Raw genomic sequence first — 57,671 nt, forward strand, 5'->3', positions numbered from 1 at the left:
CTTAATGGTAAAATCCAAACGTTAATCGATTTTCAAAACCGCAACGTAACACCTTAACTTCTCTTAACTTTCTTAATTGTAAATTTTCTTTTCTCAGATATCCCGACAACTATCCATACATGCAAACTTCAACATTAGATTTTATAGTTAAGATTTTTAAACCATTAAGAGCATTAAGAACATTAAGTTCAGTTAGAGATGTTGTTTTCGGTTCTTTATTTCACACTAAATTTTTGAACAACTTTGAGGAGTAAAGAAAAAACTTAATGTTCTTAATGTTCTTAATGCTCTTAATGGTAAAATCCAAACGTTCGTAGAATCTCCGACCGAAACGAAAAACCTTCCCTACTCTTAACTTATTAATGGTAAAAACTTAATGCTCTTAATGGCCTAAATGGTAAAATCTAAAGTCAACCGGTTTTCAAAACACAATTAAACTGTACAATCGATCTTTCAAGTAAAAAATCAATGTTTCCCGCCACAAGGACTCTCATTCTCCGGCAGCAAAACAAGATTCGCGGCGATAAGTTGCCACATTCGCCCATTGAACTTCCATGTCCGCATAATACGGAACTTGCGTTCAAACTGCATCCCGCGATACAAACCCACGCGCAATTCGATCACATTCACGATAGCGATGTTCGTAAAGAACGTAATATCTCTCTTCAAAATTTCGCACGTGCTCAACGACAGGATTTCCTCGTTTAAATAAGGAATCTGTTCGATGCCCATGTAACTCTGCCCTGACTCGTCGGTAAAGACGATCTCAGGATGCAACATCTTGCGAAAGGTTCTGTAGTCCTTGGAAACCAATGCCTGCAACAAGCGGGATTCGGCATCCTGGACAATCTCGGTATGTGTTAGGCTCATAAGCGGTTCGTTTGGGAAAACTAGAATGGCCTGTGGCTGGAATCAGATCAGTACCGACGTCGCGGCGATCATCTGCCAATTCCGGTTGAATTTCCAGGTTCTGGTAGTGCTGTACAAATCCCTGAATGGAATATCCATGAACGTTCCTTCTCTCTTTTCGATGGCGGTTACCACGGCTACGTTGTTGAAAAAAGAAATGTGTCTTTCGAGTATTTTGATATCATGCACTCTATATATCTTCGGATTATTTACGGGAAGATTTTTGATTCCGATAAAAACTTCACCGTTCGGGTTCGTATACACCGCATCAGGATGCAGTAAATTTTGGAGCTGGCATTTGTCGAGGCTGACGAGTGCGTCAGTGAGACGAACATCGGCGTCTTCCACGACTTCAAAGTGGGTCTTGTTCATAGATTTAGGGATTGAGTGTTGCTTAAAGTTACCCAACAATCCGCAAAAAAAGTTCGTTGTCGATAAAAAATCGTTGAAATACACAAATTGCGACAAAAATCTGACAGAAAACCCACATCAACCTGTCAATTAAAACGATAAATCCTACAAATCAAACATTTTAGCTACGACAATTCGCGACTATATCGATTTCGGATAACGTCATAAAAAATCCCGGACGCTTGCCGGGAAAATTTTATCATGATTGCATTTTGGAAGGATCGTCGTAATTCACCATCCAGTTTACCCCGAATTTATCGGTCCACATCCCAAAGTAAGCGCCCCAAAACGTATCGTCTAACGGCATGGTGACGTTTCCGCCTGCCGAAAGCCCGTTGAAAATCTTGTCGGCATCTTCCCTGCTTGTCGCATTCAACGAAAGTGCCACATTGTTTCCGACTTTAAGTTCGTATCCGGGCATTTCCTTGGGAACGTCCGACCCCAACATCTGACCGCCGTTCGGCATGATCAAAGACATGTGCATGATCTTGTTCTCGTCTTCAGGTTTGCACTTGTTGCCGCTTTCGTCGGCGGGCATGTCCTTATAACGTCCGACGTATGGAATTTCTCCACCAAGGACCGTTTGATAGAATGTAAAAGCGGCTTCACAGTCGCCGTCGAAATACAGGTAAAGGGATGATTGTTGACATTTTATTTTTTATTAGTACTGTTTATTTTTTATTGGGTTGGTCGAGGATACGCTTGACTTCGTTGAGTAACAGCGGATACGCCGGATCGGCCATCAGGTGACCGTACCCATCGAGTTCGAGCAGTTTGGTTTCCTTGTTCCCGACGAGTTTCATCATGCGCGCCATGTACGCGTTCTCCTCATACCGACCGATCATCTCGAGTTCGCGGTCGCCCGTGATCAAAAGCAACGGCGGCGCATCGGCACGAACGAAATACAGCGGCGCGTATTCGTCGATCACAGGTTGTTTTTCTCCGATCCCGTTTTCGGCACGAGCGGTAAAGTGCGTGATCATCTGTCCGCTGAACGGAATCAGTCCGGCAATCGAATTCGCATCGATCCCTTCGGCGGCAAGCCATTTCTTATCGAGCCCGATCATCGCCGCGAGATATCCGCCCGCCGAATGACCTGACACGAATATCTTGGATTTGTCGCCTCCGTATTTCTCGATATTGTGGAACGTCCAGGCAACGGCGGCCGCGGCATCCTCGATAATCTGCTTCACCTTCACTTTCGGGCTCAGTCGGTATCCGACGCCGATCACAGCGTATCCTTTTTCCTTCAACGCCTGAGGGATTTCCTTGCCGCCTCCCGTGAGTCCGCCGCCATGGAACCAAAGTATCGTCGCGAAGCCTTTTTGGTTCTTCGGATAATACACATCGACCAAACAACGCTCATTTACATAAGCATCGCTCGATTTTTCGCGATACGCAACATTCGACAAGGTTTGATATTCGACTTTCTGCGCCAACGAAATGTTCGCAACAAGCAATAAGAACAACAAGATCTTTTTAGTTTTGGCCATGTCCAAATATACTAAAATTCAAAATCAGCGTTCGTTCTAAATTTTATAAATTTGCCAAAACCCAGACCATGACATTTGCTCGCTTCGGCTTAAAGAGAATTGATTTACTTATCCTGCTCATCAGTTCAATCATGGCTTTCGGGATCGCCAATTTACCTTTTAAATCAAAACCGTTCGGCGACATTACTTTTCATGAGGAAGCGAAAAATCTCGCATTGTATATAAAAGGTAACGCATCCTTCGAAGCTGTCGTGATCACCAAAGCGCCGGGCCCGGTCTTCTTGTATTCACTCGCTTACATCTTTGCACCGCCTGATGCGACCGACGATCAGCTTTGGTGGTACGGTGTGACGCTGACATCAATATTGATCGCACTGAGCTTATTGCTCATATACAGGGCGACAAGCTTATTGTTCTCAGAGAAGATTGGCCTGCTCGCCGTAATTTTGGCGTTTATTTTCCCGATACACAGCTACTACTCCCTCGGAATTGTCGCCGAGGCGCCCGCATTTTTCGCCACTTCGCTCACCTGTTACGGTTGGGCACTGATCAAGAATAAAACGCGCTTATCAGGTTGGATTTGGTTGGTCGTCGGGATCTGGTTCCTGGTATTGAACCGACCGAACGCACTGTTGCTGCCGATGCTAGGAATTCTTGTAACAGCCTACGCATTCTGGGGCAACAAGCACTTTTTTGAATTGTACGGAAAACGCACGCTGATCGCCATGTCGGCTATTATATTGTTGAGCTTCGGCACGCTCGAATTTGCAAAAGCGATCACGAAAGGGAAAACCGACCAGGATCAGGCCTGGTACTTTTACTACGTCGCCCACCAAGGTCGTTTCGAATTTCGCGAAGAGCCAACCGATTTCAGATTTTGGGAGAACACCATTCGGCCCGACAGTAAAGACTATCAAAATTGGAGCAAAAGCGGCCATGAACTTAATCAAAAAGCCGCAAGCACAGGCATTTCCCGGAACGAGTTATACAAAGAATTCCTGATCAATGACGCGATCGAGCATCCGTTTTGGTTCGTGCGTTCATTCTTTATGAAATGCATTTACGGGAACTTATATTTCGTGAACAGCATTCAGCCCGAAAAATTCAGCCTCGGTCCCTTCAAAGGCGAAAACGGTTACTGGACGCTGATGTTGCTCATAAACTTCGTGAATATCGCAGTGATTGCAGGCGCCGTACTTTTCCTTTTCAAACAGAAAAACCTGATCAACTATTGGCCGTTGTGGGCGACGATGGTCGCGCTGCTTATCTTTCACGGCGTCACATACATGGAACCGCGCTACATCTTCCCGTCGCGCGCCGCGTTATACATTTTGAGCGCCGCGGGATTATACCGATTCAGGTTCATCCGCAAATTCATCGATTGGATGTCGCGTTTCGTATTCCCCGAAAGGAGCGTGACTACTTCTTCTTGATCGTAAATCGCACGTTCTCGACAGGACTTTTCTTGACGGGCTTTTTCGCGTTGAAGTTCTTCGCGGGTCTTTTAGCCGACGGTTTGTCTGACGTTTCGCTTTTGGGAGCGAAGTTTTTCGCAGGTTCTTTCTTGACGGCCTTCCAATCGGTTGTGCGAGGCGCGGGTTTGTTCGCGGCCAGGACTTCCATCGGAATTTTAGGATTTTCCTTCGTGCCGCGCAAATGGATCACAAGCGCGTTCAGGAAGTTGCGTAGCACCTGATCGCCGCATTCCACATATTTTTCGTGGTCGGCATTGCGGAAAAAGTTCCCGATCTCGCCTTTTGAAATCCTGAAATCCACAAGCTCCAGAATCTCTACGATCTGATCGTCGCGCAATTGAAGCGCCACGCGCAGTTTCTTGAAAATATCGTTGTTCGTCATAATTTTTATTTTTTGGGCGTGCCGCCGCTGCTGAAATTATAAAACAAAGGTACGCTTTTTAAGCAGCGCCGTCGGGCTGTCCGCTGTATCTTTTGCCAAAAACGCAACGGTAATGGTGGCCTTTCCGCTTTGGCAAAAGGATGCCGCTTCCATCCCTCACGCAAACTCATTTCCCGCAGCGAATCCTTAATCGAAAAGCCATTTCACCGCTTCACCAAAATGGTCACGCCACAATTTCTCGTTGTGTTTTCCATAGGCCATGATCTTTTTTTGCGTCTTGGCATGATGGCGTTTTACGATCTCGATCATTTTTTCCATGTCGGGAACCATTTGTTCGTCTTCTTTCGTGCCGCACAAAAAGAACAATTTCCTGTCCTTTAGGTCCACGTCATCCGCCAACGTGAAAATCTCTTTCGAAAACCAGAACGATGGTGAAAAAACGCCCGCTTTCCCGAACACGTCCTTGTGTTTCAACATCGCATAGAACGAAACCAATCCGCCAAGCGAGCTTCCCATTATCGCGGTATTCTTCACATCCGGTTTTGTCCTGTACCGTTTATCTATTTCGGGCTTTAGCGTCTTCACCAAAAACTCGAGATAAGCATCGGCATTTCCGCCACCGTATTTCTCGTGCTTGTAGGGCGTGAGTTCATCGATTCGCTTGTCATTTCCGTGTTCGATCGCCACGACTATTACTTGGGCGTCCATTTGCTCGAGTGTCTCGTCGGCTTCCCATTCACCTGCGTACGACGTTTTTTTGTCGAACACATTCTGGGCGTCGTGCATGTATAAAACGGGGAATTTCTTATCGCCCGATGCGTATTCTTTGGGCAACCAAATCCAGATTTTTTTCTTCACGTTCGATTGGGGCGCGTCGATCTCAAATGTTGAAACCTGTTTCGAAGCCGTGCTTTCCTGAGCGCTCGCGGCTACTCCGAACAACAAAATCAGTAAAAGTTGTAAACGCATTCGGCCCATAAAGTCGTGTAAAAAAATTATTTTAGCCAAAAGTACGATTTACATGAACACTGTTGAAGAAAAACTAAAGCTGTTGCTCGATATGATTGCGTTCTCGGTCATCGATGGAAAGCTCGATCCGCGCGAATACCAATTCCTCGCGCTAATCGCAAGCGAACTCCGAATCGACAAGGAAAGTTTCGATGAACTTTTCCACACTGAGCAGCGCGCTCACATCATACGATCGGAGTCTGAACGCATCCATCAGTTCTACCGTCTCGCGCTTCTCATGCACATCGATGGCGTGCTCGACGAGCGTGAAGAAAATGGGATTTTCCAGATCGCGATAGAAATGGGATTGAATCCGTCGGCGACACGTCGTATCCTACAACTCATGGAACGATCGGAATTTAAGATATTGGATCCCAGCCTGATATTCCAAATGTTCCGCGAACAACAAAACTGACACTTTATTCCAATCGAAAAGCCGCTTCCCAGGGCGGCTTTCCATTCTTAAAACTACTATAATAAAACAACAACTTCTATTTAAGGATGATAAACTCGCATCGGCGGTTTATCGAGTGCTCCTGTTCCGTACACGGCCTTTCGTCGCCGCACTTGATTAGCGGAACTTCTTCACCGTAACCTTTCGGCTTGATGCGCTTGCGTTCGATTCCCTTACTTGCAAGGTAATCCACGGCGGCGGCGGCACGTCGGTTGGACAGCACCAGGTTGTAGGTATTCGTCGCACGCGAATCCGTGTGTGCGCCGAGTTCTACTTCCATTTCAGGATATTTGGCGAGCAAGTCGTATAAAACGTCGAGGACTCGCGCCGCTTCGGGTTTTATCTCGAACTTGTTCAAATCAAAATAAATATTCTCAAGAACGATCTGGACTTTTCCGTCCTGACGCCTGGTGATGATTTCCTCGGCGTCGTCATAACATTCCACGAACAATTCGATCGTGTAACGCATTTTCCCCTGCTCGTTCGTCGTGAATTCCTCGCTGTGCGGAATGTAGAAATCACGGACGGCTTCGATTCGGTATTTTTTGTTCGGTTCGGTACTGAAAACGTAATCGGCTTTTTGCCCGACAACCATTTGCCCGACGAGTTTGTTGTTCTCGTCATACAGCGTCACGAGTGTTCCGGGCAACGGTTCTTTCGTGTTCTTGTCTTTCACGTCGCCTTCCACGACATAACTGTCGCCGTTCTCGAAACGCACAAAACTGTATAAATTGTCGGAAGCTTTGTTTCGGTTCGACGAAAGATAACCTTTATTCTTGGATTCATCAACAACATATGCAAAATCATCAGCACTACTGTTAATAGTTTCTCCTAAATTCACGGGTTTTGCGAATTTTCCATCATAAGCGCGACTCATGAAGATGTCGAGACCGCCCAATCCCTGATGGCCGTTCGACGCGAAATACATGAGGTTTCCATCGTCCGATAAAAACGGGAATTGCTCGCGATGCTTCGTATTGACCGTGTTCCCGAGGTTTTGCGGCTGCCCGAAACTTCCATCGGCGTTCACATCGACGTAATAGATATCGAACGAGCCTTCGCCTCCGGGACGATCGCTCGAGAAATAGAGTTTCTTTCCGTCCTTGGTCAACACCGGATGTTCCGTTGAAAATTCTTCGCTGTTGAACGGCAATTCGGTCACGTTCGTCCATTTGCCGTCGACGAACTCGGCGCGCATGATTCTCACGCTCGCGAATTTCTCTTCGCCGACCTTTACTTTCTTGTCACCGGTTCGGTTAAAATACATGAACTTCCCATCGGCGCTGAAACTCGCGGAACTCTCGTGCGTCTTGGTATTTATGTCTTTAGGAAACGGCGCGATCTTGGAAAGCTGTTCCTTGTCGTCGATCACGGCTTCGAACAGATCGAGATACGGTTTGTCGTTCCAGCCGTAACTTCCCGCGGCCGTGCGATACGAGGCGAACACGACTTTATCCCCGAAAAACGAAAGCCCGAAATCGCCGTTGCTCGTGTTCTTGGCCATGGGTTGGATCACATAATCGAACGGAACATTCGTGTGCAGCGTCGCGATGTAACGAGGCGTGTCGACGGGATATTTGAGATAGATTCCCATTATGGAATCGGCCTTCTTGTAATTGTCGATTCCCATGAGTGCGTGCGCATACTTGAAATAAAATTCCTGATTGACCGTATCCTTGATCTTTAGGAACAAATTCCCATAGGCGCGCGCGGCGTCTTTCATCAGATAATTATTGTAATAGCAGTCGCCGAGGTTCTGCAGCACTTCCTTCTCAGGCTTGAGCTGCTCGTACATCGCGGCGGCTTTGAGGTAGTTCTTTTTTGCGAACAACGCGTCGGCCTTCTTCTTGCTGGCGGTTTGTGCCTGCAGTCCGAAGCCTATCAAAAGCGCTGTCGTTATGTATAAAAATCGCTTCATCATCATCTTAAAAGAATCGAGGTGATTTGTCGTAGCCTTTGCCACTGAGTCCGCTCAAATTCAAATCCCACAATAAAAATATCTCGTGCGTGCCCGAGTTGTAACTGCCCAGGTTCGTAAGCGTGTAATCGTATGAATACCCGAAACGCAGTTCAGGCGTGATATAAAAACCAGCGAGTCCCGCAATCGCATCATCGAGCCTGTATGCGACGCCGAGTTCGAATCGGTTGAACAACAACGTATTCGCCGTGAAATCAAATGCCATCGGAGCGCCTTTCACGCCTTTGGCCATCATCGCGGGCTTGAGTTTCACGTCGTCGCTGATGTCAAACACATAACCGCCCGTAAAGAAATAATGGATTTCCTCGACGCCGATGGTCGCGATCGCATCTTGGCGTTCAAGGTGTTTCGTGCGAAGTAAATTCGGGACTGAAAAACCTAGGTAATACTTGTCACTGAAGAAAAATGTTCCGACGCCGACATTCGGGAAAACGCGGTGGATGTTATTCGCAAAAGCCGGATCGGGATTCGTGTCCGAATATTGGAAACCGTTGAAGTTCGCATCGAAAAACGTCGCGCCTCCTTTCACTCCGAACGATAGTTTGTTGTTGTCCGACACGGGAATCACATACGCGACGTCGGCATAGAAATTATTCTCTTTCACGACATCACCGATCTCATCACTCACGATCGAAATGCCCGCTTCCACTCTATTCGCAACCGGTGAATGTACGAACGCCGACACCGTTTTGGGCGCTCCGACGGCACCGACCCATTGGGTGCGATACAAACCACCGACGTTGATCGTGCCCGGAGTGTCGGTCGCATACGCCGGATTGATCACGCTCATGTTATACATATAATGGGTAAACTGCGGATCTTGCTGCGCGCGCGAAACCGCCACCGCGAGCAGGAAAAACGTAAGGATTATATGTTTGATGTTCTTTCTCATTTATCTGTTTAAATACACGCGGCCCTGCAATGGTTTGCGCACGCCGTCGTTAAATTCGAGAATCCAGAAATAGACGCCCGTCGGCAAGACGCTGCTGCCGATCTTCACGCCGCCCTGCGAGGCCGTTCCGTCCCAGTTCGGGATGCCCGCATTTCCTTTATATAGGATGTTTCCGTTCCTGTTGTAGATTTCGATTTTAAAATTCGGATAGACGTCGCGAATGTTCACGATGTCGAAATCGTCGTTGATGCCGTCGCCGTTCGGAGAAAAGCCGTCGGGAATGATGATGTCGTTGCAGATCGTCAGGTCGACAGTGACCGCCAGACGGATTCCACCCGCACAACTCGATCCCGCGGCTTCGGCGTAATACGTCGTTCCGTGAACGAGCAGATCAGTCGGTGAATATGCGGTTCCGCCAGTCGGAGCGTTGTACCAGACCACGGCTTGACCGCCTTCGATATTCGCGCTCAAATCGGCGATCGTCGGGTTGTCGCGTCCGCAGAAACCTTCGCCATCGTCGATAAGCGTCGGCGTTTGGGAATCGACTACATTGAAATTCGTACCGCCAAAAACACTTCCGGTTCCGGTACAAGGTGAATTTTCACCCGTAATCGTATCGATCGAAAGCGTTACCTGGCCGACGTTTACCAATTCGGTCGCCGGAATCTGGAACGTCGCGACGCCGCCCGTAAATGTAACGGTCACGGTTCCGGAAACCGTGTTAGCTCCCGTGAGTTCGTACGTGAGCACGTAATTTCCATCGGCTATGTTCGGATCTGAAATCGAAACCGTCGAGGCTGTTCCGAGACAGGCATCGGAAGCCGTCGTCGTCGAATCGTTCAAATTCGGAGTCGGATTCACCGTGAAATTCGCTGAAATCGAAGTCGATGTATTTCCGCATGCCGTGCCTTGTCCGACTATGCTGTCGATCGTAATCGTATAATTTCCGGCCGACGCAAACGCCGACGCAGGAATCGTGAAACTTCCCTGTCCGCTCATGATCGACACCAAACCGGAGTTTCCGTTCGCCGGCGTCAAGCCCGGGATCGTATAATTGAAAGTATAGTTTCCGTCGGGAATGCTCGTCGCGTTTCCGATTACGACCACGACGTCGCTTCCGAAACAAACAGTCGAAGCCGTCAGGATCGCGCCCGCGAATGTCGGGAACGGATTCACGATGAATGTCGCCGACACTCCGGTAAGTGTTACGTCGCAACCCGACGCATTGTTCAGAATACTGTTGAATGTTATCGTCGTGCTTCCCAAATTAGGAAGGTTGGCGGCGTCGATCGTGATGCTGCCGTTGCCGCCCGCGATCGTTAGCAATACGGTTTGGGATGCGAGTATGTTGCTGCCGCTGAGCGTGTAATTGATCGTGTACGCGCCGTCGGCCATCGATGAGAAGTTCACCGTCGCGCCTTGCCCGATACAAACCGGGGAAACCACTTGGATGTTCGCGTTCGTAAGAATCGGATTCGGCGTGATCGTCAGTTGGACGGTTTCGGCATCGGTTCCGCATGAATTCGCAATGGTATAGGTAAAGCTGTAGGTGCCGCTGTTGATCGTCGTAACATCAAGCGGATTCACGACCGTGATTCCATTTTGGTCGGTCCAGACGCCGCCGCTTTGCTCATTGTCGAGCAAGTTGTTCAAATCGAAAGTCCCGAACGACGGACAGATTATTTGTATTCCCGAGAACGTTCCCGCGTTCGGCAAAGGATCGACCGTAACGGTAACCACCGACGTATCGGTCGTACACGGAGACGCGCCGCCGCTGACGGTATACGTAAACTGATAGGTTCCCGGACCAGCCGCCGATGGATTGAAAATCGTGCCGCTAAGCGCACCCGAACCATTGTCGTCGGTGAATGTCCCGGCGCCTTGAGTGCCGTCGAGTCCCGTGGTCAAATCTAAAGAGGTTACGGTGACACAGGCGTTGAGCGTTCCGTCGGCTCCCGCATTTGGAGACGTGAAAACCTGTACGGTAACGGTCGCGGTGTCCGTCGCGCATAATCCGCCGCCGACTGAGTATGTATAAATGCCGGCCGCATCGACTGTCGGATCGAAAACACCCGTGCCGCTCGCCAATGCCGGAGTCCAGGTTCCGCCCGCTTGAGGCGTTCCCGTCAGGAATTGGAACAAATCAGCCGGAGCGTAATTCGTACAGAAAATCGTGCTTCCGTCTCCGCCCGCATGGGGAACCGGATTGATGGTCACCGTTACGGTCGCCGTGTCGTTGTCGCAAGGCGCCGTTCCGACGAATGTATATGTGTAAACGCCCGGAGCATCGACGGCCGGATTAAAAACGCCCGTGCCGCTCGCGAGTGCAGGCGACCAGGTTCCGCCAACTTGAGGCGTTCCGTTCAATTCGTCGAACAAATCCGCTGGCGGGCTGTTTTCGCAAAATGTAACTGAATTGTCTTCGCCAGCATCAGGTCCCGGAGTTACCGTGATTGTGATGGTTGCCGTATCATTCGGACAAGGCGCCGTTCCTGTCAACGTATACGTATAAGTTCCCGCCGCATCAACCGCCGGATTGAAAACGCCGGTTCCGCTTGCAAGCGCTGGCGACCAAGTTCCGCCAGATTGGGCGTTCGGACCAAGCAGCAGGAATAAATCCTGGGCGTCGGCATTCGAACAAATATTTAAAGTATTGTCGGTTCCTGCATTTGGCGGAGCCGTCAAAGTTACCGTGACACTCGCCGTATCGCCCAGGCAAGTTCCCGATGGCGGAAGCGCGTACACATAGGTTCCGGCAGCATCGACGGCCGGGTTGAAAACGCCGGTTCCGCTCGCGAGTGCAGGCGTCCAGGTTCCGCCGGGTTGCGCCGTCGGACCGAGCAGAAGGAATAAATCCTGTGACGGACTGTTCGTACAGAATGCGGCGTTCGCAACGTCGTTTCCTGCATTCGGCGTCGGCGTGACCGTAACCGTAACCGAGCCTGTAACCGTTTGGCTACAACCCGGGCTTCCCGCAGTCATGACGCTTACTAAAGTGTAAGTCGAAGTTCCTGAGAGTGTCGGAGAAATCGTCGCCGTTCCCGCTGCATCGAGCGTAATCGTTTGGTTTGCGCCGTTGTTGACCGTGTATGTCACGACCGCATTCGGCGTTCCCGTAAAAGTTATCGTCGCCGTTTGGCCCGTGCAGATCGTCGAACTCCCCGTGATCGCAATCGAAGCCGTCGGCAATTCCAGGACCGTGATCACGACCGTTCCACTTATTGGTTGCGTACAAATCGCGCCCGTCAATGTCACGCTAACCAATGTAAATGTCGTTGTCGCCGTGTACGTATTCGTGATTACCGCAGTTCCCGACGCGTTCAACGTAATTGTCTGGTTCGCGCCGTTGTTGATCGTATACGTAACGACTGCGTTCGGAGTTCCTGTAAATGTTACTGTCGCCGATTGTCCCGGACAGATCGTGGCATCGGCGCTGATGCTTGCCGTCGGCGCCGGCACGACCGTAATCGTAACTGTTCCCGTAACGGCTTGGCTACAGCCCGAAATCGACGCGCTTACCAATGTGTAAACCGTAGTCGCACCATACGTTTGCGTGATTGTCGCAGTTCCAGAGGCGTTCAGGGTAATCGTCTGATCGGCGCCACCATTTACCGTGTACGTCACGACAGCGTTCGGAGTTCCCGTAAATGTCACGGTCGCTTCCTGTCCCGGGCAAATCGTCGCGTTGGCGGCAATCGTGACCGTCGGAGGAGCGATTACCGTGATCGTCACCGTTCCTGAAACCGGTTGGCTACACGCCGGAGTTCCCGACGTCATCGCGCTGACCAGCGTATAAACCGTCGTGGCCGTATAATTTTGTGTGATCGTCGCCGTTCCTGACGCGTCGAGAGTGATCGTCTGGTTCGGACCGTTGTTGACCGTGTACGTTACGATTGCATTCGGCGTTCCCGTGAATGTCACGGTGGCTTGACCGTTCGGACAAACACTCGCATCAGACGAAATCGTAACTGTCGGAAGCGGAACGATCGTAATCGTCACCGTTCCTGAAACCGGCTGCGTACAAGTGCTTGGAGCCGATGACGTAATGCTCACGAGCGTGAAAACCGTAGTCGTCGTATATGTATTCGTAATCGTCGCCGTTCCCGACGCGTTCAACACTATCGTTTGGTTCGGGCCGTTGTTGATCGTGTAGGTAACCGTAGCGTTCGGCGTTCCCGTGAACGTCACCGTGGCCGATGCGCCCGGACAAATCGAAACGTCCTGTGAAATCGCAACCGTCGGCGGAGGCACGACCGTAATCACGACCGTTCCCGTAACATTTTGCGAACAACCTGAAATTGAAGCACTGACCAATGTGTAGGTCGTAGTCGCCGAATACGTCTGCGTGATTGTCGCAGTTCCTGAAGCGTCAAGTGCTATGGTTTGACTCAGACCGTTGTTGACCGTATATGTTACGACTGCATTCGGAGTTCCGGTAAACGTGACGGTTGCCTGCTGGCCTGAACATATCGTCGTATTAGCTGAGATTGCAGCCGTCGGCAATTGAACGACGGTAATTGTGATCGTGCCCGAAATCGGCTGGATACAACCGTTAACCGCAGGATTCGAAATGCTTACCAGCGTATAGATCGTAGTCGCCGTATAGTTTTGTGTAATTGTCGCAATTCCCGAAGCGTTCAACGTGATCGTTTGGTTCGCGCCGTTGTTGACCGTGTACGTCACGACCGAATTCGGCGTTCCCGTAAACGTGACCGTCGCCGATTGTCCTGAACAAACCGTCGCGTCCTGCGTGATCGTAACCGTCGGCGGCTGAATCACGGTAATCGTAATCGTTCCCGTCACTGGTTGGCTGCAACTCGGTGTTCCCGACGACGCGACACTCACCAACGCATAAACCGTTGTCGCCGTATAAGCCTGCGTGATCGTAGCAGTTCCCGACGCGTTCAACGTGATCGTTTGGGGCGCACCGCCGTTGACCGTGTACGTCACGACAGCGTTCGGAGTTCCCGTAAACGTAACGGTTGCCGACTGTCCCGAACAAACCGTCGCGTTAGCCGATATCGTAGCTGTCGGCGGAGGTACGACCGTAATCACGACAGTTCCCGTAACCGGTTGCGCGCAACTTGGCGTTCCGGCTGAAATGACGCTGATCAGGTTGAACGTCGTCGTCGCCGTATACGTATTGGTTACCGTCGCCGTTCCCGAAGCGTTCAAAACTATCGTCTGGTTGGGGCCGTTATTGATCGTGTAAGTAACCGTGGCGTTCGGAGTTCCCGTAAAAGTCACGGTCGCGCTCTGTCCGGAACAGATCGTTTGATTCGAGGTGATCGCAACCGTCGGAAGTGGCAAGACCGTAATCGTAATCGTTCCTGAAACGGGCTGCGTACATGCCGTCTGTCCCGATGTCGAGACGCTTACCAATGTGTAAACAGTAGTCGTGGTGTACGTTTGTGTAATCGTGGCGATGCCCGACGCGTTCAATGTGATCGTCTGGTTCGCGCCACCGTTGACAGTGTACGTGATGATCGCATTCGGCGTTCCCGTAAACGTCACGGTCGCTTGTCCATTCGGGCAAACCGTAGCCGATTGTGTGATTGCGGCAGTCGGCGGCTGAATAACGGTAATCGTAACCGAAGAATTCAAGACTGCGCTACAAGAAGGCGTTCCAGTCGTTGCGATTCCGGTAAGCGTGATGATCGTCGTAGTCGTGTAATTCGCTGTGATCACCGCAGTTCCCGACGTATTCAACGTAATTGTCTGAGCCGAACCGCCGTTCACCGTGTATGTTACCGTAGCATTCGGAGTTCCCGTGATCGTGACCGTCGCCGATTGTCCCGAACAGACGCTCACGTTCGACGCGATCGTAGCCGTCGGAATCGGAGCGACCGTTATCGTAATCGAACCCGTAAGTGTTTGCGTGCAACTTGTCGTTCCCGCCGACGCCACGCTTACAAGCGTATAAACCGCGGTCGTCGTGTAGGTTTGCGTGATCGTGGCCGTGCCCGACGCGTTGAGTAAAATCGTTTGGTTTGCGCCGCCGTTCACCGTGTACGTGACCGTCGCATTCGGAGTTCCCGTAAACGTGACCGTCGCTTGTTGACCCGAACATATCGTCGAATTCGCGGCAATCGTCGCCGTCGGCATAGGTAGAATTGTGATCGTGACCGTCGCATCGTCCTGAGGACAAGTCGTCGAACCCACCGAATACGTGAAAACATACGGACTTCCGGCAACCGTAAGCGAGGAAACATCCAACGTACCCAAATTGCCGTTCGTGGTAGCGACCGGACCGGTCCATGTTCCCGTATTGTCGGGAGAACCGCCCAGGAATGAGAATAGATTTATGGGTGCTGTCGTGGCGACGAGGTTCTCGCAAAGTTGGAAGACGCCATCGGTTCCCGCATTGTTCGGAGCTACGATATCTACCGTGACTTCAAGCCTGTTGATGCTCTCGCAAGGCGGATCGACCGTCGTGGCATAATAACTTTCCCCATCGACAAGCGGCGTACTCAAAGCCAACGGCACGGCCGACGATATTGTCGCGTACCAGTTGTAACCGCTGCCTGAAGGCTGAAGGTTTGCGATTGTTGGCGTAGCGCCTCCGCAAAACTGTTGGATTGCAGGTCCAGTAGGAACCGGAACGACACCGACGTTTACGAATACCGACAGTCGGGATGTGCGGCAACCTGTATTGGGATTGGTCTGGCTCGCGTAATAGATCGTGTTATCGGTAAGGACCGTGGTTGACGGCAATGGCGTGACGCTTCCCGGAGAATTGTACCATTCGACGTTATTTCCCGTCGCCTGAAGATTTGCGATCGTGGCATTCGCAGCATTGTCGACGCAGACACCTTGAAAATTCAAACCGGTTGGCGGGCCGTAAATCGTGACGATCACGCTTGGTCGAGGTGAACATGAATTTACGGTACTGTCGGCGAAATAATCTTCACCGTTTACCAAACCGTCGCCGGCAGCAAGCGGCGTTGTCGAGGTAGCGGTGGCATACCAAACGATTCCCCCGCCGTTGTTTGTCGCAACCAAACTCGACACGGTCGGCGATTGGATGTCGCAGAACGATTGTGCCGTATTCGCTATCGTCGGACACTGCGCCAATGCAGGAGCCGCACCGGCAAAAAAGCAGAGACAGGCAAATAAAAAATATATCTTTTTAACAAGAGTAGTATTCCACATAAGCAATATTGGCGCAATTTTTTCTCGGTTTATTCCGATGGCACATTAGCAAACTCCTCAAAACATTGATTTGCAGACGTTTCACACTCTGGAATCTTTCAAAAATCGTCCGAACCGAAAATCCATACAAAAGCTAATATTACTCAAAATACTTGTCGACGAAATTTTAGCGTCTCCAATCTTATGAACAAAATCATTAACAGGATTTTAACCCGATTCAGTAGGTCTGGGCAGATTTTGGGGCACAAAAAAAGCCGGCGTTAACCGACTCAAATGTACTACTTTTCGCAAATTATTTCACTTCGATATTTTTATCGGGAAAATTATTTATGTTGTACATCAAAACCACATCTTGTGTCGTGATATACAACTGCTTACGGTTGTTCTGTTTTTTTCGCGTGATGAACGAGATCGTGAACGGACGCCCGTCGTCGTCGGTACAACTGAACGGATAAATCAAATCTTCGTCGTTTTCCTTGACTTGCTCATAGTTCAAAATATCAAACAATTGCACTTCCTGAGAGTACACGATGATGCGCCCTTTTTTGGTATCGAGTGTCACGACGAGCGACGTCGGTTTTAGTTCTGACCAGCCGCCCCATTTTCCATTCGGGTCGCGTTCCATGACGCTGTAACCCGTCGTCAGAAATTTGAAGACGCTCTTGGGATCAGCTTGCCCCTGTGGCGTTTCCTGTGCCTGGATGACTCCAATTCCGAGTAGAAAAAGCACGAATGCTACGATGATTTTTGGTTTTGACATCTTATTGTAAATTCAGTTTTGACATATCTTGTTTGGCCGATTCGAATTCCGAAATCATGTCCGAAACGATCTGAGCGGCCGGTTTGACATCGCGGATCAGTCCCGAAATTTGGCCGATCTCGAGTTCGCCCTCGTGCAAATCGCCTTCAAACATACCTTTTTTTGCGCGCGCTCGGCCGAGTAATACTTTTAAATCGTCAATTGTGGGTGATTTAGTATACAAGTCGACCACATCGTGAAAAAATTTATTCTTGATCAGGCGGACCGGCGCCAATTCCTTGAGCGTCACGTGGGTTTCGCCTTCCTGCGAATCGACAATAGCCTTTTTGAAATTTTTATGGGCCGACGATTCGTCCGACGCCGCGAAACGACTCCCGACCTGAACGCCGTCGGCACCCAGGACCATTGCCGCGAGCATGCCTTTCCCTGTTGCGATTCCTCCGGCTGCGATGAGTGGAATCGCAATCTTTTCGCGCACCATCGGAATCAATGTCAGCGTCGTGGTTTCCTCACGTCCGTTGTGTCCGCCGGCTTCAAAACCTTCGGCGACCACGGCGTCGACTCCGGCTTCCTGGGCTTTGAGTGCGAATTTGGAACTGCTCACGACGTGCACGACCGTGATGCCTTTTTCCTTGAGAAATGACGTATATGTTTTTGGATTTCCAGCCGATGTGAACACGATTTTTACTCCTTCCTCGACGATGATGTCCATTATTTCCTCGAGATTCGGATACAGCATCGGAACGTTTACGCCAAACGGTTTATCGGTTGATTTTTTACATTTTTGGATGTGTTCGCGCAGCACGTCGGGATACATCGAACCTGCGCCGATCAAGCCTAAACCGCCGGCATTACTTACCGCGCTTGCCAATTTGTAGCCGCTGTTCCAGATCATTCCGCCTTGGACGATCGGATATTTTATTTTAAAAAGCTCGCAAATCCTGTTCATAGGTTACGACTTGATCAATTTGCCGGTTTGCTTCGCGCCGTCAGAAACGATGCTGTAAAAATAAACGCCCGGATTGATGTTGCTGCAGTCGACGGAATTTCGTTGCCTATCGACATGTTTTGTCAGGACGGTTTTTCCCGACGCATCGAAAATCGTCATCGTGGCCGACGTCGCGGTTTCAGGAAAATTTATCGTAATGATATCCGCAACCGGGTTCGGATAAATCGTGAATTCTTTCTTCGCCGAACTCGGAGTCGACAACAACGCATTTTGCAAGGCCAGCGCGAAATCAGGAACTCCGTACCCTTTCAACGCAGTAGGATTCGCGAACAGATCCGCGGATTGTTTCACGAAATTCACGACTTGCTGGTTCGTCAGATTCGGAACCGCCGACCAAAACGTCGCGATCATTCCCGCCATGATCGGGCTTGAAAATGAAGTGCCGTTCGATGTCGCCACGTTGCCTTGCGTATTGGCGACCGTCGCGCCTTGGCCTTTCGCTACGACGTCGGGTTTGACGCGTCCGTCGGTTGTGGGACCGATAGAACTGAATGTCGCATAAGCCTCGGTCGAAGTTACCGCGCCGATTGACAGGACATTGAAACCGTCAGCCGGGACGCTCACAAACGGATCGTCGCTCGAACCTTCATTTCCGGCCGAAACCACTACAACCATGCCGCGCGTGAACGCAATGTCGGCGCCGCGTGTAATGAATGCTTTCATGCCGTCGCGTTCCTCGTAAGAATAGTCGTAAGCCGGATTGTCGTAACTCGGGTAGCCCAACGATGAATTGATCACGTCGACTCCCAAACTGTCGGCTCGTTCTGCGGCTTCGACCCAAAGCGATTCCTCGAGTGGGTTTTCATATTCGATCGCTTCAGTGATGAACAAATAATATTGGGCATCGGGCGCCGTTCCCACCAATTGGTTTTCAACGTATCCGCCCATCGTGGAAAGCACGAGCGTTCCGTGATTGTTGCGTGAATAAATGTTGTCGTCGCGATCCACGAAATTGTAGCCGCCGAGAATCAGGTTATTATCGAGAAGACGTTGGAATGGCGCTGCCGTATTGACATTCGGAAAGCCGGCGTCAAGTACCGCGATGATCTTGCCTGAACCAGTAAAATCCTGTTGATGAAGCAAATGACCGTTGAGCATCTGGATTTGGTTGGCCGAACCTCCGTAGGCGAAATCCACCTGCGTGTCCAATACTTTTTGCGTGTGGTTCGCGGTCGGGACATATTTTGGCGCGCCACTTTTGGCCGATCTTGAATCGAGGGAATCGTCGGCGAAATCAACCGATGATACGAACGTCAAATTCGCCAATGCGTTTATGGCGATCACCGACCCTCGGACATGGATCGCATTGAGCCATTTCGAAGTAGCCAAAACGGTGATTCCGGAAGCCGCTTCGACCTGGTCCACAAAGGGTTGATGGATCGGAACGTCGACTAGATCAACTGCGATATTCTGGGCCGCGCGCCTGTCCAATGCGCGTTGCGACAACATTTCCAATGGATTGTCGAAGTAGAACTGCGAGTTGGGTTTCGCATTGAAATAGACCCAAGCGTCCTGCTGGGCGAACGCGACCGACGAAAAGACGAAAGCGATTAAAACCAATAATTTTTTCATAGCGGTGCGCGAGTAGTTGTATCGTTACGCCAAATATACGAAATGGATGTAATACGATTTTGAAAACGGGTTGGAGTTGATTTTTAATCGATAGCGCGCAGATGAATGAAGCGGAAATTTTAGGAAAAAGTAAGTGCTTTATGTATTTGACGTATTTGGAAAATCTCGAAATTACCTTCAGGGAAGGGGCGGTGTTTATCCCTACAAAAAAAATCGCCGCCTCGGCTACATGAAAAATGGAAACTTTGTTAACGTTCAAAATAGGAAAAAGCGACGATCCTAAATGCGACGCTTACCAGAAAATCGCAAAATACGCTCGTAATTATTCTTTAGTAAAAGTTAAATATAAACACTTAAAACATTGAATGACAATTATTTTAAAAATAAAAATAAAAAATATCGATCTAAAGTTTGGTTTTTAAATTTTTACACGCCTATCTTTGCAGCTCGTTCTTAAGAAATCATTCTTATCCAGAAAGACCGAGGGATTTGACCCTATGACGTCTTGGCAACCTGTCTCACGATAAGGTGCCACATTCAACCGAATCAGCGATGGTACGGACAGATAAGTAAGAAAGCGTTTATATTTTTTACTCGATATATATGCTCTTCTGACTTGTCGGGAGAGCATTTTTTTTTGCCCTTCCCGATACCCTGTGTAAGAAGGTTTTTTAACCGAAAAAATATTTTTTCAAACTTAAAAAACACTTTATCATGCAAGAGCAAACAGCAATCCTCAATTACATTCCAGTTGACGAATTAACCGGATCGATCTCAGTTCCAATCTACCAGACATCGACTTTCGTACAGGAAGCGCCCGGCGTCCACAAAGGTTTCGATTACGCCCGAAGCAACAACCCGACGAGAAAAGCGCTTGAAGACATCGCCGCGAAACTCGAAAACGGAACCAACGGCTACGCGTTCGCCTCAGGTTTGGCCGCCATCGACGCCGTCGTGAAATTGTTGAAAGCCGGTGACGAGATCATTGCCGTCGACGACATCTACGGAGGTGCGTTCCGACTGTTCACACACGTTTACGAAAAATTCGGGATTACCGTAAAATATACCGATTCGACCGATGCCGATAACGTTGCGGCCGCCGTAACCGACAAGACCGCGCTCATCTGGATCGAATCGCCAACCAACCCAACCTTGAAAATCTCTGATATTCGGGCGATTGCGAGAACCGCTAAACAACACGGCATTCTTCTTTGCGTCGACAACACGTTCGCCTCGCCCGTCTCTCAGAAACCGATCGATTTGGGCGCCGATATCGTCGTGCACTCGGCAACGAAATACATTTCAGGCCACAGCGATCTGATCGCCGGATTGGTCATTACGGCGACCCAGGAATTGGGCGACAAAATTAAATTCGTACAAAATGCGTCGGGAGCGATCTTGGCTCCCTTCGATTGCTTCTTGGTTATCCGCGGCATCGAGACGTTGACGTTGCGAATCAAACAACACTCTGACAACGCCCAGAAAATCGCGGAATTTCTCGAAAGCGAAAACCTGATCAAAAACGTATACTATCCCGGTTTGCCGACGCACAAGAACCACGACATCGCGAAATCACAGCAGAAATATTTCGGAGGCGTTGTCGCGTTCGACCTAAACATCGACGACAAAGAACTCGCCATAAAAATCGTGACGGGGACGAAACTGTTCAAACTCGCCGAATCACTCGGAGGCGTGAAGTCGCTGTTGTGTTTGCCGTGCGAAATGACTCACAAGTCAATCCCGGCTGAAAAGCGTTACCAAAGCGGCGTGACCGACAGCTTGATCCGACTTTCAGTTGGTCTCGAAGATGCCGATGATTTGATTGCCGATTTGAAACAAGCATTTACTGCCGCAGTCGAAGCCCAAAACGAAGTCGAGATCAACGCATTCGAACCGGCTTGGAAAACGGATGTGGAATTGACTTCAGAGGTCGTCTAAGGAAGCCATTATCTTAATTTCCTCAACTTTGACTGTTTAATTTTTTTTACAATTAAGATAGTTTAGATAGTTAAGATTGAGCCGAAAACTTCCCTTTTCACCAAAATCCTAGCCCGGATACAAGCGGAAAGCCCGCAAGTTGGAAAACCCAAATTTTTAGCGCTTGGCGCAGCGACCGAAGGAAGCTCGCGCCAAGCTCATAAAAATAAGGTTTCCCAACGCGGACTTGCAGCGGTAGCCGGAACAGCTCCCAAAACTCAAAACTCATATCTCAAAACTCAATACTAAAGTGTCACGAAAAACCCTAAACATCGGCCTCTTCGGTTTCGGCTGCGTCGGCTTCGGATTATACGAAGTACTTCAAAAAACGCCCGGACTCAAAGCCAACATCAAAAATATCTGCGTTAAGAACCCAAATAAAACGCGCGAAATCGGTTCCGAAAACTTCACGTTCAATCCCGACGATTTACTCAACGATCCTGAAATAAATGTCATCGTCGAACTCATAGACGACGCCGACGCCGCGTTCGAAATTACGAAGCGCGCGCTCAAATCAGGAAAATCGGTCGTGTCGGCAAACAAGAAAATGATCGCCGAACACTTCGAGGAACTGCTGCAACTGCAACGCGAAAACAACGTACCGCTTTTGTACGAAGCCGCGTGCTGCGCGAGTATGCCGATTATCCGCAACCTCGAAGAATATTATGACAACGATTTGCTCGAGTCCATTCAAGGTATCGTGAATGGTTCGACGAATTACATTTTGACGAAGACGTCGCGCGATAAGTTGTCGTACGAAGATGCTTTGAAAGAAGCCCAGGAAAAAGGTTTCGCCGAAAGCAACCCGATTTTGGACACGGGCGGTTTCGACGCCAAATACAAATTGTTGATCCTGCTCGCCCACTCGTTCGGGCACATTGCGAAACCCGATGATATACTGAACATTGGAATCGACGGTTTGGGCGGGCTCGAATTGAAATACGCGGCCGAAAAAGGCTGGAAAATCAAGCTCGTCGCTCAAGCGTTCAAACACTCGGACGGAAATGTCGGTGCGTTCGTAATCCCGAAATTCGTGTCGCCTGAAGATCGATTGTTCAACGTCGACGATGTCTTTAATGGCGTCGTGACCAAAACGAGTTTCGCCGACGAACAGTTTTTCGTAGGTCGCGGAGCCGGTGCGCATCCGACGGCGAGCGCCGTATTATCGGACATTTCAGCCCTAACCTACGACTATAAATACGAATACAAGAAAATCAGCCGTGGCGAAAACGTAGCCTTGACCGACGTTCTTGATCTCAATGTTTTCCTGCGACATGAAAAACACGACGCCGAAACGCTCAAACCGTATTTCAAAAAAGTGTCGGAATCCTATCTCAACGGGGAAGCCGGTTATATCACGGGCACGATCTCGTTCGAGAATTTAAAGAAAGTCCAGAAAGATGAAACGTTGAAAAAATCGTTTGTGCTTCTCGATGTTGTTGGATAGTCTTGAGATATGAGTCTTGAGACGCACAAACTCAATACTCATATCTCATAACTCATAACTCATAACTCAAAACTAAAAAATTTGTTTTTTGTTTGGTTAACTCTCTTAGAGTGAAGAAACCCCGTCAATTATCTGGCGGGGTTTTCTTTTTATCATATTTCGTATGTGTTTTGTACTACTTTCCGATTGTGAATACCATGAATTTCTCAAAATCCTAAAAATTGATTGCGTAAGATATTTCTGTCTTAAAATTAATTTAACTTACCACCTAAAACCTAACAAATGAAAACATACTACGCTGCTTTTCTTTTAGTTATCACAAACCTAAGCGCAAACAGTCAATGTTGGGACGAAATATATCCCGCCGACATGCATATTTTGGCGAAAGCAGCCAACGGGAAAATATACGGCTGGGGATCGAACACTGACGGACAATTGACCAATGCGCCGTTCGCAGTAAACCTGCCCTATCTTTTACTGGAAGGCAACTGGGTCGATATTTCCCTGGGCGAGCATCAAACCTATGCATTAAAGTCCGATGGAACAATTTGGGCGACAGGCCGCAATGACGTCGGGCAAATGGGCGACGGCACGGCAAATTTCAGGAATGCGTTTGCTCCAGTAAATCTAGACAACAATTGGACAAAAGTCATTGCCGGAGGGAATCACGTTGTCGCCTTAAAAACCGACGGAACACTTTGGGGCTGGGGTTACAATGATTTTGGCCAACTGGGCAATGGCGTGAACGGCGTCTCTACAGGCGTTTTCGAACACGAATCTAATCCGATACCAATTACAAACGACACCGATTGGGCGTTTATAACCTGCGGAAGTACTCATACTTTAGCCATAAAAGAAAATGGCACGCTTTGGGTTTGGGGATCGAGCAACGGCACATTGGGCCAAGCCTATACAAATCCGACGACAATACCGACACAACTAGGTACTGATACCGACTGGCAATCCTGCGAAGGCGGTTTCGGCTATTCCTTGGCAATCAAGAACAACGGAACATTATGGGCTTGGGGCACCAACGCAAGCGGCAATCTTGGAGACGGAACAACCGACACGCGTCCATCTCCGGTACAAATCGGAACCGATACCAACTGGCAAATCGCAAGCACCACACTTCGGCACACGCTCGCTTTAAAAACCGACGGAACACTTTGGGGTTGGGGTCAAAATAATTACGGACAGGTCGGCGACGGTTTGGGCAGCAGCGTATTGGCGCCTGTTCAACTCAGCACCGACACCGATTGGAAAGCGATTCAATCCGGGACTCAGGTTTCATACGCGCTCAAAGAAGACGGCACGTTATACGCCTGGGGAAGCAACGCAACTTACGGCGGCTTGGGCAACGGGACTTGGGCAAATTCGGCGATTCCCGGCCCGACGAGTTGCGCAACGGTTTTAGATATCGATGAAATCGAAGCAGTTTCAAAGTTTACGATCTACCCGAATCCGACCGATAACGAAATAAATATCGTCGGTGCAAATACCGATGTGAAAAGTGTTTCAATAACCGATACGACCGGAAAAACGGTACTGAATGCGAGCGGTGATCTGGAAAAAATCGACGTCAGCTTTCTCGCACAAGGCATGTATTTTGTTGAGATTTCATCGTGCGAACGAAAGCAGGTGATGAAATTCTTGAAGAAATAACGTCGGCTCATTTACGATAACCGATTCAACAATTCAACCTACAAAAACGAAAAACCCGCTGAACATATTCGGCGGGTTTTTCTATTTATAGATTTTGAATTGTCCTGAAATTTGCTTGCTGTCGCCCTGCTGGTTAACGAATTCACCTGAAAATGTTCCTTTGATGAAATCATCCGTTTCCAGTTCGACGTCAGATTGATAAGCGTCCAATGGGCGGTAAACATCTTGGTGACTGTCGTAAGCCGTATTTATGGGATAATACTCAAGGCTTTGAAGTTGCGCACTTCCCGGACTGTGCGTGAAATAGATGCTATGTCCTGACCACAATCCGCCATACGTAATGCCGAAGTTATTGTAAAAGTCGAACCCCGCAATTCCAGAGTTAACGGAACTTGCTTTTTTTATTATAGCCGAAACGCCATCGACTTCTATTTCTATTTTTCCCGAACGCTCGTCATCAGCCGTACAGCCAAACAAAACCAACGCGCAAAAAACGACAAAAATCCGCTTCATTTAATTCGACTCCCTGATGATATCAAACGTGAACTCCACGTATTTCTCGACATCACCATCAGTCATGTTACCCGCAAACGTTCCTTTTAATCGATTCTCCGTGTTGACCGTAATCTCTGAAAAAGATGCGCCCGACAAATAAAACAACGTGCCGTCAGCCACACTCGGAATAAATTCGACATGCTCGACCACGTTGTCGCCCGTCGTGTCTTGACGTACGTCGAACGTGAGCTGTTCGTCGGTTTTGTCGGCGTAGACCAGAACGGCGTTTTCCCCGTCGGCGTTGACATCATCGGTCGCTTCGGCGAAGAACGGACGTTGTACGCCATCGGCCGTCAAATAAAATTTCGTGGTCGCTTTCTCGTCTGATCCGGAACATCCGAATGCAAACAAGGCGACGAATAACAATGCGTAAATATTTCTCATGTTCGTAGGGTTACTTATGAAATTACTCCCGATCCGACTAGTTCCTCGCCTATATACCAGGCGGCGAATTGCCCTTCGGTTATGGCCGACTGCGCATCTTCAAACGAAATGTACATGCCGTTCTCGAATTGATGCAAGGTCGCTTTCTGCAACGGTTGGCGGTATCGGATGCGAACCATGACGTCGAGGGTTTCGTTGTCGTGAATCCTCAAATCTTCGCGCACCCAATGTATCTCTTCTTTTTGGATAAACAAGGCCTTGCGGAACAATCCCGGATGCGACTGCCCCATCCCAGTGTAAATCGCATTCGATTCGACGTCGGTTGCGATGATGAACAGCGGTTCTTTGGTTCCGCCGACGTTCAGGCCTTTGCGTTGGCCGATCGTATAATAATGTGCACCTTGATGTTTCCCGACGACTTTTCCCATTTCAGGTTTGTACGGAATGTTGTGGGCCGCGAATTCGAGTTCGTCTTTGGGCGATTCGAACGCAGGAATTTCAGGAGTATAGATGTGCGCCGACTCGTCGACCTGATAAATCAAACCGTCTTTTGGCTGTAATTTTTGTTGCAGGAATTCGGGCAGACGCACTTTTCCGATGAAACACAAACCTTGTGAATCTTTCTTCTCGGCCGTTACCAATTCCATTTCGGAAGCTATTTTTCGAACTTCGGATTTTTGCAATTCCCCGATCGGGAACAACGCTTTGCTTAATTGTTCCTGGGTCAACTGGCACAAAAAGTACGATTGGTCCTTGTTCGCGTCGGCGCCTGAAAGCAAACTGTACACGGTTTTCCCGTCGATCGTTTGTTCCGACTTTCGGCAGTAATGGCCTGTCGCGACGAAATCGGCTCCGAGAGAGAGCGCGATTTTCATGAACACGTCGAATTTTATTTCGCGGTTGCACAACACGTCGGGGTTCGGCGTGCGTCCTTTTTCATATTCGGCGAACATGTAATCGACGATGCGTTCCTTATATTGTTCCGATAAATCGACGGTTTGGAATGGTATCCCGAGTTTTTCGGCCACCAAAAGCGCGTCGTTGCTGTCTTCAAGCCACGGACATTCGTTCGAGATCGTGACGCCCTCGTCGTGCCAGTTCTTCATGAACAACCCGATGACCTCATACCCTTGTTGTTGCAGCAAATACGCGGCGACACTTGAATCCACTCCGCCGGATAGTCCGACTACTACTCTTTTCTTCATTTGAATTAATAATTAATAATTAATAATTGACAATGATTCGAACCGGAGAAAATCTCGCTCGATCACAGTAAATCACTAATTATCAACTGTTCATTATTCATTACTAATAAAAACGCAAAATTACTAAAAATCTTTGCGTTTCTCGAGTTTCTGCAACTTCTTGCGCAATGGATACGTTTCCTTCTTCTTGAGTTTGCCGCCTTCGTAAAATTCCCAAACGCCTTTTTTCTCGCCGTTCACGTAATTTCCTTTCGATGCAATCGTGCCGTCGGGGTTGCGGTATAAGGCCGGACCTTCGATAATCCCGTTTTTATATACCGATTCCTCGAGCACGACATTGGCTTCATTGTCGGCGTATTTTTTATACGGGCCGGTTTTGATTCCGGCGACGTATGTGGTTTCTTCAGCCAACTTTCCGTTTTTGTAATACACGGTTCGTTTGCCTTCGAGCTTGCCGTTCTTATAATTTTCGGTGGTCATGACTACGGTCGAGGCTTCGTGGTAATATTTCCAAAGGCCTTCGTACTCGCGGCTCACGACTTTTCCTTCGCTGACCTTACTTTTCTTTTGATCATAGAAAGTCGTGTAAGCCGAACCGTCGGGCGCGAATTCACGCGTCGCGATAACAGTTCCCGCCTTCGTGTCGTCGAAGAATTTGAACGTGCCGATTTCCTTTCCGTGTTCGAAAGTTCCTTCGTACCTCGGGCGTTTCGATTCCTCGTAAACACCTTTCCACAAGCCGTGTTTCCTGCCTTGTTCGTCGTTCTGGTTGGTTTGGGCAAGAGCGACGGCGAAAAACAAAATCGCAATACAGCTAAAAAATAGTCTAACCATGTGTATGTTTTTAAGATCCGAGTTCGATTGCGCGTTGGTTCGCCGCATTGATGGCATCGACGACGATCCCGTTGAGTTTCGCCGATTCGAAAACCGACAATGCCCGTTCGGTCGTGCCGCCTTTCGACGCTACTTTCGCGATGAGTTCGGGTTCAGATAAAGAACTGCCAATTTGCAGATTTATTGCGCCCAAAAACGTCTGGCTCACCAAAATTTCAGCTTCGGACGGTGAAAAGCCAAGATGCTGCGCGGCTTTGTTCATCGCGTCCATGAAGTAAAAAATGTAGGCGGGCCCGCTTCCTGAAACAGCCGTGGCCGCATCGATCATCTTCTCGTCTTTCACGTGGAGCGATTTCCCGGTCGTGTTGAGCAGGTTTTGGATCGTCATCAGGTCGTCGATCGCGATGCTTTCGGACGCCGTGAAAACGGTCATTCCCATTCCGATACTCGACGCCATGTTTGGCATTGCGCGGATGATTTTGGTCGCTTTGGTAAGCTTCGAGATGGTGTTGATTTTGATGCCGGCCATTATGGAAAGCACGATGCAATCTTCTAAAAACAACCCTGACAGGGTCTTTGATAATTCATTGAAATCCTGAGGCTTAACCGCCAAAACAACAACATCACAATCACCCACGAACGTTTTGGCTTCGGTCGAAAAGTTATCGAACGGGATCGGATTGTTGAGGATCAACGGAATCTTTCGGCTCACCACGAAAATCTCATGCGGCGCGACAACACCCGAGTTGATGAAACTCTTGGCGTAGGTTTTCCCCATGTTGCCGTAACCGATGATGGTGATTTTCATTTTTTGAATTTGGAAATTTGAAAATTTGAAAATTTGAAAATTTTACGTTCTGTTTTAAAACATGGTTACGCTCCAGACAACAATCGAAGGAAATTCGTAATCTCAAACGAAAAGCCAATTTTCAAATTTCCAAATTTCCAAATTTTCAAATTACTTTTTCTTCTGCGCTTTTTGCGTCTCAGCCTGCTCCATCAATTCCTGCATTCTCTTCTGGAATTTACCCTGGGTTTTCGGTTTCTTCTTGTTTTCCTGGATCTGGGCGTGGATCTTGTTCTCATCGACCACATAACGCTTGATCACGACCATGATCGCGATTGTCACCAAGTTCGAGATGAAGTTATACAACGACAAACCTGAACCGTAGTTGTTGAAGAACAACAACATCATCAGCGGCGACAGGTAAATCATGATCTTCATGACTTTGCTCATGTCGGGCATTCCTTCCTGAGGCGGTTGCGCCATCGCCTGGTCGCCCGATGTCATCTTCATATAGAAGAAAATCGCGATAGCAGCCAAGATCGGGAACAGACTCACGTGGTTTCCATAAACAGGAATAGTGAATGGCAATTTCGCCACTTCATCAAACGACGAAAGGTCGTTCGCCCAAAGGAAACTCTTTTGGCGAAGTTCGATCGCGCTCGGGAAAAACTGGAACGACGCATACATGAACGGCAATTGGATCAGCGCCGGAATACAGCCCGCAAGCGGATTCACGCCCGCCTTATTGTACAACGCCATCGTTTCCTGCTGACGCTTCATCGGGTCTTTCGTGAACTTGTTGTTGATTTCGGTAATTTCCGGACGCAACACGCGCATCTTCGCCTGAGACAGGAACGAACGGTATGTGATCGGCGACATTGCGAGTTTGATAAGCAATGTGAAGATAATGATCGCGATCCCGTAAGCGATGTACGATCCGAGGAATCCGAACAACGGCACGAAAATCCATTTGTTGATCCACCCGAAAATTCCCCAACCCAGCGGAATGATTTCGTCAAGGTTACGGTCGTAAGCGTTCAACAATTTATAATCGGCGGGGCCGTAATACCAATTCATCTTATAGTCAAGCTCGCCGGCGCTGTTGAACGCGAGTGGCGCTTTCGTCTTGAATGCCTTCGTGAACGTCGTGTCTATCTGTGCGTCGTCAACCAAGTTCGTCGACTCGAGATCGACTGATTTGAACGGCGTCTTGGTAAGCAGGATCGACGTAAAAAAATGTTGTTTGTATGCGATGTACGTCACGTCCTCGACGGTTTCCTTGTCGTCTTTGCCTTGTCCGAGATACGTATCTTTCCCACCGTCGTATTCGTAGATGACTTCGGCGTAACGGTTCTCATACGCGACGCTTTTCTCGTTGCGGAACGTCTTCATATCCCATTCCAGATCGACAGGTTTCGTCGTATCGAGTACGTTCGACAAACCTTGTGAACGCACGTCGAAATCGAGCATGTAATCGTTCGGCTTCAGCACGTAACGGTATTCGAGGAATTGTTCGGGACCGGCTTTCAGTCTAAGGGTCAAGACCTGGCTGTCACCGATTTTAGTCAAGACAGGTTCGAAGAAAAGATTTTTCGTATCAAGCGAACGGTTATCTTTCGTGCGAAGCGACAAATTCAAGTTTGCGTTGTTCGACTTGATCAACTCGACCAATTTCCCCGAATTCTTCTCGAACTTCTCGTATTTCTTGAGCGTCGCTTCCTTGATGTAGCCGCCTTTGTTCGAGATGACAAGTTTCACAAGATCATTCTCAAGCGTGGTTGTTGCCGATGTAGCCGACGGCAGAGTCGCCGAATACGCGAAACTTCCCAAAGTACCTTTCAACGCAATTAATTTCGTCGAATCGTTCGAAGTCGTGTCAGCTGCGATTTCGTCAACCTGTTTCGCCTTGATGGCATTGACTTTCTTCGCTTTTTCTACTTGTTCCTTCTTAGCTTTTTCGGCTGCGATTTCAGCTTCCGACGGCTGGTTCCAAATCGTCATCCATACCACGATACCAAAGATCAATACGAAACCGATGATGGTACTGAGGTCTAATTTCTTCTTTTCCATTTGAGTTGCACGAAAGCCGTGCGCTATTTATTTCTGTTTTGCTTTCACGGTCGCCTCCACAAAGCTTACGAAAAGCGGATGCGGGTTGGCGACTGTACTTTTATATTCGGGATGGTATTGCACGCCAAGGAAAAACGGATGGTTTTCCAATTCGACGATCTCGACCAAACCTGTATCAGGATTTACTCCCGATGATTTCAATCCTGCTTTTTCAAGCGATTCGGCATATTCGCCATTGTATTCATATCGGTGACGGTGACGTTCCAAAATCTGTGGCTTGTTGTAGATCATGCGCGCCAACGTATTGTCTTTTATGTCGCATTTCCACGCGCCGAGACGCATCGTTCCGCCTTTGTCGGTAATCGTTTTTTGCTCTTCCATCAAATCGATGACCGGGTTCGCCGTGCCTTCGTTCATTTCGGTAGAGTTCGAATCTTTGAGCCCGAGCACGTTTCGTGAATATTCGATAACCGCCATCTGCATCCCGAGACAAATCCCTAAAAAAGGAATGTTGTTCTCGCGTACATAACGGACCGCTTCGATCTTTCCTTCGATGCCGCGTTCGCCGAATCCCGGAGCAACGAGTACGCCGTCGAGATCCTTGAATTTCTCGGCTACGTTGTTCGCATCGATATATTCGGAATGTACTGAAACGACGTTTACTTTCGTCTCATTCGCCGCACCCGCGTGGATGAACGCTTCTATGATCGACTTATACGAATCCTGCAATTCGACGTATTTCCCGATGAGGCCGATGTTCACGACATGTTTCGGATTCTTGAGTCGGTGAAGGAACACGTTCCAGTTTGTAAGGTCAGGTGTGTTTTTCTTCGGAAGCGCGAGTTTCTTAAGCGCGACGACATCAAGACCTTCCTGAAGCATCAAATTCGGCACTTCGTAAATCGTCGATGCATCGATGGATTGGATGACCGAATCGCGGGACACGTTACAGAACGACGCCATTTTCTGGCGCAATTCGTCCGACAATTCGTGTTCGGTCCTACAAACCAGGATATCGGCTTTGATTCCGCTTTCCATCAAGGTTTTAACCGAGTGCTGCGTGGGTTTCGTCTTCAATTCGCCGGCCGCCGCAAGATACGGAACGAGCGTCAAATGGACCACGAGACTGTTGCTTTCGCCCAAATCCCAGATCAATTGGCGCACCGATTCGATGTATGGAAGCGACTCGATATCCCCGACGGTTCCTCCGATTTCAGTGATCACGATATCGTAATTGCCCGAATTCCCGAGCAATTGCATGCGTTCCTTGATCTCGTTGGTGATGTGCGGAACGACCTGGACGGTTTTTCCTAAAAACTCGCCTCTTCTTTCTTTTTCGATGACCGAAAGATAGACGCGTCCCGTTGTCACGTTGTTCGCCTGAGACGTGGGAACGTTCAGGAAACGCTCGTAGTGTCCGAGGTCGAGATCGGTTTCGGCACCGTCGTCGGTCACATAACATTCCCCGTGTTCATACGGATTCAATGTTCCCGGATCGACGTTGATGTACGGATCGAATTTTTGGATCGTCGTGCGATAACCGCGCGCCTGTAATAATTTTGCAAGCGACGCCGCGATGATGCCTTTCCCTAAGGATGACGTCACACCGCCGGTAACAAAAATATATTTCGTTTGATTCATGGTAATTTCAGTAGTTGTGTCGTGTAAAAAACGGTGCAAAAATACGATTATTAATTGACAATGGATAATGGATAATTGACAATTATGAACACGCGACTGATCACTTTTTGGGCGCCGGATAATTGCGCCTGATATTTCGAACCAGCTCCTCAAGCCCGTTCAACTTCAACTCATACACCAACCGCAATTGGTCACCGAGTTGTCCTTTCGGAAAACCCTGGCCATGAAACCAGACCACGTAATATTCGGGCAGGTCTATAAGAAAACGCCCCTCGTATTTTCCGAAGGGCATTTTTGTATGGGCTAATTTGATGAGCTGTTTGTGCTGGTCCTGCATTCTTACTCCTGAGGCGTTCCTATATCGTTGACCTCATTGCCGTTGCCTTCATTTTTTGGATTCGGGCCGTATTCGTTTTCACCGAATTCGCTCTCGCCAAAAAGCAACCAAAGCCCGTAAAAAGGAATCAGTTGCCACCAACCGCTGTTTCCGCGATCATGGCAACGTTTGGCCGCCTGCGCGATCATGAACCAAAGAGCCGGAACGATAACGACAAGCAGTATGATACTGCCCACGCCTGAACTTTCGCCAAAGATGGCGGTAGTCGCGAACAAAGTTCCGTAGATCGCGATAACGTAAATCAACACACTCAGGCCGTACTCCATCCTGCGGATACGACCTTCAAAAGAAAAAGGATTTTTAAACATAATATTTAGTTATTGGTTGACTGGCAATTTATTGAATTTCAGGAGTAAAACAGATTTAACACCTAAAAAGTTATCAACCTAACCAAGTAAACGAAATCGATTTCTCGATATCGGGATTCAGGCTCAAATGAACCGGACAGGTAAGCGCCGTGCGTTCCAAAATGGTTTTCGTTTTTTCATCGGCCGAAATACCCATGTTGAAATGCACTTCGATTTTTGAGATTTTGCGAGGTTCGGCCTGCATGTGTTTCGTGACGTCGGCCGTGGCACCCGTGAAATCCACATCCAATGTTCGCGCCTTGATTCCCATCACGGTGAGCATGCAGCTCGCGAGCGCGTTGGCAACCGTGTCGGTCGGGGAAAAAGCTTCCCCTTTGCCGTTGTTATCGACGGGCGCGTCCGAAATAATCTCGCTACCCGATTGAATATGTACCGACGACGTCCTCAAATCGCCCAAATACGTCACTTTTGATGTCATTATTCTGATTCTTTAACTGAGAGATCCTCGTTATATTGTAAGATGTAGATTCCTTTGTTCACGACGCCTTCGCCGCTTTTCCCGTAATCGAACTTGCCTTCGACCTGCTCGGTTTTCTGCGTCGCTGCCGACTCGGCGAATGAAAGACCTTGAGACAATCGCAGCATCGTATCGAACGTCACGTCAAAACCTCTCGTCGCATATTGGCTAGGGAAAACGCGATTCTTCGCCTTGTAGTTTTCGCGGAAAGCACGCGCGGCTTCAGAATCGTTGTCACGCGTCATGGCCGGATAAACCAATTTCAGGATTGTAAGTCGTTTCATTGAAACCTCTTCGAAATCGAGGGTTTCGTTCTGCTCGAGGATTGCGATCTGGACTTTGAAATTGCTGATTTCGCTGAGCAACACGTTCGTCGTCGCCAGAATCATCCCCGTTTTCTCAGTATCGAGCACGACATAATTCTGTTTGTCCTTCACGAGCGAGGCGCGTAGTTTATCGGCAATCACGTTACCTGACGCGTCGAGTTCGGCGAATTTGATATCGGGATATGAACCGTTGATGAGTTCTTTGGTCGAATTTCGCTTCGGATCGCTTACCAAGATTATGTTCGCGCCTTTCGAATACAAATAATCGAGCATCGCTTTTTTGGCGACAGCTTCTGACGGCATCGCCTGATACAAGTTCGGATATGCGGCGCTTCCTTCCTTGGACAATGGCGAAATCACGGCGACGCTTCCCAATTCGGCTGCGGCTTTCTCGGCGTGTTGTTGGTAGAATGGCCCGATCAACGCGTCGGCATTCTTGAGATTATTCGCCTTTATCAGATCGAGGACCTTCGACGACGATTTGCTTTCCTCGGAATCGAGAATCTTCACATCGATGTTCAAACCAAGCGTCCTGGCCGAATCAATCGCCATCAACGCACCCGAATAAAAATCAAGCGTGAGATTCAAAAACGCGTCCTTCTTGAGTCGTTCCGCGGTTCCTTTCGTCGTATCGGCCGTGATTTTCGCCGCGTTGAACGGAAGCAACAAGACGAGTTGTTTCTTCGCGGATTTATTTATGTTCTTGGCCAGATCGGTGTAGTCGCGACGTGTCTCGACGGCAATCGAACCTTTGCCCGGAACCTTGAGGATCATTCCCGATTTCACGCCGTCCTTAAGGGTCGGGTTCAACGCGATGAGTTCCTGTTGCGTAATATTGAACTGTTGCGTCAAACTGAACATCGTTTCCTTTGGCTTGACTTCGTAGTTCGCATAACCTGCTTTCTGGGGAACTTTCACGGTTTCGGTCGTCGTTGTGCTCGGCGCATCCATCTCGACGACTTTCGGTTTCGGTTTCTCGACGACAGGATCGCCGGTTTTTGACGGTCGCGTCTCAGACTTGATGTGAAGTACGGTTCCCGATTGCAATCCTGAAACGATCAAAGGATTTTGGCGTTCCAGTTCCGCGACTGAAATCCTGTATTTTTTCGCGATAGAGAATTTCGTTTCGCCTTGCTGCACGGTGTGTGAAACTCCGTCCTGTGCGACTAAAGCGGCTTTCGAATCGCTGACTTTCTTCTCGGTCGATTTGACCTCCGGTTGGGCTCCGATGGACGTATTTCCACCCGGAATGCTGATCGTCTGTCCCGTTTTGAGTCCTGATTTTAAGATGTCGGCGTTTACCTTCTCAAGATTCGCGACGCTCACGTCGAACTTACGCGCGATGCTGAACAACGTCTCGCCCTGCGCAACGACGTGCGTTCGAGGTTTAGCGGCAACGGTCGACGATACGAACTGGGCCGATGACGGAATCAATAACACGTCGTTTTCCTTCACGCCATTCTGCGCATCGGGATTCAGCCTGTAGATATCGAATGGGGTAACGTTGTACTTTTTTGCGATTTGCGTCACCGATTCAGATTTGGCGACCTTGTGCTTGACGTAATCCTGGGCCGAAGCCAATTGGAACGAAAAAACAGAAAACAGCAATATTAAAAAGTACTTCATAACTTGTAATTTATGATTCGGGTTTGCCAAAGATACGCCTAAAACGCTACTCGGGCTTAATTTTTATGACTTGCCCGACTTGCAAGCCATGTGCCAAAGAGCGCGCGTTCTGCTTTTTGATAACGTCCACGCTCACATTATATTTTCTCGAAAGCCCAAAAAGCGTCTCGCCGGGTTTGACTTTGTGTTCGATGACTTCACCGCTTGCAACGGGTGTTTCAGTAGCGGGCGCTTCGATTTGTGTCGTTTGTTCAGCCGAAGCCGCGACAGGCGGTTCCTCGGTTTTTACGGGAGCCGATTCCACGACTTCTACCGATGTGACGGTATTGGAAATACTGCCGGCCGACGGAATGTTGATCGTCTCATCGGCGCGCAAACCGCATTTCGCCACTTTTGGATTCGCATCCTTGAGCTGTTTCAACGTCACGCCATATTTCTGGGCGAGCACTGACAATGTTTCTCCCGATTTCACGCGATGCGTCGTCGAACCCGATGTTTCAGGCGTCACGGCAACCGCTTGGGTTTCTGAAACCGGCTTCCCTTCGCTGGCCGAAGAAGTCGTCTTCACGGCAACGTCGGTTTTTCCAGGAGCCGCACCCATGACTTCATTCACGAAATCGTCGCTTGGCATTACGGGTGGAATGATGATGACTTCATCGGTACGCAAGCCGCGTTTCGCAACTTTTGGGTTCGCGTCCTTTATCGCCTGCACGGTAACCGCATATTGCTGGGCGAGACCTGAAATGGTTTCACCTGACTGTACGCGGTGCTCGGTACTTTGATTTTCATAGGCCGGAGCCGCTTGCACAGGTTGCGTTTCGGCAACGGGCGTTTCACTTACCGGAGTTTCAGTCTGCGAAACGGCTTCCTCGACGACAGGCTCGTCCTTTATCGGAACAGGAATCTTGAGCACCATTCCTTCTTTTATACCATCGACCGCAAATTTGTTGAGACGGTAAATCTCAGACGGCGGCACGAGGTATTTCTTGGAAAGCATGCGCACGGATTCGCCCATCATAACCGTATGGTCGACGATCTTGTACTCTTGGTTTTTAGGTTGTGAGAAAAGATTCGGGGCGATCGTTAAAAGTAAAATCAGAATTACTTTTCTCATATGTTTCAATTTAGGTTATTCCCATTCAATCGTGGCGGGCGGTTTCGAGCTGATGTCATACACAACCCGGTTCACTCCTTTGACTTTGTTGATGATGTCGTTCGAGGTCTTCATGAGGAAATCATAAGGCAAATGAACCCAATCGGCGGTCATCCCGTCGGTCGATTCCACCGCGCGCAGGGCGACTACTTTCTCATAGGTACGTTCGTCTCCCATTACGCCGACGCTGTTCACAGGAAGCAAAATCGCTCCGGCCTGCCAAACTTTGTCGTACAATCCCCAAGATTTCAAACCGTCAATGAACACAGCATCAACCTCTTGCAAGATACGAACTTTTTCTTTCGTGATATCTCCCAAAATCCGGATCGACAATCCCGGGCCCGGGAACGGATGCCGTCCCAAAAGTTCAGCATCGATTCCAAGCGTTTTCCCGACGCGTCTCACCTCGTCCTTGAACAACATGCGCAACGGCTCGACGACTTTAAGTTTCATGAAATCGGGCAAACCGCCAACATTGTGATGCGATTTTATCGTCGCTGACGGACCTTTCACCGAAACCGATTCGATCACGTCAGGATAAATCGTGCCTTGGGCAAGCCATTTCACGTCAGTCAATTGGTGCGCCTCATCGTCGAAAACCTCGATGAAAACGCGACCGATGGTCTTTCTCTTCGTCTCGGGATCCGAAATTCCTTCGAGTTGCGACAGGAAACGATCTTCAGCATCGACGCCTTTCACGTTCAATCCCATGTCTTTATATTGGTGCAGAACGCTTTCGAATTCGTTCTTGCGCAACAATCCATTGTTTACGAAAATACAATACAGGTTTTTCCCGATGGCTTTGTTCAGAAGCACCGCGGCAACGGTAGAATCGACACCGCCCGACAATCCGAGCACGACCTTATCGTCCCCGATTTTCTGTTGCAGTTCGGCCACGATTTCCTCCACGAACGCGTTCGGTGTGAAATTTTGCGGTACGTGCGCGATGTTCACCAAAAAATTCTCGAGCATTTTCTTGCCGTCGGTCGAGTGATAGACTTCAGGATGGAACTGGATCGCGTACGTCGTTTCACCTTCGATTTTATATGCGGCGTTCTCGACATCGTGCGTGCTCGCGAGTTTCACGCCATTCGTCGGCAACTTCTTGATCGTATCGGAATGCGACATCCAGACCTGCGAATTCAATTCGACATCCTTGAAAAAATCCTCGCCTTCCTTTATATAGGACAGATTCGCGCGACCGTATTCACGAGTGCTCGACGCTCCGACTTCGCCACCGTCGAAATGCGCGAGATACTGCGCTCCGTAACAAACGGCGAGTAACGGCATCTTGCCACGGATTTGCGACAAATCGGGATGAGGCGCGTCATCGGCACGAGTCGAGAACGGGCTGCCCGAAAGGATGACCGCTTTATAACTCGACAAATCGTCAGGAAAATGATTGTAAGGGAAAATTTCGCAGAAGATATTCAATTCGCGAACGCGGCGAGCAATGAGTTGTGTGTATTGCGAGCCGAAATCTAAAATCAGTACGTTGTGTTGCATGTGCAAAAATAGTTCAACATTTTAGATTGCAAAAGCAGATTGTTAATTTTTTCGACACAGTTTTCAACCGCCAATATTTCGTAAATTGGCACGTTTAGGAACTATGAGAAAATTACACGTTTTGTGCCTGTTGCTCGTCTCGGCATCGGCATTCTGCCAAACCACCGATAAGACGCTGAGCTTTAAACAATTCGGCTGGACCATAAAAATCCCGAGCGGTTACGCACCGAACCCTGAGGAGCAGGACGCGACCGTCGATGCCCAGATCTTGTTCCGACACCAGAAAGATCCCGCGCATTACATCGAAGCCTATTCGGAACCGTTCGACGAAAGCATCGACGGAAATTACGCGAAAGCCGCGTTGGCCGCTCGGTCGGAAGCTGTTGATGTCGCCAACCAGATGATGCCCGAATCGACCACACTCGAACAATCGGAAACCACGATAAGCGGATTGAAATTCATTGTTTTCACGACGAAACTCACCGCCGACGCGAACTTCATCTTATACACGACGACGTTCACGCGACTGTTCAAAAACGAAGCGCTCACGATAAATGTGTATTACGCGAAGGCCGATGAAGGGCAACGACTCATCGAAGCCGTGAAACAATCGGTGTTCAAAAAGTGATGGAGAATCTGCTTCTGAACGACGGCATCGCGCAGTATTACGGAAAAGTCATTCCGACGCCCGACGTCTATCTTGAGAAATTGCTGGCGACGATCGAATGGAAAAACGATGAAGTCGTGTTGTTCGGAAAGCGCATCACGACCAAACGCAAAACGGCCTGGCACGGAAGCGAACCGTTCGCGTACAAATATTCGGGCGCGACGAAAACCGCTCTACCGTGGACGAAAGAATTGCTCGAATTGAAAGCGATCGCCGAGGAACTTTCGCGCGAAACCTACAACTCATGCCTGCTCAATTTGTATCACGACGGCAGCGAAAGCATGGGTTGGCATTCGGACGATGAAAAAACAATAGTTAAATGTTCGGCGATCGCCTCCATAAGTCTGGGCGCCGACCGTAAATTTGCATTCCGGCACAAGCGATCGAAGGAAACGGTTTCCCTGGTTCTTGAAAACGGAAGTTTGTTGGTCATGAAAGGGGAAACCCAGGAATTTTGGCAACATGCGATCCCCAAGCAAATGAAGGTTTTGGATGCGAGGGTGAATTTGACGTTTCGGAAGTTTGGGTGAAAGGGTTTATGCGTTATGCGTTGATTGGTTGATTTGAATTAATGTCTTCCGTTGGGTGTTTTGTCATTATGACGACGTAGGAGGAAGAAACTTTTTATCTTACTAAGTAACTGAATACAAATGCTTTAAAAACCACCCTGTCAGGGTAAAAATGGAACTGGTTCTAATCAAAAAAATCTCTGTTCGACCTATACCGCGTTAGGGATGGCGGCTTTGTTTGAGCTCATTTTCGAGGCACGAGAAAATAGCGAGTGCCGACAGCCCGACGGCGGCAAACCAAAATCGTGATTTAATTTGGATTTTCCTGCCGCCGGAACGCCCACACCAAAAACGTAAATAAACAACGAAAAACCTCCGCCAAAGGCACAACCGATTCTTCAAATAAACAAATCAACGCATCAACAAATCAACAAAAAACCGATCCATCAACGGAAGACATCGACTCAAATAAACAAATAAACGGTTAAACGATTAAACAATATCAAGCCACCAACGGAAGACATCGACTCAAATGAACAAATGAACAGTGAACAAATGAACAACGCAACATACGCCATCGTCGACATAGAAACCACCGGAGGAAACGCCAGCGGCAGCCGCATAACTGAAATCGCGATCATCATCCACGACGGCGTGAACATCATTGATCGATGGGAAACGCTCGTGAATCCTCAAAAGGAAATCCCGATCCCGATTTTCGCGCTCACGGGAATCAACAACGAAATGGTGCGCCACGCTCCTATTTTCGACGATATCGCGGCGAAAGTTCTCGACATGTTGACCGACAGGATTTTCGTTGCGCACAATGTGAACTTCGATTATTCGTTCGTGCGACATCAGTTGGAACAAGCCGGCTTTAAATGGACCGCGAAGAAATTATGTACGGTCCGAGCCGCGAGAAAAATCAAGCCGGGTCTGCAATCGTACAGCCTCGGGAATCTTTGCCGATTCCTCGAAATCCCGTTGGAGAACAGGCACCGCGCGGGCGGAGATGCCGATGCGACGACGATACTTTTTTCAAGATTACTCCAATGGGATTTGAACGGCGATATCGAAAAAATGATAAGGAAAACCGCGCCCGACCAGCGTTTCCCGCCGAATCTTCCCGTCGGGGATTTCGAGAAATTACCTGAAAAGCCTGGTGTCTATTATTTCTACGATCGCGTCGGGAAAGTGATTTACGTGGGGAAGGCGATCAATTTGAAGAAGCGCGTCGCGTCGCACTTCAGCGGCCATAGCGTGAAACCGCAGCGCCAGTATTTCTTGCGCGATATCCACGGAATATCGTTCGAGGTCTGCGCGACCGAACTCATGGCGTTGTTGCTGGAATGTACCGAAATCAAGAAGTTATGGCCGACGTACAACACGGCGTTGAAGCGGTTCGACCCTAAATTCGGACTGTACCGATACGAGGCGCGCAACGGCTACAACTATCTGGCTGTCGGAAAACTCAGCAAATTCCAAACGTGCATCGAGGTTTTCAGTACCGAATACGACGCGGTACATGCGCTGTTGAACCTGTCGCAAAAGTTCCACATCGACCACCGATTCTGCAAATACGGACGACCTGCCGAAGGTGAAATCGTAGTGAAATACGATAATACGAATTTGCCCGACGCAAACACCCACAACCAAAAAGTCGAAAACGCAATCAACTCCTTGCGAGAGAACAAACCGAGTTTCGCGATCATCGACAAAGGCCGATCGGACGAGGAACGCAGCTGCATCTGGGTTGAAAACGGGGAATTCTATGGCATGGGTTATATCGATTCGAGCGTCGGAATCACCGAACCGTCGGCGCTAAAAGACCACGTGACGCAATACCGCAGCAATCAATATATCAAACAGTTGATTTTTAATTATTCGAGGAAATTTCCGGGGAAGGTGTTGATTTGAGTTTGTGGGATTGGTTTGGAAATCCTGGCGGATTTTGCGTTTTGACTATTCATGAGTAGAAAATCCAGACGTGTGACTTCGGTTAAAAACAACCCTGACAGGGTGTTCCGTAAGCATCATTAAATCAATAACTTAAACCAAAGTAAACCTCAAAAAAAATCAATTTAAATAAAATATCCAAAGACGAATAAAACGTAAACGAAGAGCCAAATCTACCAACACGCTCAGCATGAAAAATCCAGCCGAACGCGATTTCCCTATCCCGTAAAGCGACAAGATTCCAAGTGAAGATTTCGATTCAAACAAATCAATAATCGATCGATTACACGCAACAGATTTTTGCTTCTGCGTCGCCAGAATGACAAAACGCAACTGAAGAGCGATTTTTGCTTAATACCTAAACTACAAACACCCAACGGCAGACAACAACTCAAATAAACGCATCAACACATCAACGCATCAACCAAAAACAATACATTACAACTTTCCACGTTAACCTTACCAACAACAATCCGTTAATAAAAAACAGTTAACAGCGTATTCCTCCACCCAAAAAATGCGCATTTTTGTTCAAGACAAATTAAAACCTCGATATTTTTATGCAATTCCTCACATTACTGCTCCAAGCCGAACCGGTTACCGACACGATCGCAAATGCAACCGACGCCGCAACAGCCACTGTAGCCGTTACTGAAAACGTCTCCTATCTCGACTTCGTGCTCAAAGGCGGAATCATGATCTATCCGTTGATCGTACTTCTATTCTTTTGCGTTTACGTGATCATCGAGCGCGCGATGTCGATCAAAAAACTTTCAAAACAAGATCCGAATCTCATGAGCGAAGTAAAATCGCAATTGCGTGCCGGACGCATTGATAACGCCGTGATGCTTTGCAGCCGCGACGGAAACTCGACGGCGACGATCTTGAAAAGCGGCATCCAGACGATCGGACGTCCAATTAGCGAAATCGAATCGGTGATGGAAAAAACGGCGAACATTGAAATCGCGAAAATGGAAAAAGGACTCGGCTACCTCGGATTGATTTCAGGTGTCGCGCCAATTCTCGGATTTATCGGAACGATTGCCGGGGTTATCAAGATTTTCCACTCGATCTCGACAACGGGTAATTTGAACATCCAGACCATTTCAGGCGGATTGTACGAGAAAATGATCTCGTCGGGCGCAGGACTTGTCGTCGGGGTTATCGCCTATGCCGGGTATCACCTTTACAACATGGTCATTGACGGTTTCACGGTGAAAGCCGAAGCCCAGACACTAGAAATCATAAACGTAATCCAGTCTCCAGATGGCAATTAAAAGAAAAAGGCGTTTCGAGCCCGAGTTGTTCTCGGCGTCTATGAGCGACATCATGTTCTTTTTGTTCCTGTTTTTCCTCATCATCTCGACGCTGGCCAACCCGAACGTGATCAAGTTGACCTTGCCCAAAGCCGAGTCGACCGAAACCACGAAAAAAGACCATTTGACGCTTTCAGTCACGCCTGAAAAGCAATACTTCCTGAACAAGGACGAAATTCCGTTCGACCAATTGGAACTTGAACTCGCGCAACGTGTGCAGAATTCGGGCGACAAAAACGTCGTGATCCGAATTCCGGCCGACCTTATGGTCCAGGATCTTGTCGATTTGATGCAGATCGGCGTGAAACTCAAGCTCAATTTCGTAATCGCGACGGCCAAGAACTGATGTGGCGCAACCTGCTTCTCGTAGCTTTCGGAGGCGCGGCAGGAAGCGTTTTACGATATTTGGCATCGGTTCTGACCGCGAAATACATATCGTCGGCATTTCCGATCGCAACTTTTGCCGTAAATGTTTTAGGTTGTTTTCTCGTCGGGTTTTTCTTCGGATATCTTGAAAAAAACCAATTATCCGATTCGGGAATGAAATGGCTTTTGATCACAGGTTTCTGTGGCGGATTCACGACCTTCTCGGCGTTCTCGCTCGAAAACATAAAGCTTTTCCAAAACGGGAATCCCGCACTCGCACTAATTTACATCGGTTCAAGCATCATCACGGGATTGGCCGCCGTCTGGCTAGGACTCGTAATTTCGGACCTTCAGCAATCTGCGTAAAATCTGCATCATCAAAAAAAAACAAACTCCATCCTGTTCAACAAGATGAGAAGCTCTCTTAGTGACTTCGTGCATTCGTGTCTTCGTGTCAAAAAATTGAAGTTCCTTTGAACCTCGATGCGTTCAATAAAAAATAAACAAAAACTCCCGTTTACGCTCACAATGAATTACTAAATGCCAACTCCATTTACGAAAAAGATGTAAATTCGCACCCTATGAACGAGCAGGATTTTCAACAAATCAACGCTTTACTGGCGTCTCCAAAACGCATCGCAATCATCCCGCACCGCAGCCCTGACGGCGACGCAATGGGCTCGACTTTGGCGTTGTATCACTTCCTTTTGAAACTCGGGCACGAGCCGACGGTCATCGCGCCCAATGAATTCCCGGATTTCCTTGCGTGGTTGCCATCGTCCGAAACGGTTCTGGTATTCGAAAAAAATAAGGAAAGCGTAACCAAAGTATTGGAATCGGCCGAAATCATTTTCACGCTCGATTTCAACGCCTTGCACCGAACCGGCGAAATGGAACACACGCTCGCGAAGCTCAAGGGATTGTTCATTATGATCGACCACCATCAAAAACCCGACGGTTATGCGAAGTTCATGTTCTCGAACACGGCTTACGGATCGACGTGCGAGATGATTTACGACTTCATTTCAGGCCTCGGCAAAAAGGATCTGATCGACAAGACCATCGCGACTTGCATTTATTGCGGCATCATGACCGATTCAGGTTCGTTCCGGTTTCCGTCGACCACAAGCAAGACGCATCGCATCGTCGCCGACCTGATCGACCTCGGCATAGAAAACGGCCAAATCCACAACGCGGTTTACGACAGCAATACGTACAACAGTCTGCAATTGCTAGGAAAAGCATTGCAGAACCTAAAAGTTGTCCCGAACAAAAAAACGAGTTATACCACGCTTTCACAACACGATCTCGACACGTTCGGTTATGTGAAAGGCGATACTGAAGGCGTCGTGAATTACGGCCTGAGTCTAAAAGGCATCAATTTCACGGCAATTTTTATCGAGCATAGAGACGAGAACATCATCAAGATCTCGTTCCGCTCAAAAGGCGATTTCGACGTGAACCAATTCGCGCGCGATCATTTTAACGGAGGCGGCCACATCAACGCCGCGGGCGGAAAATCCTTGACATCGCTCGAGGAAACCGTGCGCAAGTTCGAAGGCCTCGTTTCCCAAATCACCATTTAGCCATGAAACTAAAACACATCCTACTATTTTCGCTAATCGCATTGGTTACGGCTTGCTGCAGCCAGCAACAGGCGCGCAAACCGGTTTCCCACTCGGGCGGCACGTTCATGCAGGAATCGGTGGAACGCAACAAGAAATTGGTCGCGGGCGAGGAAGGAAAAATCGATTCCATCATCAAAAGCAACCCGAACCAAAAATACCTCGCATCGAAAAAAGGCTATTGGTATACGTATATCAAGCAAAATACAGCCGATACGTTGCGTCCGAGGAAAGGCGACATCGCGTATTTCAACTACGAATTGACCGACCTTGACGGAAACGTGATCTACTCGGAACTCGAATTGCGTCCGCAGGAATATTACGTCGACAAAGAACAAAAGATCATGATGGGATTGCGCCACGGCATCAAGCTTATGCACAAGAACGAAACCGTGAAATTTCTGTTCCCGTCTCACATGGGTTACGGCTACCACGGCGATAACCGTCGCATCAGGCAAAACCAACCGCTTATTTGTACCGTAACTTTGACCGATTTTAAACCCGAACAAAAAACCACTACCGAATAACATGAAAAGAAGCATTTTCGCACTTCTGCTTGCCCTTGCATTCGTCTCTTGCAAGGATGAAAACAAAGACCTCGCCGACGGTTTGTATGCCGAAATCCACACCAACAAAGGCGACATCCTATTAGAACTCGAATATGAAAAAGCGCCGATCACAGTTGCGAATTTCGTATCCTTGGCCGAAGGAAAAAACCCATTCGTCGACCAACAATTCAAAGGCAAACCATTTTATGACGGATTGAAATTCCACCGCGTCGTGAGCAGTTTCATGATCCAGGGTGGCGATCCGCTAGCCGACGGTTCGGGCGGTCCGGGTTACAAATTCAGCGACGAGTTCGGCGGGCTTGGACACGATCGTGCGGGAACGCTTTCGATGGCGAACGCGGGACCGGGCACAAACGGAAGCCAATTTTTCATTACGCATGTTCCGACGCCCCAGCTCGACGGACGCCACTCGGTGTTCGGGTATGTCGTGACCGGGCAGGAAGTCGTGGATTCGATCGCTCAGGACGACGTGATGGAAAACGTAAAAATCATCCGCGTGGGCGAAGCCGCAAAACGTTTCGACGCCGTGAAGACGTTCAACGATTATTTCGCAAAAGAAGCCGAGAGCCAGAAAAAACAAGCCGCTATCGCCGCCGAAAATGAAAAAGCTTACCAAGACAAATACGGAGCGGTCATGAATGGGAAAGTCACCAATTTCGCGGCGTTGCGCAAGACGGCTACGAAGACCGCGTCGGGACTTGAATTCGTGATCACCAAGAAAGGTTCGGGCGAAAAACCGGCCAATGGCGACATGACCTTCATGAACTATGCGGGCTATCTCGAAAACGGCCTGTTGTTCGACAGCAACATGATCGAAGTCGTACAGCAATACGGAAAGTTCGACCAAAATCGCGAGCGCGGCGGCGGTTATTTGCCGATGCCGTTCAAATACGGACCGGAAGGTCAATTGATTCCAGGCTTCAAAGAAGGAATGGCACAACTTTCGTATGGCGACAAAGCCGTGCTGTTCATACCCGCATCATTGGGTTACGGAGCAGCGGGAGCGGGCGGCATCATTCCACCTGACGCCAATCTGGTGTTCGAGGTCGAACTCGTCAAGAATCCGAAAGAAAACAAATCCAACTAAATTCGTCATATCATAAAATTCAAGACATGAAAGTAAAAGTAATGTTCCTACTGTTGCTCGCCTTTGGAGTGACGCACGCACAAAACAAACCGCAGCCGGCAAAACCTAAAACCGCTGCCAAATCCGCCGCGAAACCTGCTGTGAAACCTGCAAACGCGGGCGAAGGCATGTTTGCCGAAATCGAAACATCGAAAGGAAAAATCGTACTCGAGCTCGAGTTCGTAAAAACGCCCGTAACCGTTGCGAACTTCGTGTCGTTGGCCGAGGGAAACAACCCGCAGGTTAACGAAAAATACAAAGGGAAACGCTTTTACGACGGCCTTAAGTTCCACCGCGTCATCAAGGACTTCATGATCCAGGGCGGCGATCCGTTGGGAACAGGCGGAGGCGACCCGGGTTATAAATTCAAGGACGAAATCACCGATTTGAAACACACAGGCCCAGGAACACTTTCAATGGCTAACGCCGGTCCGGGCACGAACGGAAGCCAGTTCTTCATCACGCACAAGGAAACGTCTTGGCTCAACGGAAAACACACGGTCTTCGGTCATGTCGTAACAGGTCAGGATGTCGTGAACGCGATTGCCCAGGACGATGTGATCAACAAGGTAACGATCGTGCGCAAAGGAAAAGCAGCCAAGAATTTCGATGCTCCGAAGATCTTCGCCGACTATTTCGCGAACAAATCGGTAGACGAGAAAAAACAGGCCGAGGAAGCCAAGAGAAAAGCTGACGAAGCCGCGGCTGCCAAGAAGATAGCCGACGAAAAAGCGAATGCCGTAAAAGCGCAGAAAAAACCGTATCTCGACGGATTGCGTGCCACGGCAATCACGACCGACAGCGGCCTGCAATATAAAATCCTCAAAAAAGGACAAGGAATCAAACCTGCCGATGGAACGCAAGTCTACATTTACTATGCGGGTTACCTCGAGGACGGAACACTTTTCGATTCCAATTTCGAGGACATCGCCAAAGAATATGGCCGTTTCGACGAACAACGCGCAGCCGGAGGCGGATACAAACCTTTCCCGTTCACGGCCGGAAACAAAAGCGGCTTGATCCCCGGATTCATCGAAGCGCTTGAAAAAATGAACCTCGGTGACCGACTCATCGCCTTCATTCCATCCAAATTGGGATATGGCGAACAAGGAGCAGGCGGCGTCATCCCGCCCAACGCGAACATCATTTTCGAAATTGAATTGGTTGAGAAAATGCCATAAAAAAATCCGGCTTAGGCCGGATTTTTTTTATTATTTAATTGGTGAATCGATTAAATGTTTAACGGTTATGGGAAAATTGAAACTTCGATTTAATAGTATTTTTTGTGTAATCGACTGATCGCTCAGTGGCGGTTATAAGTCGATTAAGATTCTCTGTTTCTAACTAACGATTTCCACCATTAACCGATTAACAAATCCAACTCCTAAAACGCCCACTCAAACTCATCCCGCACGATCACCGCGCCCATTTCAACCTTCGCAACGACTCCGAATTCTTCCTGTAGGATAAGCCAATTCGCTTCGTTGAAATGATTGTCGGCCGTGTCGAAACTCTCGACTTCCCAGGTCTTGAATGTTTTTTGCGGAAGGTTCTCTTTTACTTCGGCGACTTTCTTGCCGATGGGTTGATTGCCCGACAACGTCAAATCGGGATTCGCCGAAATCAGATATCCGAATCGGAAATCCTCATCTTCATAAAACGTCAACCGCAGTTTCGCCGCGTTGTACGCCCAGATCACGTTCTTGTCTTCGTCCTTGAAATGCTTGTCGGGTTTGCCCATGATGGCCTCGACATGCGATTGTTTCATGCCGAAAAGCAGCGGCCCGATTCCTTTTGTCGGATGTAGTTCCATGTGTTTTTTTTTGCAAAAATACGCAATGCCGCGATGTGATTTACTGCTTTAGGATTTTAACTGTATTCACACTTTCGTTCGAATGAAACTGAAACAAATATCTTCCCGTCGACGGCCAACTCAAGTCGACGCGCGAGTCTGCGCTCGGCAACGTTCCGAATATGCGTCCGCCGAAATCGCAGACTTCAAGTGTTGAGCGCAATTTCAAAGTAATAAATTGATTCCTTGGCATTTATTTAACAGAAAACCAAAAACCAATCGAGAACTTTAATCGTAAACAAGTAAGAAGACCACCCTTCAGCAACTTAAAAACAACAACTTATGAAACAACACTTTACTCTGAAAAATTCGATTTCAGCGCTGATCCTGCTCTTTGGGATAGCAATTTCGAACGCGCAAGTCGTGACAAACAACAACGATTCGGGCCCGGGCAGTTTACGCCAGGCGGTCGCGGATGCATCATCGGGAGCCATTATCACGGTCTTTCCGGGAATTACGAACGTACAATTGACTTCGGGTCAAATCACCATCGACAAATCGCTCACGATCACGGGAAACGGTATCATAAATACAACCGTAAACGCAAACGCAAGCTCGCGAATTTTCAACATTACGTCCGGAAACGTAATCATCAACGACATCGACCTTACAAATGGGCTGGCCGATAACGGAGGCGCAATTTATGTCGCCAACGCGAACTTAGCGGTAAATGCATCGCGAATCAGCAATTCGGTAGCGAACGCAGCTGCCGGAAGCGGAGGCGCGATCTATGTGGCGACCGGCGCAAACCTGGTTCTGTTCAACTCACAAATCCAGGACAACCGTGCAAATCGCGCAGGCGGTGGAATTGAAAGCGTCGCCGGAACGATGGTCACGCTCAACAACGTCACGCTTTCAGGCAACAATGCAGGTGTCGCGCCAGCGACCGCAGCTCCGGGTAACGGAGGCGGCTGGCACATCACAGGAGCCGGAATGGGTGAAATCAACGGCGGACTTGTTTCCGACAACATCGCTGCGGCCGAAGGTGGCGGGCTTTGGAACGGATCGGGAACGCTCGATATCGAAGACGCCGAAATCGACGGCAATACAGCTTTAGGCGCGCTGGCCGACAACGGAGGCGGAGGAATCTACAACCTAAACGGCGGAACGTTGATCATCGATGATTCGCAAATCACGAACAACATTGCCAGCGGAGCTGCGGGAAGCGGCGGCGGAATCCTGAACGATGTCGGGGCGACCGTCACGATCACCGACACTGAAATTTCAGAGAATACGTCGAACCGTGCCGGAGGAGGAATCGAAAACAACGCGGGAACAGTCAACATGAACAATGTCTGGCTCACCGACAATACGACCAACAACGCACCTGGAAACGGCGGCGGACTTCACGTAACGGCGGCCGGAACGGTAAATATCACAAACGGTGTCGTGAGTTTCAACTACGCGGGAGCTGAAGGCGGCGGGCTTTGGAACGGAACCGGAACCATGACCGTAAACGGTACGGTGATCAACGGAAACGTAGCGGCAGGCGCGGCTCAAGACCAAGGCGGCGGCGGAATCTATAACCTCAACGCGGGAACGCTCGTCGTGACGGGCGCGCAAATCACCGATAACCAGGCAACCGGAACATTGGGAAGCGGCGGCGGAATCCTGAATGATGTCGGATCGCAACTATCGGTAACAAACACCCAGATTACAGGTAACACGGCGATTCGCGCAGGCGGCGGAATCGAAGACAATTCGGGCACAAGCACGATAGTTTTGAATAACGTAAACCTCAACGGAAATTCGGTTTCAGGACCTCCGGGCAACGGCGGCGGCTTGCATATCACAGGCGGCGGAAGCGCGACGATCACGGGCGGAACCGTAAACGGGAACACGGCATCACAAGAAGGCGGCGGATTGTGGAACGGAACCGGAACGATGACGATCAGCGGGACGACGATTAATGGAAATACGGCTTCGGGCGTCGCGGCTGACCAAGGCGGCGGCGGAATCTACAATCTCAACGGCGGAACGCTCACGATCACAGGCGCGACGATTTCAAATAACGTAGCCAATGGAACACTCGGAAGCGGAGGCGGAATCCTGAACGACGTCGGATCGCAACTATCGGTAACAAACACCCAGATTACAGGTAACACGGCGATTCGCGCAGGCGGTGGCATCGAAGACAATTCGGGAACGAGCACGATCACGTTGACCAACGTGAACCTCAACGGCAATACCGCTTCAGGACCTCCGGGCAACGGCGGCGGATTGCACATCACTGGCGGCGGAAGCGCAACCATCATGGGCGGAACCGTAAACGACAACACGGCCGGGCTTGAAGGCGGCGGACTTTGGAACGGATCGGGAACGATGACCGTAACGAATGTCGAGATCGACGGGAATACATCGACAGGCGCTGCAGCTGACGACGGCGGTGGCGGAATCTTTAACACGGCTGGAACAGTAAACGTATCCGGCAGCACGATTTCGAACAACCTCGCAACCGGAACCAGCGGAAGCGGTGGCGGAATCTTCAGCCTTGCCGGAACAGTTACGGTTACCGATTCAACGATTGACGGCAACTCGGCAAATCGCGCTGGCGGTGGAATCGAAGTCGTAGCGGGAACGCTCACGGTTTCAGGAACCGACCTTACGAACAATGACGTCGATGGCGGAGCCGGAACACCGAATCCAGGAAACGGAGGCGCGCTTCATATCACGGGAGTTACCGTGGCTACTTTCACCGAATGTAACGTTTCGAACAACGACGCTCGTCGCGAAGGTGGCGGACTTTGGAATCAGACAGGTTCAACATTGAACGTGATGACATCGACCGTAAATGCCAATACGGCCAGCGGACCCGACGCCATACACGGAGGCGGCGGAATCTTCAACAACGGCGGAACGCTTATGGTGAGCGCGTCGACGATTTCTAACAACATTTCTGACGGAGCGCTCGCAAACGGCGGCGGACTTCACGTGAAAACAGGAACCGCGACTGTGATGACGAGTACATTCTCAGGAAACACGTCGGCCAACAACGGCGGCGGATTGTACAACAACGCTGCACTTACCCTTAATGCCCTTACGATTGCCAACAACTCGACCACGACTAATGGTGGCGGAATCTACAACAACAGCGCTACGTCGGTGACTATCAAGAATACCATCGTGGCAACCAACGTCGCCGCTTCAGGCAGCAATGTTTGGGGAGCGACGGGCAGTTTCACATCCCAAGGCTACAACCTTATCGGATCGGATGATGCGAACGTCTTCACGCTTGCTACCGGCGACCTTGAAGGCCCGAACGACACGCCTTTGAATCCGCTTTTCGGACCTTTGGCTAACAATGGCGGATTGACGTTCACGCACGCTCTGCAAGCGAACAGCCCGGCTTATAACACGGGAAGCCCGTCGGATACGTTCGCGGATCAATTGGGAATGGCCGTATTTGGTGGAATTCGTGACATCGGCGCATTCGAGGCGCAATCGCAACTCGGGGTCGAGGATTTTGCCTTCGGATCAAAACGCAGCCGCATTTACCCTAACCCATCGAAAGGTTTGGTCACGATCGAACTCGCCTCGACTTTTGACGGGGAAGCCAACGTGACGCTCGTGGATATGGGAACCGGAAAAACAGTACGCGAAATGAAACTTGGCGGCATATCGACGCAAATGGACACCGGCGGTCATGCAACGGGCGTTTACTTGCTTCGCGTGCAATCAGGCAATTTCGCGGAGAACCACAAACTTGTCATTACCGATTAGTAAATTTTTGTTAGTTAGCTTTGACGGCTTCGATCTCGAGTGGAAGCCGTTTTTTTTTTGTGAAAATATGCGTTTTTCACGTAATCGAAATTTCGGGTTTTTCGGTATTTTTGAAAGACCTAACAGATTTTGAAAATCTGTTAGGTCTGCAAAATAGTATAGTGCCGCGTTCCAAAAACTCCCAACAAATCGCATATATTTGAAAAAACATCAAACATGCGCACGGAATCGGCATTCACGGGACTTTTTTTAATTGGGATCATTTTCAGGCTGCTCCACTTCCCGGGCGGGAGTTTGTTTGTCATCCTGGCGCTCTCCACGCTTGCTTTGCTGTATTTCCCTTTTGGATTTTTCTTCTTGTCCGACAAAAGCATCAAGAATCAAAATACCGCGCTTTCGATAGTTACGGGACTTTTTCTGTCGACGTTGGTCATCGGAATTGAATTTGGCATACTGAATTGGCCGGGCGCGAACGTATTGTTGATAATCGGAGCAATCTCAGTGATCATCACACTCGCACTGACATTGTCGCAAAAACAGACAAATAAAGAAGAGTCGCGCAAACGGTACTACGACCGACTGGCGATTCGGCAAATCTTTTTTCTACTCGTGGGATTGGTCGCTTTCTTTTTGTGACTAAAGTCTCTCAGACAACTCTTTTTTCACGTCACCGAACCATTCGTCTTTCAGAATACTTAAAATGATGCTGTCTCGTCGGCCGCCATTGAGATTCGGCGCATGGCTTCTCAAGATTCCCTCGACTTTGCACCCGATGCTTTTCATGGCCGCGATGCTGCGTTCGTTGCTTGCGTCGGCGCGGAATTCGACGCGTTCCATTTCGAGATTTTCAAACGCATATTGGAGTAATAGGAATTTGCAGTGCTTGTTCAAACCCGTTCCGTGAAAATCAATTCCGTACCAAGTGTAACCGAGTTGCAGCGATTTATTGGGAAAATTCATGTCGTAGAAACGCGTGCTTCCTGCGAAACGATTGGTTGCCTTGTCGAACACTATGAATGGGAATTCGGTTTTGTTATCGCGCGCTTCGATCGCGATCCGAATATAATTTTCGAGATTCTCCCGTCCGCCGCTCGCGGGAACCAATGAATATTTCCAGAGCTCCGGCTCGTTTTCAGACAGGTAAAGCAAGTGATCGACATCGCTCAGCTGCAACGGACACAAGAGAACGCGTCCGTTTTCTAAAATTAGGTTTTGGTTAAAGTCAAAAGTCATTATTGGAAGTTATTAAATTAACCATCAAAAAGATAAAGCCGTTAGAACAGCTTTTCTTATTTCCGACAAACCCTTAATGATCTTAATGAACTTAACGGTTCAAAAAAAATTCAAGTCGGATTTGTAAAACGAAATGTTCTAAACATTAAGAACATTAAGAACATTAAGTCCATTAAGAATAGCTTTTCTTATTTCCGAAAACCCTTAACTCCCTTAACTATCTTAATTGTTCAGAAAATTTCAAGTCGGATTTATAAAACAAAATGTTCTAAACATCAAGTTCATTAAGAATAGCTTTTCTTATTTCCGAAAACCCTTAATGATCTTAATGAACTTAATGGTTCAAAAAAATTCAAGTCGGATTTATAAAACGAAATGTTCTAAACATTAAGAACATTAAGTCCATTAAGAATAGCTTTTCTTATTTCCGAAAACCCTTAACTCCCTTAACTATCTTAATTGTTCAGAAAATTTCAAGTCGGATTTATAAAACAAAATATTTAAACATCAAAAACATTAAGAACATTAAGAATAGCTTTTTTTATTTCCGAAAACCCTTAATGATCTTAATGAACTTAATGGTTCAGAAAATTTAAAGTCGGAATACTAAAAAACAAAACTTATGTCCTAAACGTTGACAACATTAAGCGCCTCACGTTCATTAAAAATACCTTTTTTTTACGAAAACCCTTAATGCTCTCAATGACCTTAATGGTTCAAAAAAAATCTAAATGTTTTAAAACAAACTAGTAAACGAATTCCCCAAACTCACTCGCAATAGTCAACTTCTTCCCCTCAAAAGCCTCCACGCGACCCACGATCTGTGCATCGACGCCGAACGACTTCGAAATGTAAATCAAATCTTCAGAAATCGCCTCGGGAACATACAATTCCATCCTATGCCCGCAATTGAAAACCTGGTACATTTCTTTCCAATCCGTCTTGGATTGCTGTTGGATCAACTTGAAAAGCGGCGGAACCGGAAATAAATTATCCTTTATCACATGCACATTATCCACGAAATGCAACACCTTAGTCTGCGCGCCTCCGCTGCAATGCACCATGCCATGAATATCCTCAGGGTAATATTTTGAAAGTATTTTCTTGATGATCGGCGCGTAGGTGCGAGTCGGGGACAACACAAGTTTTCCCGCGTCCAGAGGCGAATCCTCGACCGCATCCGTCAATTTCACGCCGCCCGAATACACGAGCTCGCCGGGAACCGCAGCGTCGAAACTCTCGGGATATTTCTCTGACAGATATTTCGAAAACACGTCATGTCGAGCTGACGTCAATCCGTTGCTTCCCATTCCGCCATTGTATTCCTTCTCGTAATTCGATTGTCCGAACGACGCCAACCCCACGATCACGTCTCCCGGTTTGATGCGCGCATTGTCGATCACATTACCGCGTTTCATGCGGGCCGTAACCGTTGAATCTACTATGATCGTGCGCACCAAGTCCCCGACGTCGGCGGTTTCCCCTCCGGTCGAATGGATCGTTACGCCAAAGTTCTTGAGTTCCTCTATGAGTTCTTCGGTTCCGTTTATGATCGCCGAAAGCACTTCGGCCGGAATCAAATTCTTATTTCTCCCGATGGTCGACGACAACATGATATTATCGGTCGCGCCCACGCAAAGCAAATCGTCGATGTTCATGATGAGCGCGTCCTGGGCGATGCCTTTCCAAACGCTCAAATCGCCGGTTTCCTTCCAGTACATGTACGCGAGAGACGATTTCGTTCCCGCTCCGTCGGCATGCATGACGAGGCAATAATTGCCGTCGCCCGTCAAATGATCGGGTACGATTTTACAGAAAGCCTTCGGAAAAAGTCCTTTATCGATGTTCTTGATCGCGGCGTGAACGTCCTCTTTCTCGGCCGAAACACCGCGTTGGGCGTAGCGTTTTGAAGTGTCTTGACTCATGGTTTTGTGTTGTTGGGCAAAGATAGGTTTTTTGTTGAATCGGTGTTTTGTTTGTTTGTTGATTCGTTGATTCGTTGATTCGTTGATTTGTTGATTTGTTGATTTGTTGATTTGAGTTCGTCGCTCGCGTTAGGCTTGTGAGTTTTTGATTCAAGTTTTGATTTTGGACGGTTCGGCGCGACGGGCTAATTACTTAGACACCAGAGGCATAGCCGAACTGTATCAAGCAAAGGCCGCCATCCTTAACGCGGTCAAAAAACATAAACGAAAATTCTTAAATTGCCTAAAAAATAAAATGCCGATCGACATCAACACAACAACGCCCGACCACGAAATCGTCGCGTCGAGAATCCTGAACTTCCCTCGGACATTGGTGTATCGCGCCTGGACCGAACCCGAGCATCTCAAAAATTGGTGGGGACCGAACGGCTTCACGAACACGTTCAACGAATTCGATTTCCGCGTGGGCGGCAAATGGAGTTTCATCATGCACGGCCCTGAAAAAGGAAACTACGCGAACGAAGTGGAATTCACGCAGATCGAACCGCTTTCTTTTCTACTCTGGAAACGCTATTCGAAGCCGCTTTTCCAGGTTGCGGTGACGTTCGATGAAATTTCAGAAACCGAAACGAAAGTTACGTTCCGTCAGATTTTCGATACCGTCGAAGAATGTGCGAAGATCAAACCGTATGTCGTCGACAAGAACGAGGAAAATTTCGACAGGCTCGAGACGGAGCTTTCGACCATGGTTTAAAAAAACGAATCAGATAAATCTAAATCCGAGACCGACAATGGCCAAATACAGATCAAGCTTGCTCAAATTCCATTTGCTGTTGCTGGGATTTCTCCTGCTGAATTTCGTATTTCGGATGTCTGTGCAAATCAGCGTAAACTATCAAATCGTTTTCGTCGCGAAAATCCTGCTGTATGTTTCAGGATTGATTTTATTCTTCTCCTATCTGAAACCCATTAAAAAACGACTTCTTTACTTTTCGTTCTTCGCTTTGTCGCCCGTCTTCATTTTGGTGAGTTGGCTGATCGATGGGATTTTCGGAGCCATTCTCGTCTCTATTGTCCTGTTCTGTTTCGCGCCCGAAGATTCACGGTTAAACGACAGCGGCATCCACATTTACAAAAACTTCTCGGGATTTATGGCTCATACATCTCATTATGAAATTACACAGCCGAAACTCTTGTTGTTCGAAAAAATAATTGCCGATTTCGAATTCGACAAAAACCTTTATTTCGAAAAGAAAGATCTCCAATTCAAAAACGACAACCTTCAAATAAGAATGATCCTAAAAAAATATGACCATGTCGAAAATCACTATTTCGCAAAAGACACGACACTCCAAATCCAACTATAATAATTCCCAACCCAAAACAAAGTCCAATTATTAATTATTAATTGTCAATTATCAATTGTCAATTATCAATTGTCAATTATCAATTATCAATTGTCAATTGTCAATTGTCAATTATCAACTATCAATTCCCACAACCTCAATCTCAACCCTTCGATTCTCATCAGCCTCACGATCAGTCTTCTCAGGAATCGGATGGATCGGTCGTGAAACCCCAAAACCCTTGTATGACAAGCGTTCCTTAGCGATTCCGTTGCGGATCAGATATTCGTAAATCGCTTTGGCGCGCATCGTCGACACATAGGAGTAATCTTTTTCGCGCACGGTCTGACAACAAATATGGCCTTGTACCTGGATCTTTAGGTTCGGATTATCGCGCATCACGGCGAGCAGTTCCTTGAGTTTGGCCGCGCTGTTGGCCACGATCTGGTCACTCATGTTGTAGAAGTTGATGTTGTCGAGCTTGATTTTGTCGCCCACGACTGCTTTTTTCACCTTTTCGCTAAGTTCACTTTTGGGTTTTTCGATAATGGGTTTCCCCGAATTGTACCACAGCGCGACTTTCCTATTCTCCCAGTGGTTCCGCGACATCGGAAAACTTTCACCATAACCTTTAAGCGTAAAATTGCTTGCGAATACAGTATTTCGTGATCTAAGAAATTCGGTAACCGCCTGCGCGCGGCGCAACGAAAGGCTGTCGTTGTAATTCAATGTCCCTATGCGGTCGCAATAGCCATAAACCGCGGTGACTTCGGCTTTCGGATTTTCAGTAATCCAAGTTTCGAGTTTTTGTTGCTCCGACGGATTCAGGTCATATCGGTCGAACTCGAAAAACACTTCTGCCCTATCCTGCGCGACAAGGCTTGAAAACAATGAAAAAACAATAATGGTAAAAAGATACTTCATGACTTATATTTCGCGTCCATTGAAAAATTCATTCCCAACTGTCAATTGTCAACTGTCAATTGTCAATTGTCAATTCCCAACTATCTCAATCTCAACTCTCCGATTCGCCGCCCTTTCTTCCTCATTCTTCTCCGGAATCGCATGCAACGGATTGTTCGTGCCGAAACCCTTGTACGACAACCGCGTCTTATCGATACCGTTGTTGAGCAAAAAGCTGTAGATTGCCTTGGCGCGCTTGGTCGACAAATCGGTGTGGTCTTTCGGGCTGCAGCACAAATGGCCCTGTATGTCGATTCTGAGATTCGGATTTCGTTGGAGCACGAGCAGCAATTCATACAGTTTCGAACGGGAATCGGCGACGATGGCAAACGTGTTGATCACGAAATTTAAATTCGCGATCGTGAGTTTCTCGCCCGTTTTCGCGTTCGTCATTCGCGTCATGAACTCGACGTTGAGTTTGTATTCCGATTTCGAGCCGTCGGCGTTGTTGACCGTTATGGTTTCAGGATATGTGACGACCCGTTTTTCGGCCGAAGGTTTCGAACCTAGGATTTCGTTCTCGCGCGCAATGTCTTTTTCAAGCAAATAATAGATCGTAGCTTTCCTGTTTTCGGCCTTATTCGCCGAGTGTTTGTGCAACTCACCGA

The 57,671-nt window shown here is 48.5% G+C and carries 49 protein-coding genes and 1 riboswitch (1 of these 50 running past the window's edge); of the genes, 19 read left to right on the forward strand and 30 right to left on the reverse strand.

From position 1 onward, the window contains the following. Nucleotides 1-465 precede the first annotated feature (465 nt). The 4 genes from EOO50_RS05335 to EOO50_RS05350 form a co-directional block, all read right to left on the reverse strand. Complete coding sequence (locus EOO50_RS05335; protein WP_290838473.1) at nucleotides 466-870, reverse strand: nuclear transport factor 2 family protein; 405 nt, start codon at nucleotides 868-870, stop codon at nucleotides 466-468. Between the two features lie 42 nt (nucleotides 871-912). Further along, the gene (locus tag EOO50_RS05340; protein WP_290838474.1) at nucleotides 913-1,281 is read right to left on the reverse strand and encodes a nuclear transport factor 2 family protein; all 369 of its coding nucleotides are present in this window, start codon (nucleotides 1,279-1,281) and stop codon (nucleotides 913-915) included. Nucleotides 1,282-1,519: 238 nt separating this feature from the next. Beyond that, nucleotides 1,520-1,975, reverse strand: a complete 456-nt coding sequence (locus tag EOO50_RS05345) for a VOC family protein (protein ID WP_290838599.1) — start codon at nucleotides 1,973-1,975, stop codon at nucleotides 1,520-1,522. 16 nt (nucleotides 1,976-1,991) lie between these two features. Further along, nucleotides 1,992-2,813, reverse strand: a complete 822-nt coding sequence (locus EOO50_RS05350; RefSeq protein WP_290838475.1) for an alpha/beta hydrolase — start codon at nucleotides 2,811-2,813, stop codon at nucleotides 1,992-1,994. 68 nt (nucleotides 2,814-2,881) lie between these two features. Here EOO50_RS05350 and EOO50_RS05355 point away from each other — a divergent pair, with 68 nt between their 5' ends. After that, a complete protein-coding gene (locus EOO50_RS05355; protein WP_290838476.1) occupies nucleotides 2,882-4,246 on the forward strand; it encodes a glycosyltransferase family 39 protein in 1,365 nt (454 codons plus the stop codon). On the opposite strand, the gene EOO50_RS05360 is transcribed toward EOO50_RS05355, so the two are convergent. Beyond that, a complete protein-coding gene (locus tag EOO50_RS05360) occupies nucleotides 4,233-4,670 on the reverse strand; it encodes a DUF1456 family protein (RefSeq protein ID WP_290838477.1) in 438 nt (145 codons plus the stop codon). The genes EOO50_RS05355 and EOO50_RS05360 overlap by 14 nt on opposite strands. Before the next feature lie 186 nt (nucleotides 4,671-4,856). After that, nucleotides 4,857-5,639 (reverse strand): alpha/beta hydrolase-fold protein, encoded by a 783-nt coding sequence (locus EOO50_RS05365; protein ID WP_290838478.1) that lies wholly within the window; start codon nucleotides 5,637-5,639, stop codon nucleotides 4,857-4,859. A gap of 52 nt (nucleotides 5,640-5,691) precedes the next feature. Between EOO50_RS05365 and EOO50_RS05370 the strand changes: the two genes are divergently transcribed. Beyond that, nucleotides 5,692-6,093 (forward strand): excinuclease ABC subunit B, encoded by a 402-nt coding sequence (locus tag EOO50_RS05370; protein ID WP_290838479.1) that lies wholly within the window; start codon nucleotides 5,692-5,694, stop codon nucleotides 6,091-6,093. Between the two features lie 76 nt (nucleotides 6,094-6,169). Here EOO50_RS05370 and EOO50_RS05375 read toward each other — a convergent pair whose 3' ends face one another. From EOO50_RS05375 to EOO50_RS05400, 6 genes are all read right to left on the reverse strand, one after another. Beyond that, a complete protein-coding gene (locus EOO50_RS05375; protein WP_290838480.1) occupies nucleotides 6,170-8,050 on the reverse strand; it encodes an OmpA family protein in 1,881 nt (626 codons plus the stop codon). Nucleotides 8,051-8,057: 7 nt separating this feature from the next. After that, complete coding sequence (locus tag EOO50_RS05380; RefSeq protein ID WP_290838482.1) at nucleotides 8,058-9,002, reverse strand: type IX secretion system membrane protein PorP/SprF; 945 nt, start codon at nucleotides 9,000-9,002, stop codon at nucleotides 8,058-8,060. Beyond that, nucleotides 9,003-16,154, reverse strand: coding sequence for a gliding motility-associated C-terminal domain-containing protein (locus tag EOO50_RS05385; RefSeq protein WP_290838483.1), 7,152 nt, complete (start codon nucleotides 16,152-16,154; stop codon nucleotides 9,003-9,005). A 292-nt stretch (nucleotides 16,155-16,446) separates the two neighbouring features. Further along, nucleotides 16,447-16,914 carry a hypothetical protein gene (locus tag EOO50_RS05390; protein WP_290838484.1) on the reverse strand — a complete coding sequence of 156 codons (468 nt, stop codon included), beginning with the start codon at nucleotides 16,912-16,914 and terminating at the stop codon, nucleotides 16,447-16,449. 1 nt (nucleotide 16,915) lies between these two features. Further along, nucleotides 16,916-17,863 carry a nitronate monooxygenase gene (locus EOO50_RS05395; protein WP_290838485.1) on the reverse strand — a complete coding sequence of 316 codons (948 nt, stop codon included), beginning with the start codon at nucleotides 17,861-17,863 and terminating at the stop codon, nucleotides 16,916-16,918. 3 nt (nucleotides 17,864-17,866) lie between these two features. Then, complete coding sequence (locus EOO50_RS05400) at nucleotides 17,867-19,495, reverse strand: S8 family serine peptidase (RefSeq protein ID WP_290838486.1); 1,629 nt, start codon at nucleotides 19,493-19,495, stop codon at nucleotides 17,867-17,869. Nucleotides 19,496-19,959: 464 nt separating this feature from the next. Further along, nucleotides 19,960-20,067, forward strand: a riboswitch (SAM riboswitch). A gap of 142 nt (nucleotides 20,068-20,209) precedes the next feature. Between EOO50_RS05400 and EOO50_RS05405 the strand changes: the two genes are divergently transcribed. The 3 genes from EOO50_RS05405 (at nucleotide 20,210) to EOO50_RS05415 (ending at nucleotide 24,581) form a co-directional block, all read left to right on the forward strand. After that, complete coding sequence (locus EOO50_RS05405; RefSeq protein WP_290838487.1) at nucleotides 20,210-21,433, forward strand: PLP-dependent aspartate aminotransferase family protein; 1,224 nt, start codon at nucleotides 20,210-20,212, stop codon at nucleotides 21,431-21,433. Between the two features lie 289 nt (nucleotides 21,434-21,722). Next, nucleotides 21,723-22,919, forward strand: a complete 1,197-nt coding sequence (locus EOO50_RS05410) for a homoserine dehydrogenase (RefSeq protein ID WP_290838489.1) — start codon at nucleotides 21,723-21,725, stop codon at nucleotides 22,917-22,919. Between the two features lie 282 nt (nucleotides 22,920-23,201). Continuing rightward, nucleotides 23,202-24,581: a T9SS type A sorting domain-containing protein gene (locus EOO50_RS05415; RefSeq protein WP_290838490.1), complete on the forward strand. Its 1,380-nt coding sequence runs from the start codon at nucleotides 23,202-23,204 to the stop codon at nucleotides 24,579-24,581. 81 nt (nucleotides 24,582-24,662) lie between these two features. Here the strand turns inward: EOO50_RS05415 and EOO50_RS05420 are convergent, their stop codons facing one another. The 13 genes from EOO50_RS05420 to guaA form a co-directional block, all read right to left on the reverse strand. Continuing rightward, nucleotides 24,663-25,094: a hypothetical protein gene (locus EOO50_RS05420; RefSeq protein ID WP_290838491.1), complete on the reverse strand. Its 432-nt coding sequence runs from the start codon at nucleotides 25,092-25,094 to the stop codon at nucleotides 24,663-24,665. Next, nucleotides 25,095-25,520, reverse strand: a complete 426-nt coding sequence (locus EOO50_RS05425; RefSeq protein ID WP_290838492.1) for a hypothetical protein — start codon at nucleotides 25,518-25,520, stop codon at nucleotides 25,095-25,097. A 14-nt stretch (nucleotides 25,521-25,534) separates the two neighbouring features. Further along, nucleotides 25,535-26,725 (reverse strand): tRNA 2-thiouridine(34) synthase MnmA, encoded by a 1,191-nt coding sequence (gene mnmA / locus EOO50_RS05430; RefSeq protein WP_290838493.1) that lies wholly within the window; start codon nucleotides 26,723-26,725, stop codon nucleotides 25,535-25,537. Nucleotides 26,726-26,848: 123 nt separating this feature from the next. Further along, a complete protein-coding gene (locus EOO50_RS05435) occupies nucleotides 26,849-27,559 on the reverse strand; it encodes a hypothetical protein (RefSeq protein ID WP_290838494.1) in 711 nt (236 codons plus the stop codon). A gap of 10 nt (nucleotides 27,560-27,569) precedes the next feature. Next, nucleotides 27,570-28,367, reverse strand: coding sequence for a pyrroline-5-carboxylate reductase (proC, locus tag EOO50_RS05440; protein ID WP_290838495.1), 798 nt, complete (start codon nucleotides 28,365-28,367; stop codon nucleotides 27,570-27,572). 150 nt (nucleotides 28,368-28,517) lie between these two features. Continuing rightward, nucleotides 28,518-30,416 carry a membrane protein insertase YidC gene (yidC, locus tag EOO50_RS05445; protein ID WP_290838497.1) on the reverse strand — a complete coding sequence of 633 codons (1,899 nt, stop codon included), beginning with the start codon at nucleotides 30,414-30,416 and terminating at the stop codon, nucleotides 28,518-28,520. Nucleotides 30,417-30,443: 27 nt separating this feature from the next. Then, on the reverse strand, nucleotides 30,444-32,057 hold the full coding sequence (locus EOO50_RS05450; RefSeq protein WP_290838498.1) for a CTP synthase: 1,614 nt from the start codon (nucleotides 32,055-32,057) through the stop codon (nucleotides 30,444-30,446). A 100-nt stretch (nucleotides 32,058-32,157) separates the two neighbouring features. Further along, entirely contained in the window at nucleotides 32,158-32,394 is a 237-nt protein-coding gene (locus tag EOO50_RS05455) for a DUF3820 family protein (protein ID WP_290838499.1), read from the reverse strand. A 2-nt stretch (nucleotides 32,395-32,396) separates the two neighbouring features. Beyond that, nucleotides 32,397-32,762, reverse strand: a complete 366-nt coding sequence (locus tag EOO50_RS05460; RefSeq protein ID WP_290838501.1) for a DUF805 domain-containing protein — start codon at nucleotides 32,760-32,762, stop codon at nucleotides 32,397-32,399. Between the two features lie 73 nt (nucleotides 32,763-32,835). Continuing rightward, the gene (locus EOO50_RS05465) at nucleotides 32,836-33,240 is read right to left on the reverse strand and encodes an OsmC family protein (protein WP_290838502.1); all 405 of its coding nucleotides are present in this window, start codon (nucleotides 33,238-33,240) and stop codon (nucleotides 32,836-32,838) included. Then, on the reverse strand, nucleotides 33,240-35,231 hold the full coding sequence (locus EOO50_RS05470; protein WP_290838503.1) for a LysM peptidoglycan-binding domain-containing protein: 1,992 nt from the start codon (nucleotides 35,229-35,231) through the stop codon (nucleotides 33,240-33,242). The genes EOO50_RS05465 and EOO50_RS05470 overlap by 1 nt, the downstream gene beginning before the upstream one ends. A 46-nt stretch (nucleotides 35,232-35,277) precedes the next feature. Continuing rightward, nucleotides 35,278-36,345: a LysM peptidoglycan-binding domain-containing protein gene (locus EOO50_RS05475; protein WP_290838504.1), complete on the reverse strand. Its 1,068-nt coding sequence runs from the start codon at nucleotides 36,343-36,345 to the stop codon at nucleotides 35,278-35,280. Between the two features lie 15 nt (nucleotides 36,346-36,360). Beyond that, nucleotides 36,361-37,890 carry a glutamine-hydrolyzing GMP synthase gene (guaA, locus tag EOO50_RS05480; protein ID WP_290838505.1) on the reverse strand — a complete coding sequence of 510 codons (1,530 nt, stop codon included), beginning with the start codon at nucleotides 37,888-37,890 and terminating at the stop codon, nucleotides 36,361-36,363. 103 nt (nucleotides 37,891-37,993) lie between these two features. Here guaA and EOO50_RS05485 point away from each other — a divergent pair, with 103 nt between their 5' ends. The 10 genes from EOO50_RS05485 (at nucleotide 37,994) to EOO50_RS05530 (ending at nucleotide 47,205) form a co-directional block, all read left to right on the forward strand. Beyond that, on the forward strand, nucleotides 37,994-38,518 hold the full coding sequence (locus EOO50_RS05485) for a hypothetical protein (protein ID WP_290838506.1): 525 nt from the start codon (nucleotides 37,994-37,996) through the stop codon (nucleotides 38,516-38,518). Next, complete coding sequence (locus tag EOO50_RS05490; protein WP_290838508.1) at nucleotides 38,518-39,087, forward strand: alpha-ketoglutarate-dependent dioxygenase AlkB; 570 nt, start codon at nucleotides 38,518-38,520, stop codon at nucleotides 39,085-39,087. The genes EOO50_RS05485 and EOO50_RS05490 overlap by 1 nt, the downstream gene beginning before the upstream one ends. Nucleotides 39,088-39,606: 519 nt before the next feature. After that, the gene (locus tag EOO50_RS05495) at nucleotides 39,607-40,983 is read left to right on the forward strand and encodes an exonuclease domain-containing protein (RefSeq protein ID WP_290838509.1); all 1,377 of its coding nucleotides are present in this window, start codon (nucleotides 39,607-39,609) and stop codon (nucleotides 40,981-40,983) included. Between the two features lie 599 nt (nucleotides 40,984-41,582). Next, nucleotides 41,583-42,299 carry a MotA/TolQ/ExbB proton channel family protein gene (locus tag EOO50_RS05500; protein ID WP_290838511.1) on the forward strand — a complete coding sequence of 239 codons (717 nt, stop codon included), beginning with the start codon at nucleotides 41,583-41,585 and terminating at the stop codon, nucleotides 42,297-42,299. Further along, on the forward strand, nucleotides 42,289-42,684 hold the full coding sequence (locus EOO50_RS05505) for a biopolymer transporter ExbD (RefSeq protein WP_290838512.1): 396 nt from the start codon (nucleotides 42,289-42,291) through the stop codon (nucleotides 42,682-42,684). The genes EOO50_RS05500 and EOO50_RS05505 overlap by 11 nt, the downstream gene beginning before the upstream one ends. Then, nucleotides 42,684-43,070, forward strand: coding sequence for a fluoride efflux transporter CrcB (crcB, locus tag EOO50_RS05510; RefSeq protein ID WP_290838513.1), 387 nt, complete (start codon nucleotides 42,684-42,686; stop codon nucleotides 43,068-43,070). Before EOO50_RS05505 ends, crcB begins: the two co-directional genes overlap by 1 nt. Nucleotides 43,071-43,285: 215 nt before the next feature. Then, nucleotides 43,286-44,290 (forward strand): bifunctional oligoribonuclease/PAP phosphatase NrnA, encoded by a 1,005-nt coding sequence (locus tag EOO50_RS05515; RefSeq protein WP_290838514.1) that lies wholly within the window; start codon nucleotides 43,286-43,288, stop codon nucleotides 44,288-44,290. 2 nt (nucleotides 44,291-44,292) lie between these two features. Beyond that, nucleotides 44,293-44,856 carry a gliding motility-associated peptidyl-prolyl isomerase GldI gene (gene gldI, locus EOO50_RS05520; RefSeq protein ID WP_290838516.1) on the forward strand — a complete coding sequence of 188 codons (564 nt, stop codon included), beginning with the start codon at nucleotides 44,293-44,295 and terminating at the stop codon, nucleotides 44,854-44,856. A 1-nt stretch (nucleotide 44,857) separates the two neighbouring features. Beyond that, nucleotides 44,858-45,985: a peptidylprolyl isomerase gene (locus EOO50_RS05525; RefSeq protein ID WP_290838517.1), complete on the forward strand. Its 1,128-nt coding sequence runs from the start codon at nucleotides 44,858-44,860 to the stop codon at nucleotides 45,983-45,985. 26 nt (nucleotides 45,986-46,011) lie between these two features. Next, a complete protein-coding gene (locus tag EOO50_RS05530; RefSeq protein WP_290838518.1) occupies nucleotides 46,012-47,205 on the forward strand; it encodes a peptidylprolyl isomerase in 1,194 nt (397 codons plus the stop codon). 203 nt (nucleotides 47,206-47,408) lie between these two features. On the opposite strand, the gene EOO50_RS05535 is transcribed toward EOO50_RS05530, so the two are convergent. Continuing rightward, nucleotides 47,409-47,837, reverse strand: a complete 429-nt coding sequence (locus EOO50_RS05535) for a hypothetical protein (RefSeq protein ID WP_290838519.1) — start codon at nucleotides 47,835-47,837, stop codon at nucleotides 47,409-47,411. A 321-nt stretch (nucleotides 47,838-48,158) separates the two neighbouring features. Here EOO50_RS05535 and EOO50_RS05540 point away from each other — a divergent pair, with 321 nt between their 5' ends. Further along, nucleotides 48,159-51,596, forward strand: a complete 3,438-nt coding sequence (locus EOO50_RS05540; protein WP_290838520.1) for a choice-of-anchor Q domain-containing protein — start codon at nucleotides 48,159-48,161, stop codon at nucleotides 51,594-51,596. 216 nt (nucleotides 51,597-51,812) lie between these two features. After that, nucleotides 51,813-52,232 (forward strand): hypothetical protein, encoded by a 420-nt coding sequence (locus EOO50_RS05545; protein ID WP_290838521.1) that lies wholly within the window; start codon nucleotides 51,813-51,815, stop codon nucleotides 52,230-52,232. Here EOO50_RS05545 and EOO50_RS05550 read toward each other — a convergent pair whose 3' ends face one another. Then, entirely contained in the window at nucleotides 52,233-52,829 is a 597-nt protein-coding gene (locus EOO50_RS05550) for a GNAT family protein (RefSeq protein WP_290838523.1), read from the reverse strand. A gap of 746 nt (nucleotides 52,830-53,575) precedes the next feature. Next, on the reverse strand, nucleotides 53,576-54,754 hold the full coding sequence (locus EOO50_RS05555; RefSeq protein WP_290838524.1) for an AIR synthase related protein: 1,179 nt from the start codon (nucleotides 54,752-54,754) through the stop codon (nucleotides 53,576-53,578). A 295-nt stretch (nucleotides 54,755-55,049) separates the two neighbouring features. Here EOO50_RS05555 and EOO50_RS05560 point away from each other — a divergent pair, with 295 nt between their 5' ends. Both EOO50_RS05560 and EOO50_RS05565 read left to right on the forward strand, forming a co-directional pair. Further along, a complete protein-coding gene (locus EOO50_RS05560) occupies nucleotides 55,050-55,508 on the forward strand; it encodes an SRPBCC family protein (protein WP_290838526.1) in 459 nt (152 codons plus the stop codon). 37 nt (nucleotides 55,509-55,545) lie between these two features. After that, nucleotides 55,546-56,121, forward strand: a complete 576-nt coding sequence (locus EOO50_RS05565; RefSeq protein ID WP_290838527.1) for a hypothetical protein — start codon at nucleotides 55,546-55,548, stop codon at nucleotides 56,119-56,121. A 114-nt stretch (nucleotides 56,122-56,235) separates the two neighbouring features. Here EOO50_RS05565 and EOO50_RS05570 read toward each other — a convergent pair whose 3' ends face one another. Both EOO50_RS05570 and EOO50_RS05575 read right to left on the reverse strand, forming a co-directional pair. After that, the gene (locus EOO50_RS05570) at nucleotides 56,236-57,024 is read right to left on the reverse strand and encodes an OmpA family protein (protein ID WP_290838528.1); all 789 of its coding nucleotides are present in this window, start codon (nucleotides 57,022-57,024) and stop codon (nucleotides 56,236-56,238) included. 69 nt (nucleotides 57,025-57,093) lie between these two features. Beyond that, nucleotides 57,094-57,671 carry the 3' portion of an OmpA family protein gene (locus EOO50_RS05575; RefSeq protein WP_290838530.1) on the reverse strand. 298 nt of this gene lie beyond the right edge of the window, so only the last 578 of its 876 coding nucleotides appear in the window; its start codon lies off the right edge, out of view; it ends in the stop codon at nucleotides 57,094-57,096.

Source organism: Flavobacterium sp. (assembly GCF_004211145.1).
Lineage (GTDB): Bacteria > Bacteroidota > Bacteroidia > Flavobacteriales > Flavobacteriaceae > Flavobacterium.

Coding starts and splice junctions, on each gene's coding strand:
- EOO50_RS05500 (WP_290838511.1), top strand. CDS start 41,583: ATGCAATTCCTCACATTACTGCTCCAAGCCGAACCGGTTACCGACACG.
- EOO50_RS05385 (WP_290838483.1), bottom strand. CDS start 16,154: ATGTGGAATACTACTCTTGTTAAAAAGATATATTTTTTATTTGCCTGT.
- EOO50_RS05540 (WP_290838520.1), top strand. CDS start 48,159: ATGAAACAACACTTTACTCTGAAAAATTCGATTTCAGCGCTGATCCTG.
- EOO50_RS05395 (WP_290838485.1), bottom strand. CDS start 17,863: ATGAACAGGATTTGCGAGCTTTTTAAAATAAAATATCCGATCGTCCAA.
- EOO50_RS05415 (WP_290838490.1), top strand. CDS start 23,202: ATGAAAACATACTACGCTGCTTTTCTTTTAGTTATCACAAACCTAAGC.
- EOO50_RS05335 (WP_290838473.1), bottom strand. CDS start 870: ATGAGCCTAACACATACCGAGATTGTCCAGGATGCCGAATCCCGCTTG.
- EOO50_RS05490 (WP_290838508.1), top strand. CDS start 38,518: ATGGAGAATCTGCTTCTGAACGACGGCATCGCGCAGTATTACGGAAAA.
- EOO50_RS05370 (WP_290838479.1), top strand. CDS start 5,692: ATGAACACTGTTGAAGAAAAACTAAAGCTGTTGCTCGATATGATTGCG.
- EOO50_RS05555 (WP_290838524.1), bottom strand. CDS start 54,754: ATGAGTCAAGACACTTCAAAACGCTACGCCCAACGCGGTGTTTCGGCC.
- proC (WP_290838495.1), bottom strand. CDS start 28,367: ATGAAAATCACCATCATCGGTTACGGCAACATGGGGAAAACCTACGCC.
- EOO50_RS05530 (WP_290838518.1), top strand. CDS start 46,012: ATGAAAGTAAAAGTAATGTTCCTACTGTTGCTCGCCTTTGGAGTGACG.
- EOO50_RS05355 (WP_290838476.1), top strand. CDS start 2,882: ATGACATTTGCTCGCTTCGGCTTAAAGAGAATTGATTTACTTATCCTG.
- EOO50_RS05525 (WP_290838517.1), top strand. CDS start 44,858: ATGAAAAGAAGCATTTTCGCACTTCTGCTTGCCCTTGCATTCGTCTCT.
- EOO50_RS05455 (WP_290838499.1), bottom strand. CDS start 32,394: ATGCAGGACCAGCACAAACAGCTCATCAAATTAGCCCATACAAAAATG.
- gldI (WP_290838516.1), top strand. CDS start 44,293: ATGAAACTAAAACACATCCTACTATTTTCGCTAATCGCATTGGTTACG.
- crcB (WP_290838513.1), top strand. CDS start 42,684: ATGTGGCGCAACCTGCTTCTCGTAGCTTTCGGAGGCGCGGCAGGAAGC.
- EOO50_RS05365 (WP_290838478.1), bottom strand. CDS start 5,639: ATGCGTTTACAACTTTTACTGATTTTGTTGTTCGGAGTAGCCGCGAGC.
- EOO50_RS05450 (WP_290838498.1), bottom strand. CDS start 32,057: ATGAATCAAACGAAATATATTTTTGTTACCGGCGGTGTGACGTCATCC.
- EOO50_RS05360 (WP_290838477.1), bottom strand. CDS start 4,670: ATGACGAACAACGATATTTTCAAGAAACTGCGCGTGGCGCTTCAATTG.
- EOO50_RS05505 (WP_290838512.1), top strand. CDS start 42,289: ATGGCAATTAAAAGAAAAAGGCGTTTCGAGCCCGAGTTGTTCTCGGCG.
- EOO50_RS05545 (WP_290838521.1), top strand. CDS start 51,813: ATGCGCACGGAATCGGCATTCACGGGACTTTTTTTAATTGGGATCATT.
- mnmA (WP_290838493.1), bottom strand. CDS start 26,725: ATGAAGAAAAGAGTAGTAGTCGGACTATCCGGCGGAGTGGATTCAAGT.
- EOO50_RS05565 (WP_290838527.1), top strand. CDS start 55,546: ATGGCCAAATACAGATCAAGCTTGCTCAAATTCCATTTGCTGTTGCTG.
- EOO50_RS05465 (WP_290838502.1), bottom strand. CDS start 33,240: ATGACATCAAAAGTGACGTATTTGGGCGATTTGAGGACGTCGTCGGTA.
- EOO50_RS05485 (WP_290838506.1), top strand. CDS start 37,994: ATGAGAAAATTACACGTTTTGTGCCTGTTGCTCGTCTCGGCATCGGCA.
- EOO50_RS05470 (WP_290838503.1), bottom strand. CDS start 35,231: ATGAAGTACTTTTTAATATTGCTGTTTTCTGTTTTTTCGTTCCAATTG.
- EOO50_RS05420 (WP_290838491.1), bottom strand. CDS start 25,094: ATGAAGCGGATTTTTGTCGTTTTTTGCGCGTTGGTTTTGTTTGGCTGT.
- EOO50_RS05515 (WP_290838514.1), top strand. CDS start 43,286: ATGAACGAGCAGGATTTTCAACAAATCAACGCTTTACTGGCGTCTCCA.
- EOO50_RS05340 (WP_290838474.1), bottom strand. CDS start 1,281: ATGAACAAGACCCACTTTGAAGTCGTGGAAGACGCCGATGTTCGTCTC.
- EOO50_RS05375 (WP_290838480.1), bottom strand. CDS start 8,050: ATGAAGCGATTTTTATACATAACGACAGCGCTTTTGATAGGCTTCGGA.
- yidC (WP_290838497.1), bottom strand. CDS start 30,416: ATGGAAAAGAAGAAATTAGACCTCAGTACCATCATCGGTTTCGTATTG.
- EOO50_RS05400 (WP_290838486.1), bottom strand. CDS start 19,495: ATGAAAAAATTATTGGTTTTAATCGCTTTCGTCTTTTCGTCGGTCGCG.
- EOO50_RS05350 (WP_290838475.1), bottom strand. CDS start 2,813: ATGGCCAAAACTAAAAAGATCTTGTTGTTCTTATTGCTTGTTGCGAAC.
- EOO50_RS05475 (WP_290838504.1), bottom strand. CDS start 36,345: ATGAGAAAAGTAATTCTGATTTTACTTTTAACGATCGCCCCGAATCTT.
- EOO50_RS05390 (WP_290838484.1), bottom strand. CDS start 16,914: ATGTCAAAACCAAAAATCATCGTAGCATTCGTGCTTTTTCTACTCGGA.
- EOO50_RS05550 (WP_290838523.1), bottom strand. CDS start 52,829: ATGACTTTTGACTTTAACCAAAACCTAATTTTAGAAAACGGACGCGTT.
- EOO50_RS05435 (WP_290838494.1), bottom strand. CDS start 27,559: ATGGTTAGACTATTTTTTAGCTGTATTGCGATTTTGTTTTTCGCCGTC.
- EOO50_RS05495 (WP_290838509.1), top strand. CDS start 39,607: ATGAACAGTGAACAAATGAACAACGCAACATACGCCATCGTCGACATA.
- guaA (WP_290838505.1), bottom strand. CDS start 37,890: ATGCAACACAACGTACTGATTTTAGATTTCGGCTCGCAATACACACAA.
- EOO50_RS05535 (WP_290838519.1), bottom strand. CDS start 47,837: ATGGAACTACATCCGACAAAAGGAATCGGGCCGCTGCTTTTCGGCATG.
- EOO50_RS05560 (WP_290838526.1), top strand. CDS start 55,050: ATGCCGATCGACATCAACACAACAACGCCCGACCACGAAATCGTCGCG.
- EOO50_RS05570 (WP_290838528.1), bottom strand. CDS start 57,024: ATGAAGTATCTTTTTACCATTATTGTTTTTTCATTGTTTTCAAGCCTT.
- EOO50_RS05425 (WP_290838492.1), bottom strand. CDS start 25,520: ATGAGAAATATTTACGCATTGTTATTCGTCGCCTTGTTTGCATTCGGA.
- EOO50_RS05405 (WP_290838487.1), top strand. CDS start 20,210: ATGCAAGAGCAAACAGCAATCCTCAATTACATTCCAGTTGACGAATTA.
- EOO50_RS05460 (WP_290838501.1), bottom strand. CDS start 32,762: ATGTTTAAAAATCCTTTTTCTTTTGAAGGTCGTATCCGCAGGATGGAG.
- EOO50_RS05380 (WP_290838482.1), bottom strand. CDS start 9,002: ATGAGAAAGAACATCAAACATATAATCCTTACGTTTTTCCTGCTCGCG.